Source organism: Flavobacterium sp., from assembly GCF_044338735.1.
Classification (GTDB): Bacteria; Bacteroidota; Bacteroidia; order Flavobacteriales; family Flavobacteriaceae; genus Flavobacterium.
This window is the reverse complement of the sequence record NZ_JBIIWV010000003.1, coordinates 1-40,531: the sequence shown is the minus strand read 5'-3', so window position 1 is coordinate 40,531 and position 40,531 is coordinate 1. Positions and strand designations below refer to the sequence as shown.

Genomic DNA, 40,531 nt, shown 5'->3' with positions numbered 1-40,531 from the left:
TTGTGTTAGTTGCAATAGCTGCTGTATTTGTAGCAATATCAGTTGTATTAGTTGCAATGTCAGTTGTATTGGTTGCTATAGCTGCTGTGTTAGTTGCAATATCAGTCGTATTAGTTGCAATGTTTGTAGTATTTGTTGCAATAGCTGATGTATTTGCAGCAATATTAGTTGTATTGGTTGCTATAGCTGCTGTGTTTGTATCAATATTAGTTGTATTGGTTGCAATATCCGTTGTATTGGTAGTTATGGCTGCTGTATTTGCAGCAATATCAGTCGTATTAGTTGCAATGTTTGTAGTATTTGTTGCTATAGCTGATGTATTTGCAGCAATATTTGTTGTATTAGTTGCAATATCCGTTGTATTGGTTGCAATAGCTGCTGTGTTCGTAGCAATATTAGTTGTATTAGTTGCAATGTCTGAATTTATTCCATTGATTTGGATTTGTACATCAGAACTTAGAGTTCCGATATATTGTAATTCTAAATTAGTTACTGATCCATCAGCTAATTTAGTAGCATCAATTCCTGTAGCTAATTTAATATTTGTTACATTAGCATCTGAGATTTTAGATGAGGTTACGGCATTATCTGTAATATCTAAAGTGACAATTGAGTTGTTTAAATTTAATTTTGAATAATCGATTGCTGCATTGGCATTAACATCAATATTCATAATGGTTCCATCAGTTATTTTAGCCGAAGTAATTGTATTATCTGCAACTCCAGCCGCAGCATTTAATGTATCGACATAATCTTTAATTAATTTAACAGATGGGTATTTAGTGGTAGAATTTGCATCCGTTACTATGTTAGTACTTTTATTAGCAACATCTTCTTTTAAAGCCAAAGCAGTATTTGCAGCAGTTTCATTGGCATCCACATCGGCTTGAACTACCGTAATTGCAGTTGTAGCAGCATTTGCGTTTGCAGTAACTGTTGCTTGAAGTGTAGTGATATCTGAGTTAACTGAAGTAAAATTCGTATCCACATAGGTTTTAACTGCATTTTGAGTTGGAAACAAATCATCGCTAGTTCCTAAAGTAGTAGTGGTAGATTTGTTAGCTGCATTTTCTTTGGTTGCCAAAGCATTGTTTGCAGCTGTTTCATTGGCATCCACATCAGCTTGAACTGCAGCAATTGCAGTTGTAGCCGCATTTGCATTTGCAGTAACTGTTCCTTGAAGTGTAGTAATATTTGAGTTAACTGAAGTAATATTAGTATCTACATAGGTTTTAACTGCATTTTGAGTTGGGAATAACTGATCGCTATTTCCTAAAGTAGTTGTTGTAGATTTGTTAGCTGCATTTTCTTTAGTTGCCAAAGCATTGTTTGTAGCAGTTTCATTTGCATCCACATCGGCTTGAACTGCCGCAATTGCAGTTGTAGCCGCATTTGCATTTGCAGTAACTGTTCCTTGAAGTGTAGTAATATTTGAGTTAACTGAAGTAATATTAGTATCTACATAGGTTTTAACTGCATTTTGAGTTGGAAACAACACATCGCTTGTCCCTAAAGTAGTAACGGCAGATTTGTTTGCCGTATTTTCTTTGGTTGCCAAAGCAGGGACAGTAGGAGCAGCAGCCGTTCCACTTAAATCACCCGCTAACTGAATTTTACCTTTTGTAACAGCATCGGCATCGGCAATAGTAGCTGAAGCCACTTGAGCATCAACGTATGTTTTAACCGCATTTTGAGTTGGGAATAACACATTACTAGTTCCTAAAGTAGTTGCAGTAGATTTGTTTGCGGCATCTTCTTTCAAAGCTAAAGCTGCAGCTGTATTTGTTGCATTTGTAGCTACTGTATTTTGAAGTGTCGTAATATTATTTTGTAAAGCAGTGTCTGCTGCAGTACCAGTAGCTTCATTAGCATCAACATCAGCTTGAACTGCCGCAATAGCAGTTGTAGCAGCATTTGCGTTTGCAGTAACTGTTGCTTGAAGCGCACTATTAGCATTATTTACTGATGTAATGTTAGTATCCACATAGGTTTTCACCGCATTTTGAGTTGGAAACAACACATCACTTGTACCTAAAGTAGTAACAGCAGATTTGTTTGCCGTATTTTCTTTGGTTGCTAAAGCAGGGACAGTAGGAGCAGCAGCTGTTCCACCTAAATCTCCCGCTAACTGAATTTTACCTTTTGTAACTGCATCGGCATCGGCAATAGTAGCTGAAGCCACTTGAGCATCAACGTATGTTTTAACCGCATTTTGAGTAGGGTAGAGCACGTCACTTGTACCTAGAGTAGGAGTAGTAGATTTATTTGTAAGTGCTTCTTTAGTATCTAAAGCTGCTTGGGTATCTGCTGAAATAGGTTTTGTAGCATCTGATGTATTATCAACATTGCCTAAGCCTAAGTTGATTCTTGCATCAGTTGGATTATTGGCTCCAGTTCCACCATTGAAAACCGCAACAGTTCCGGATACATTATTTGCCGTTATTGCAGCATAAGCAAATGGAACAGCTGATAGTGGATCATCACTTAAAACGATGTATTCTTGACAATTACCTAATGCATCTAATTCAACTTTTAATGATTTTCGGGTGTTGTTCCAAAGAACAGCATTAAATGAACTAGCATAACCGCCTGTTTGGGTTCCAGTACCAATTAATAGGTTGACCATACCAAATTCATCTGTTGTGGTTTGAATAGTTTCTTGGTATTCCAATTGTGAAAGATCATCTATCAATGAAAATTGGAGACAAACTAAACGATTGGTCATCGGGCTGTTTTGTATATCTTGACCAGGAATATTTTGACCATTCGGAAGATAAATAACTGCTTGATAAGTGATTCCATTTGTTTGTGCATAATAAAATGACGTACAAAAGAAGGCTAATAAGTAAAATAATTTTCTCATAAATGTTTGTCTTTATTCAATTCGAAATATCCTCCAAAAAGGATTTGGTAAGTATTAAATGAAACTTTATCTGGTGTTGGGTTAAGTGAATAGCTTTTTGCTAGATTGCAACCTAAACTTAAATAACCTGTTTTTGAAATATAATATTTTGCATTAACACCCAGTGTTGGTTGTAATAATAAACCAGAAAAATCTTTATTACCCATCAAACTATTTGCTGAATTATTAATTTGCTGTTTTCCATAAACTATAGTAGAAAGGTTAAGTCCAGCCTGAGCACTAATAAATAAATAGAATGAGTCAAAAAATTGATAATCAATGGTGTTTTGTAAACCAATGTAGGATGTTTTCCACTCTAAATTATTGGTTCTAGATTCTCCCGTAGCATTATAATCGTTTAAAGTAATACTAGAAGACCAAGAAAAATCTTTATATTTTAGTGGTAAATTATAACCTAATTCATAACTGGAACCAGTTCCGTTGATTTTTATTTTCTCTGTCATTGGAGAAGTGTTCTTATATGAAAATGAGGTATAGTTTTTACCCATTTTAAAAAATACTCCTTGGGAAAAAATGAAACAGCTGAATAAGCAAAATAAAAAGAGAAATTGTTTTTTCATTATTATTTAGTTTATGTTGTGAATTATAATTTTAGTTTAAAAAACTCGCAAACTTATACAGATAATTAGTAAGTCGCAAAGAACCAAGCAATACCAACAAATAATAAACTAATAATTTAAAAAAAAATAGGATTAATTTACTAAAAAATAATTAAGTAAAAGATATTGAAATAAAAAAACCCGAAACGTTTGTTTCGGGTTTTTGTTGCGGAGAAAGAGGTTCTCGAACTCTTTTGTAACTATCAATGTTTTCAGTACTTCCCAATTTTGAATTTACACAGGGTAACTCATAGGGTAACTACTTTTTTAATGCTCAAAATTATACAACGTAAAATTAGTGTTTTGGTTCGAGAAAAACAAATTTTTGAATCGAAAACTCAATTTTTTTATTTTCGATTCAATTCAATAGTGTGGATTTTATTCCATAAAAAAAGTAATAAATTATATGTAAAAACATGTAATTTTAATTAAAAATCATATTTTATATGTAAATGCATATAATATTACGAATAGGATTAACTATCCAACTCATCAAACTTCGCTTTCATAGTGGGATTATTGTGCGTTAATTTTTTTATCGTTAAATCTTCTGTTTTTTCATTGGCTAAACGAAGATTGTTTTCAGAAGACAATAATGCTGCCTTCGTTTTTTCTAGTTCTTTTATGGTTTTATCAATACCGTCTATAGCCTCATTGAACTTGCGACTGGCTAAATCATAATTTCTTGCAAAACCTTCTTTAAACTTATTCATTTTATCTTCAAAATGGGTAATGTCAATGTTTTGACTACGCACCAGTGCTAATTCAGATTTGTATTGCATCGAACTCATAGCAGCATTGCGTAACAACGTTATGATTGGAATAAAAAACTGGGGACGTACAACATACATTTTAGGATATTTATAGGAAACATCAACAATACCCGTATTGTATAATTCACTTTCCGATTCAAGCATAGAAACCAAAACAGCATATTCACATTTTTTTTCTGTACGGTCTTTATCTAATTCTTTAATGAAATCATCGTTTCGTTTTTTTGAAGCCGTTGTATCTGCTTCATTTTTCATTTCAAACATGATGGAGATGATTTCATTTCCATGTTCGTCAAATTCTTTATAAATATAATCTCCTTTACTTCCAGACCTAGCATCGTTATCTTTTTCAAAATAGGCTTTTGGAAAAGCTGTTGGTCGCAATTTGTTAAATTCATTTTCACAATGTAATTCTAAAGTTTCACCAATCATTTTGGTAGAAAGTTTGGCCTTCATGTCTTTAACACGTGTAATTTCTTCATCTTTGTATTTGATGATGGCTTCTTTATTTTGTAATTCTGTTGTGAATTGTTGTTTTAATGTACTCTCCAAATTTTGTTTTTCGAGTTCTTTGGTTTTAACTTCATTAGCTAATGCATCGCGTTCTTTTTCAATTTTTTGAATGGCTTCAGTTACAGATAGCTTTTTTTGAATCTCAGCATTATCCAGTAGTGCTTTAATTTGAGCAATTTCATTTTCTTTCTTTTGAATAGATTCTTGAAGTGAATTTTTTATAGTAGCTTCTGCTAATTTAATGGCACTTTCTTTTTCTCTTTCAGCTATCGAAAGGCGTTTCTGTATTTCTTCTTGAAACAAATGGTCCTTAATTTGTTTAGCAATATCAGCGTAACCACTCTCGTCGATTGTAAAGGGCGTTTTACAGTTTGGACAGATTATTTCTTTCATTGTATAAATTTTTTAATTTATAATTAGATATTATTTTTTACTATTAATTTTTGATTTTCAATTTCATTAATAATTTCTTGATTCTCTATTTCAATACTAAAATCAAACACATGAAATCCATCTGTTTCCTCTTTAATTTCTAATATAAAATCTCCATTGATAATTACAATATCGTTTCTTTTAATATACTCTTTAAAATGAATTCCAAAATACAATAAATCAGAACCGTTTATGACAATGTTTTTTAAATCACTTGAAACAAAATCATTGTATTTACCATCAGGAGTTACAAAATGCATTTCAATGACACATTTATCATTTTCATTTGGCAGTTTTAAAAGACAATCAATACTTCTTGTGTGAGCATCGTAAACTTTTTTAAAATCTTGTTCATTATACCCTGTTTCTTTATAGGTGTAATTGAATTTACCATTGAAAGTGTTATTTGTTTTCATTTTTTAGTGGTTTTTTAGAAGTTAAACTTGAAGTACTTACTATATCATAGATTAATCCCACGACAATATACAAAAAAGCCAGGAATAAATAAATTTTGTAAAAAATACGAACCATTTCCGTTTTGCCATCAACCAAATGATAAGTTATAACGATATAGAAGAAAGAGCCTATAAATAAGCAAGTGAACAATATAAATGTCCTAGCTTTAACAACCTCTCTGTCATTGTGATTCCATAATAGTTTTACAATACCTCTCGTGGCAAAGTAGAAAATGAAAATTATGATTAATGAGTTCAGATACGAACGAATTGTCTTTTCCATAGCAATAATTTTTTAAAGTTAAAATCCTATTTTAGTACTTGTTGTGGTTTTAATTTCTTCTTTACACAATCTAATAAATAATGATTCCAAGTCGTCATCATCGATTATACATTGCATAATGTATTTTTTCTTGATGTTATAGATTTGTCCGCCTGTAAAGGAATAGTTTTCTAAAACGGTATTTATAGTCAAACTTGACATATTCTGAAAAGCATTGGATAATAAGTTGTATTGTGTTTCTTTCGTTGGTTTCTCAAATTCTACTTTGTACAAGAATCGTCTTTCAAATGCCTTGTCCAATTTTTCTGCATGGTTACTGGTAACAATTGAAATCCCTGTAAATTGTTCCATTTGTTCTAATAAAATATTCTGCATACTGTTGTGGGTTCGATCGGAGGAATGCCCCACATCAACGCGCTTAGAAAAGATACTATCTTCGTTAAAGAATAGGATAGGAGTTAGTTCACATTGATTTGAAAACTCGTAATATTCATCGAAGATTTTCTTAGTATTCTTTTCTGAATCGCCTATCCATTTGTTCGCTATTTTTTCCACATCCACACAAAAAAGAGGACGATTTGTTATTTTAGCTAAGCGTTTTGCTGTTGCCGTTTTTCCAGTGCCTGAGAACCCGTTAAAAAGTATAGAAATCCCTTTTGCTAATCCGTTTTCTGCTAACTGATTTACGACTAATTGATGTTTTTCTTTACTTAATATCTTTTCTATAGTATTGATTTGTGATAACTCTGATTCATTATAAAACAATTCCTCCAAAAAAATATCTTCAGGTAATATAATAGTAGCTGTTGAGTAAGCATTCTTTTTTGCTTTATTGGATTCTTTTTGAAACAAAGCATGAATCGCTTTTTCGGTTAAACCCACAAACTCATCAAACACAAAACCATCTTCGGCCTTTAACAATAAGTCATTCATGATTAACATAGAGGTTTTGTTTGCTATACTATCTCTAAATGCCTTTTGCTTGGTAAAATTATCTTCAATTTGCTTGATGTGATACTCTAAATCAATCTGCTCCTCGTTTTTCTGATGTGAATAGGCTGCAAATAAAAACAGAATTTGATCTTCTAATGTTAATTCTGTATAGCTATTTAACCAATCTAATTCATCACATTTCTTTGCCAATGAAAGTTCTTGCTCGATGCGTTTTCTCATTGTTTCAGCATCATAGCAACCACCAGTTCTTTTTTCATAGATTTCGTTAATATTTTTCAACAGTTTTGTAAAGTTTTCTGCAGGTTTAAATTCCAGTCGTTCTTTTTTGTTATTTAATAAAGCTTCATACACTTTCTCATCCACTTCAAAGGTTTGTTTAATCAACGTTTTACTAAATTTATTTTTTGTAGTTGCCACAACATACCCTTTTGAAATTAAGTTATGCAAAGCTTGATTAATATCTTTTAAACCCGAAAGTCCACCGCCAAAGTATTCCAAGAAAGCATCAATACCCTGTTCTTCTTGACGAATACCTCCTTCAATAAGTAAAGACAATACAACCAATTCTTCGTAACTAATTTTGAAAAATTGTAATAAACTTTTGATTTCAGGTAGGGCGAGTAATTCCTCCTTTTTTGATGTAGTGCCAAAAGCTACCGCTACGATGTGCTCGATACATTTTAATTTGTCAAAGTCTTGATTTTTCATGATTTTGCTTTTTAAATTAGTGCATTAGGAAGGGTTTGAACCTCCATGGACTTTATCAGTCCACACAACTTTAGGTTGTGCGCGTCTACTCTCTGGTTTCTGTGCACCGAAACCAAATTCCGCCACTAATGCTTTTTGTTAGGACAAAATTAATATACAACATAGACAAAAATGTCTTTGTTGTGATATTGAAATTATTATCTTTGTAAAAAAATAGAAAATGAAGACAACAGGAGTATACCAAAATTATAAGTTGATAATTGAAAAAATATTCAATCCTTACAATGACTTTGTCTTAAAATCAGTAGTTTTCGAAAAGTTTAATAATTTTTTATTTTCTGAGGGTTTTGAAAAAAAGAGTTTAAAAACTTTAGATCGAATAATTGACACCATGATTCAGGAAGATTATGAGTTTTTATTTGGTTTTGATGGTCATGAGCGAACTCTAAAACTTAATTTTATACCAAACAAATTGATTCTTAGTCAAGATGAGATTAATGCTTTTCCTTTGATATTTGGGAATATGCAAACAGAAGATGATTTGCCAACCATAAAAAAAATTAAAGAATTAGTTGCACAAGAATATGGTTTTAAAGAAAAAGACTTAATTGATTCGAAGTATTTTGTAAAAACGGAACCTGAAATTAATAATCATGATAAAATCATTTTACTAGCTGGAAAACTAATTTCACTTGCAAAACAAGGTATAGCTGTTAAATATTGCTATAAAAATAAAGAGGGTATTGAAGATTTTAAATACATAGCACCTTTACAAATTAGATTATATGATAGTCGCTATTACTTATTAGGCCTTGATATTGATAGTGAAACTGGGATAGCGAGCGATATTCTAAAAAATTACAGTTTGGACACATTTTTAAATTATGAAGTAGAACAAGCCTATTATGAAACCGAAGATGGGTTAAATGAAACAAAAGAAATCACATTCGACCATGATGCACTTTACAAGAAAAGTGATTTAAACAACAAGTTAAAACATAGTATTGGTATATGGTATGACCCAAATAATGAATTAAGAGTTTTAAGAATAAAATTTTATGATTGGGCTAAAGGAATTGTACTAAATAAAAAGCTCCATCATTCACAAAAAGTGATTGAAAACAAAGAAAATTATGTGATTATTCAAATTGCAGTTTGGGAGAATCACGAAATTGACTTTATATTGGGAAGGTTTGGAAATGATTATAAAATTATAGATTAAAGATTTGGTAAAAAATATTCTTTTAAAAATTTGGCACTTGTTTGCAAGCTTCCTAATCCACCATTTTTAATCCAAATATTTTTCCAGGCTGAGTTTGGAGTAATATTTTTCAAATATTCATCTGATAAAGAATAAAAAACTGAATCATTATCTATTTCATTTTCCGAAATATATTGATTTATTGTATTTGTTAAACAATTACTCCATATTTTAGGACCATTCTTAATATTAAAATGGTAATCTATAATTCCATCTCTAAATTCTAAAATTCCATATAAACCAGAAACAATTAATATGTGTAAGTTTGACTCTCTATTTTTTTTAAAATAAAGATTTTTTAAATCATAACTATAAAAAATACCATCGTATCTTTCTACTGCAGGCTTTAAATTTGGAGTATTTGTCTTTAAAGAATTAATAAAATAACAACTATCAATTGAAGTCAAATTCCCATTTCCATTGATATCTTTAATCATTAAATATTCATTTGAATTAGAATTAATATAATCTATGTAATTAAATCTTCTCAATTCTCTTAATGCCTTCAAATATTTATATGATTCTGAATTAAAATAATTCCTTTCACAAATTTCGTTACCCGCTATTTTTCTATCCGAACATGCAATAATCAATAACTTGTTTTTGGATGTATCTCTTAAACTTTCAAAAGGAAAACTTTCAAATAGTTTTTTAATTTTATTTTCAGCTAACATTGAATTTATTGTTTAATTTAAATTTTAATTATTTAATCTTAATCTTTCTGATATATCATTCCATATATCATCGTTTAAAATTCCATCTGCTCTCCATTTTTTTAAGTCTGAGATACCATCAAAAGAAGAACGTAAAGCTATCTCTAAAATTAAGCGAACTATTGAAGAACCTTCAAGTCCGTTAAAAAGTCTATTTTTAATATTTTCTGGAATATTTCTGTTATTGCCCCCAATCTCTTTATGTAAAACTTTTTCAATTTCTTTAGCCTCATCTTTATCTCTACAAAAAATGACGAATCTTTCAAACTCTCCCTCTGCATATAGCTGGTATAATCTAACAAAAATAGATTTTAAATGACTTGATGTAATTTGATTTTCATTGTCAAAAATAATTTTAGCTCTATTTTTTTTTCCGTGACCCAATACAATTGGAATATTATTAAAAATTAATATATAAACCATATACTTGTCAATTGATAAGTCATTTTTTGTATCAGGTGAAATTATTCTATTAGGATATAATTGTTGAAGTATTTGTAACATATTTTAAATTTTTTACTGCCTTAATTTTTAGTTTCTTCAATTTCAATATTGTTTTTAATGCCTCACTTTTGAGATATTCGCTTAATAATAATCATAAATAATCTAAATTTTATTATTAAAATAGACTGATTATCAAACTCAAATATTATCTACTTGAAATTAATTTTCAAAAACAACTTTCCCTTCATAAGTTACAATTAGACAATCAACATTGTTGCCTGAGCCATTTGGATTTGCTACAGAATTAAAATGTTCGGAATCCTCAGAATCCTCTAAATCACACATAATATCATTCAAAAAATCATAATCATCTTCTTCTTGTTTGTCTTCTAAAAAAGTAACTAATGCTTCAACAGTTTCGAAAGCATCTTCAACTTCAAAGTAATTATGAATAATATTTAATTCAAAAATTTGCTTTTGAACACAGTAAACGGTTCCATAACCGTCATCCATATTTCTTTGTAATGTTATAATTTCATTCATTTTGTTATTTATTTTATATTTAACTCATTAATGTAATTTAAAAATTCTGAAATATTTTTTGGATAATAAACTCCTAAAATATTAGAATCATGAACAATATCTATAACAGGTATTCCATCGTTATCACCTCTTACTATTATTTCATAACTGCTCACATTTATTTTCATTTGAGTTAACCAAAATGTATCTTCTGAATTTCCTTCATCACAATCAAAATCAACTTCAGATGTATTTTTGAATTTATTTGAAACTATTTCCAAAAATTCATTTTCCATTTCATCTAATTCTAATTCGGTAAATTCAAATTTACTGTTTTCGTAAAAATCGTTTAATGCACTCATAATGTTATTTAGTTTAATTTTTTGCAACTCTTTTTTTTGTGTTTGATTACTCCATTTTTAAATATTTGATTTTAGAATAGATTTTTAAATTTATTACTCATATTCCACTAAAATATTACCATCTTTATCAAAATATAATTTAAAAGATTTAGCATAACTGTTAAAAGCTTTATATAGTAATTCTTCATAACTATAAATCTAGTCTTTAATTGCACTTTCTGCTGCAACAGAATTTAATTATTTACAAAATCAAATTTATTTATTGATGTTTTATAATGTAGTCAACATAATAAAATTCTTTATTAAGCATCTTTTCATTTTTATTTTTTATTTCATCATTGGCACTTTTATTTGATAAGCATATTTCTTTTTGCTTTAAACTTATCAATTCTAATTCAAAAAGTTTGTTTACAATTTCTTCAGGTGTATTTGATATATCCCAAACTATTTTTAGTAACTGTTTTTTTAGTAATTCAATTTTATTTTCATAATCATTAATAGAAATTTCTTCTGCAGCTAATTCAAGTTTTGCTTTTTTTATATCATACTCAAACTCTGAAATATACTTTTGCTTATCGATTGAATTTTCAAAACGATTTCCTAAAATTTTATAACTAAATGAAAGTGCCGCATGAATTTTAGGTGCAGAAAATGTATGAAAACTTTTATTTGGCGGATTACGTAATTCTACTGAATTAACTATTTCTTTCAATTCATTGACATTCAATTGATTTAATTCCTCTTCTGTATATATTTTAATTGGTTCACTTTTACCAAAAAAATTATCAAAAAATCTACTCATCGTATTATTTTTTATGTTTAATTCATTTATGTATTTCACAAAATATGAAACTATAATGACTATACTGTTAATTTCAATGAATCTTTAAATAAAATTACTCTATTTTATTTATATTAAACCTAAATTTTTTCTATATAAATTAGTCACTTCAGCGAATGATACATCCTGAAAATTATGGAATAAATTATTAAGATAATCTTCTTCTTTTAAACTTAAATCTGAATTGGCAACTGCAGTAGCAAAACACGCAAGTAGGCAGTCTATTCTATCTTGTTTTTTTAGTTGGTTTAATAAGTTTATAGCAGAAGTTTCATTTAATTCTCCAGATTCCATTTTCTCAACCCAGTCCTCATAAGCTATGTATTTTGCTAATCCTCCATATGAAATTGCGTGTTGCATCTTTTCTCTTGACCAATTACCATCAATTTCAGCTGTTAATCGAACTAAGCATACTATTGCATTTTGTTTGCTTATACTCATAAATAAAAATTTAAGGTTTTACTAAATAAATAATTATTAAAGTAAAGTAGTCAATAAATTTCCTGTTCCAACTTTTACATTAGATGCAGAATAAGTTATATTACTTGATTTATCATAATGTCCTTTTCTAACGTTGGAAGCACTATAAATTACTAACTTATTTCCTTCGTCTCTAATTTCTCCAATTTTTACATTTGATGCTGTTCTTAATACTGTTGTACTCATTTTTTTTTTTTTAATTATTAATTTTTCCTCTTTATTTACTATACTCTATTTGTTTTGCCGGGTTGCCATCTGTTAATTCTAATACTTTTGAAATGTTCCTTCGAAACCACCTTTAACTTTATAAGGTGGATTATAAATTAACATAAATATATTGGCAAAACCTGATAATTTACCAATGCCTTTAAAATAGGTACTAATTTTTCAGGATGCATATGGTCATAAGGATCAAAATAGTCATCATCATATAATTATATATTTCTTACTGCACGTACCTTAAGTTTTTCTGATTTCAAAAATTCTAAACGAATTAATAAATAAGAAAGGCAAACTCCTAATGTCACATTATGCCTATTTTTTACTTCATTTGAACTCCAATAACCATGTACATCATCTGAAAATCCACTATCAAAATTTAAAACATTTACCATAAGTTCTAACTCTTCAATATATGGCATTCTCCATCCGTCTCCTAAATCATTACATGATTTAAGAGCTAAATCCCAGCTCATTGTTATTTCAAAATCTTTAATTGCAGCTTCAAATTTCCGTCCAGTTATTGGATGTTGAAAAGTCAATAATTCGATTTCTGAATGGGAGTTATTATTTGGTTTTAAGTTAATATCATTAGCACTTATTTTTCCTTCTAAGTACATTTCTACTTCATCAATATCAAGACTAAGTTTTTCAGCTTTACGCAAAATAATTTCTCGCTCTTTATCAGTAACTTGTCCATCAGCCAGTGCCATTTGAACTAATTTTTCTATTTCTGGGTGCATATTTTAACTTTTTAAACAAATATATTAAACTCAATCCTCAAAAACAACCCTCAACTCCTTATCCACAATTTCTTTATTTTCACCAAAAGCTACTTGAATATAAAGGGTTGCCTCACGACCAATGAAATCTTCAAAAAAAGGCATTGACATTTGTGGGGTGTATGTATATCTAGAATAAGTTGAAAAATAAGTTGGGTACGCAGGATGATTAACATTAACGTTTGGATTTCGTTGTATTGTATATCCTGCTAAATTCATGATGTTAGTTTGAGTTACCAATTGAGGAAAAGTATAGGTTTGAAAACCAATAGGAATAGGAGTATTCATTTGATTACTATTCCATAACCCTAAATAGGAGTATACAGGGTAGGTCCAAATAACATTGCCTGGAGTAAAGAAAAAATTTGAATCGAAAGCAGTAACTACCAAAGGAACTCCATTAATCACATAATGGGGGTCTAATTCTGCTAGATTTCCTTTTACTGTAAAGTAATTTAAACCAGCATGTTTGACATGCCAAACACCATTGTTATCTTGATATGTTCCTGGATGGCCTAGTGTATCAATCCAAAAATCTGCATTACACGAACCATTAAGGCAAGCCGGTTGCGCGTCTTCATCACTTGAACAGCCAAATAATACCAATGCAGTGATAATTGTTAATACAAATTGTTTCATTTTATTTAGATTTATTCAAATATAATAAATTATTCAATACTCAATTCTTTTAAATGCTCAAAGACCATCACCATAGCTAAAGTGTCTAATTCGCAGTATTTTAATAGAGATGCTTTTAAACTATCTCTTTCTGTATTGCTCATGTTAGTGTATTGTGTTAATCCATATGCGGTTAAGGCAGCACCGCCATTGTTAATTTCATCCATTTCGGTGATTCGTTCCATTGTAGTATCCCATTCTTCAAATGGTTTTCCTAGAGTTTTATACGGGTCTATTACTTTCTCATTTTCGAAGTTTAACCAAATATGATTTGGACTAAAATTTTTTGAAGTCAAATTAATATCACTAATTGATTTGCTATATTTATCTCTAATAAATAATGACGATTCAAAAATAGCTGGTAAAACAGCTTTTATCGAATTACTTCCTTTTGTATGTGGATTGTAATAATAAGCCTTAATTACTTCACATAAGTCAATCATTTTTCTAGAAGGCGACCATATTTCACCCTTGTAATCTTTATCTGTTGGAGGCGTTGTAAGTGTTTTAATAAAGTTAATTAATGCTGCTTTGTCCGATTCATCAGATGCTTCAAGTTGGACCTTAACTTGATTTAATGTAGAGTTTTCATAGGGTGAGTATTGAAAAACAGTTCCATTATTTGCACCAAGAGCATTTTTTAATTGTCTAACAAACTCAAAATTTGGAAAATCTCCTGCTGTGACATTGATGTATTCATTTTCGTGTGTAATAGTTCCATCTTCATAATAAACATGATGAGAAAATTGGAATACGACTTTTTCATACGGTTTTTGACCCGAATAAAATGGTAATGCTACGGTTGATGCTTCAAAATCGATAAAGTTTAATGGGTATTTCCAATTTTCCATTTCACTTTTTAAAGAATCTTTTAATAGGTATGGAGTTGTTTCATTTTCTAATGATTTATGCTTTTGAATTAATTGTCTATCAACTCGTCCAATTTTACTAGAATTATCTGTTGTATCACCAAAAGCAGCATCCGAAATATCTTCTAATTTTAATATTTGATTATCAATTAAGTGTTTCCATCTTCTAAAATCCCATATTTCAAAAGCATTAGGTGCTTTGAAGTCATCTTCTGTCCAATTTAATTTTCTTTTGAAACAATTTTCGAAGCCCGATTTTAAATATGGTTTTTTCTCATCTTTTTTGAATTCACATTTTTTACAAATATTGAATTTTAAATCATAGTCAAAATAACGGTCTTCTTCATATGCTTTAGAAAACAATTTAATGGCTTCTTCAAATTCATATTCAGGCAAAATACGTTCTTCACTTTTTTGAATTCGAGATATAATTTCACTAACTTCTATTAATGATAGGATAGAGTCACGTTCAATATTTATTTTATTTAGTTGCTCATCCATTTTGATTATGCCAGTTCTATTACCTGAATTTTTTGAAATTCTGAACATTTGGTTTAAACCATCTATAGTGGTTGACTTATCCTTATCAGCCAGCATTAAAAAAGGTGTAACCTTAAATTCAGGATAAGCATTTTCTATTACATATTTTTGAAAAGCAACATCGAAAAGATAAAATTTCCAATCCGCATTGTATTTAACGTCATCTGTTCCGTGCTTAAATGATTTTGCTTTTACTTCAATTAAATTGATTTGATTTCCTTTTTTTTCTAAAATATCTACACGAATGAATAGATTATTAAACATAAAAGCTGCTTCAAAAATAACAACGTTATCTTTGTTTAATAATTCATTTGTTTGAATTACTTTTTCTTCATAGTTGTATTTTGTTCTATCCGTATCATCTTCAATTAAAACTCCATTTGGAAAATGTAATCGAGCTAACTCTTCCACCTGAAAACCTCCAGATGCTAAAGCCTCTAAAAATGGATTACTAGATTTATTATTGGCATATACTTCTTCCTTGTGCGTATAATACAATTTGTTAGGGCATTCAAGGCCTAATTTAAAACGGGATTTTGTTAAAACTCTCATGTTAGTATAATTTTGTGTAAAAATAAAGCAGAACATAGACAATCATTGTCTAACTTAATACAAAACTTTTATTATTTGATACAAACTTAAACTCTTTATAGTCAAATTGTGTCTATGCATATTTATTTTTTAAAAGACATAATTTGTCTATATTCGTAATAAATTTGCAAATAAATATACTACTATGGATTACAAATTTTACGAAGAATTATTAGATAATATGATTTCTCATATTTATGGTAGTAAAATTACTAGAGATGAGAAAGGCATTTTTGAATGGAATAAAAATGCTGACGGAACTACATCTTATCGTTCAATAAAAAAGTTACACAATTTTAAAGTTCCAAAAGAAAAAGAGACAACCCAAGAATCTAAAGGTAAAGTTTCTTATATGACATTTAAAAACAGTTTTTATATTTCGGAAATATCACCTGAAAATATTTTTGATATATATTCATCTGGTGGTGGAATGGTAAAAAGATATACGTTTAGAAAAGTTGGTTCTAAAATTGAAAAAATTGAAGAGAAAGTAATTACAATACGGTAAACAAAAACTTGAATCTATAGATTAAATAAGTGTTTTTATTTTTTTGATTTTAAGCGATTTATAAATATCGGCCAAACCAAAAATATACCTAAATAATCTAATAAACTAAAAGAAGGTTCATCAGAAAATAAATCTAATGTTGAGAGTAAAAGCACAATAATTCCCCCAACGATTGCGTAAATTTTTAATGATATAAATAAGTAATGAAGTACAATTTCGATCATGTGTAATTTTAGTTTTTATTGATAACGTGACAATTTTGTAATTATTTCTTCCAGTCCAAAATCATTTTCTGAGCCTCGAAATTCTGTTGGGATTAATAGTTCTGTTGTAGATGGAATATCCAGCCATACATCAGGACTGTCGTCTATGATGATGATTTTGTCATATTTATTTAACCATTCAGGGTTTACTCTTTTTTTCCAACTACCATTTTTAAATAGGCATTGTTTTCTACTCAATATTTCGATGGATTGTATGTTTAGTTTATTTGAGATTCTTTTGGCGTAGGGTCTCAATGCTGTAGTGTAAATAATAATATCTCCTTTTACTTTACAAATTTCTATTAATTGTTCTGCTAATGGTCTTTTATATACCTTCAAATAAGAGTTATAATGGAATAGGAGTGGAGCTGATTCTTGTTCAGCATAAGAACCGTATATTAGTGTATGGTCTAGGTCCAAAATAAATAGATTTTTCATGGGCTCTTTTGTATGTTTTCAAAATTATATTTAGAAAAGACAAATTATGTCTATATAATAATTAATTTTGAAAAAAAACTATGGCATTTTCTGAAGGTATAAATAGACTACAGCGTATTATTGAGTTTTTAAGTATTGATTACAGAAGCAAGAAAGAAATAATGGCATATTTACGCGAGTTCAACATAATAATATCTTACAAAACGTTAGAGCGTGATTTGAAGCAAATCAAAGAAGATTTGGGAATTGAGATGGAATATAAACGTAATTTGGGTTATAAATGTGAAAATCAAAATTTTATTCAGCCTAGTTCTGTTTTTATTGAATCAGTGGATATGACAGTTGGTTACGAAACTGATCAATTTAAAATTATAAATGTATTTCATTTTGGTGGTGAAGTTTATTTTAATTCTATTGATAAATTTACCAAAAAAGTGTTCTTGATGAAAAGTAAATGAACAAAATAAAAATCCAACTTATCGGTACTTTTAATTCTTGCATTGCTGTTGAGTTGGATGCTATGGAGCAAACTTATTTTGACACCATAGCTAAAAGAATAGGAGTGTCGCTATCAGATGCTTTAATCGACCCCTATTTTTATCATATATTACGCTTAGAAAAATATCAATCTTATTTAGATTTAAAGGGTAACCGATATTTTGGATTGGATATACATTCCTTTCATCAGATTGAATTATTTGTTAATGGCCACAAAAAACAGAAGTTTAGTTATTTTGATTTAAATCCAGAAAACGTACTTTTTCCACTTTATAATACTAACATAATCTCTGCTCAATTTTTTGTAGAAAGTCCTTTACTAATTAGAACAAAAGAGAAGGGGAGGGTCAATTTTGTATTACAGTATCCAACATCCTTACCAATTGATGAAATAGTATCATTTACATTATTACAAACGAATAATGAACTACTACTTTCTGAAGTTCAGGTTGCAAAAATTAATTTGTCAATCAACAAAAGTGATACGGTATTAATTGAGCAGTTTGTTATGTAATATAATAGATAATGAAGATTTATCTTCGAACTTTTGAACAAAAAAATTTATCCAAAAATGAAAAAGGCTTTTGGTTCGTCTCAGGGAGATAGCAAAAGATTCAAAATAATGGAAAGGCTTATGAGTTAGATATTTGTTAAGAGTAAACTTATATTAATAAAAAAGAAGTGTTATTAATGAATCGAATTGTCTTTCAAAAAATGGGATTGATTTAATTTTTAGGTATTATTTTAAAAGATTTTATATTATAATAAATTTTCAATTTTTTCCGTTATTATATAAAATCTAAACATAAGAAAAAAGTAATTGTATTATCGTTATTATTAATTGGAATAGTAAGTTTTAGCCAAACACCTCCAAAGCCTAAAACAAAAGATATTGACAAAGAAGCAAATCGTATTTTAGATTCTTTATCTAATATTTATAAATTAGATGTAAGGTCATTTTCAATAATAACACATGACGGAGTAAAAACTACTTCTATAAATTATAATTAAGGATTAGAATTATTGAGAAAAGTTATTAAAACAGAGTATATTAAATAAGATTAAGTAAAATGGTATTACTTTTCAATGTAATTCTACTTAACTATTCTAACTAAAGTATCAACTTATATTTTCATAAATTAAATCTATTAAGATGAAAAAAATTTGCATAGTAATATTTCTACTTTGCCTTAGTGCATTTAGTCCCAAAAGAGAATCTACTCTTATCATTATTCAGCCCTTAGGCAATGTAAGTTATGAATACATTGCACAAGTTAAGAAAAGCGTGAAGTCTTTTTATGGTTATGAGTGTAAGGTTTTAACTCCAATTCAAATCAATAATTCGATGCTAACCAAGAGAACCAATAGGATTGATGCTAGTAAGGCTTTGAAAAAAAACAGTTCAAAAGGTAATTTATTAATCCTAACTGAAAAAGATATTTGTCATTTTAAGGACAAGAAACGACCTGAATATGGTATTTTTGGATTAGGACTCAGACCTGGTAAAACTTGTATTATTTCTACTTTTAGATTAAAGAGAGGAGTGTCACAACAAAAAACATTAGAGCGTTTAGAGAAAGTTGCCTTGCACGAAATAGGCCATAACTTAGGATTAAAACATTGTGAAAATCACAAAGAATGTATGATGAATGACGCTAATGGTACAATTAAGCAAGTGGATAAGGAAAAAGTATGGTTTTGTGAAAAATGCAAAAGGCTTATAAAAAAAAGATAAAAAAATGTAGATTATCAATTGAATTTTTAAATTACTTAATTTTTTTATTAAACTAAATAATCAATTTTAAAGATATGTTAAAAAAAATAATTTTACTAATCTGTTTTATAATTACTGCTCAGTCGATTAAAGCACAAACACCTTGTACATTAATTTTTAAAAATGGAATTAGTGGAGAATTTGGTTACAAAGAAGGTGGAATTCAAGTTGAACTTCCAGAAGATTTTACATTATATGTTTTTGGAGATCGAATAATTAGTAATATTGAAGAATTTAATTCTTTCGAAGAATTTAAAAATGTTGAACAAGAAATCCTTATTAAAAATGAAAAAATATTGTTTCAAAAATTATGTGGAAATGATACTGGATGTGGAGACACAAATATATCTTATGAAATCCATAATAGCGAGATGTTTAAATATTGTAGAGTAATTTTTTATTATTATGATAGTTTCATGTCTACTAATAGTGTAATTGATGGATGGTTCTCTTTACCAGATGGCAATCATACAATTATTATAAAATCTAATGATACGGTTTTTTTTCAGAAGAATATTCGATTGAATAATGGAATTTTAATTAACTAAAAATTATAAGATTAATTTTTAGTTAATTTATTTTACTTTATTTAAAATATTTAAATTTCAGTTCATTGCGAGTTTTAGAGTATTCAAATAGCTCCAAGTTTAGAGCGTAAAGTATTTTATTGAGAACAACGAAATACTGCTTTACTCAAATATTGGCCCAATGTTGTATATTTTACAAGAATTGGGCCATATATTTAAACATTTTTATTATTATTATTAAGTTTTAAGTTAACGTAAAATATGGTGAAGATTTAAGTAATATCAAGTTTGTGCTAATTCCAAATTAACATTATTGTTTTTTAATTATTTTCTTTGGCTTCTCTATAACTTCTAACTCTCTAACTTCTTCTTTCTCAACGAATTTATTTTTTAAATTAATGATAATTGGAAGGATATAATTAATATCATTAGATACACTTATATTCATTTTATTGTTTTCATCAAAAAAACCTTCATCATTGTTTTTAATTGTTAACTCACTAAAAACAATATTATCTTTGAAAACCGCTTTAACAAATGAATTTAGATTATTATATTTAATATTTTTATTAGTATTAATCAATGTTTCAATATTCAATGGTTTTTTTGAGAATAACAATAAGAAATCTTTATTATACCAATTACCAAAATTATCAATATTAAAATAATTTCTCGCTTCTTTTGGAAGTATAGTCACAGAATTTTGAGCATCAAGAAAATTATTATCTGAAGAACTCAAAGGGTAATCTAAGTTAATATTCGAATTTTCAGATTTTGACAATAGATAATAATATACATTACTATCAGAATTTAATCCTATTTGGAATTTTTTTACACCTTCAGGGTATATAAAATTATAATTTGATTTATCAATTGACCCTATATAAAACTCATCTTCATAAAAAACATTTGATATGGAATCCATGGATTCATTTTCAAAGTAAAAAGGTTTTGAATTTTCATCTAATAATTTAATATTAACATCAAAATTATAGAATTCATTTTTCTCTTTGTTAGCATTCATTGAAGTTAATGCATAAGCATTTCTTATCAATTTTTCTAAATCGGCATATCTAATCCAACAATAACCTGACTTACCCCATTCATTTCCCCAACTATTCATTAATTCAAATGAACCTCCATTTTTATTATCATCATAGGATACTACACTCATTGCATGACCACCTCCCGAGTAGTCAGTTAATTCAGGTATCCAGGTATCATTTCCAAGATTTGTTTCAATATTTTTGAAATCACTAACCCCAATCACTACTGGGAATTTATTATTTAGTGAATATTTTATTTTTTCAGTTATATTAACTTTTCCTAATTCAATATAGTCTTCCAAACGGTTTTTACTTGCCGAAAGTAAAATTTCTTTATACTTTGAATTAGCTGTGTTACTCGATTTTAATCTTTCAATTCCATTTCCATTATTTAAAAAGTTGCAATTATAGGGGTATTCACTTAATTTTACTGAACCAACTCTTTTCAACACATTTAAAGCTGTAATTATAAATGAACCATCACTACATGTTTCATCAATATCAAGTTTAATTAAATCATAGGTTAATTGCGGTGAGAAACATTCAACCTCTTTAAGAGTAATACCTTGTTTATTATTTTTAATATTATTAAGTGCAGTAAAACTAGCGTAAGTAGTTGCCCATGCAGTGCAAGTGCCATATTGACCTTGATCTCCTATTGGGGGATAATATTTTTTTAATGAAAATGAACTGGGAGTATTAGACAGTCCTCTCGTTTTTGGAATAGTAAATTCTTTACTGTTTTTATCATCTTTAAAAATACATCCTGGTATTCTTTTTACATTTTGCGCATTTATACTAAATGATAATAAAAATACTAAAATTGAACCAATTTTTTTCATAATATTTGATTTTTTAATTAACTGTAATATTCATTAAATAACTGTTTTATTTTAAGTTTATCACCTAAAAAACTTAGAGTATATTCTCCTCTTTGTGTTTCTATAATAATATTAAATCCTATAATTCTTATGCCATCTTTTATTCTTACTATATCATCTTTAAATATTATAATTTCAGCACTATTAAATAACCTAGACCATCCCATTGGTCTCATAATAATTTTATCTTCATAAAATGAATATTCACAGGCATTTCTTTTAGAGAACGTACCTGATTTAAAATCACCTTTTTTTAAAAATAATAATTTTGATTTTTCCATAACATATTTTATGTTTTTACTATTATTATAATTAATATTAACAAATTTAATGATTTTTTATTAATTTATAACAAATCAGAATTTTAAATATGATACAGTTTGTTACATTTTTTATCTCACCAACACAAACCCAGCCCATAAATCTGGTTGAGTTGGGTATCTTTTACACATTTCTTTTTGAGCTTTTTCAAAAGAAACAATTGCATTTTGAGTTTTGGCAAGGTCTTCATAAAAAAGTGTCATTAACTGCATGGTTTCTTGATCGGGCACTTCCCATAAACTAACAATTATTTGCTCTACTCCAGCCAATTTAAATGCTCTTTTAAGACCAAATACACCTTCACCACCCTCTATTTTACCAAGTCCCGTTTCACAAGCAGAGAGCACCACTAGTTTTGTTTTTTTAAGATTAAGTAAAGCAACCTGTGCACCGGTTAGAATACCATCTTCTGCGTCGGGGTTGCGCTTGGTAAATTCATCACTTCCTATCCAAGCCCAATTGCCTCCTGCGAAAATTAAACCACAGCGTTTCATAGGGTCTGGATTATAAGATAAATTATATTTAATACTTGCATGGTCAATTGTTGCAGAAGTGCCTGTTGCATTTTTAAATGCAAAACCATGAGTTGCTATATGCAAAACCCCTTTTGCATTTTGATTTTCTAATTTTTCAATGTTTTCTTCTGTCGCATCGTTGTACCCTATCAATGCTGTATCCCAGCCATTTAATTTTAATGTTTTATTAATGGTTTCTACTTCTATCTTTGTGCCTTCTAGATAGGGTAAAGCACTTGTTGAATTAGCATCTCTTGAAGCTATCTGCTCTTTTTTTAAACTATCAATTTTATCGCCTGGCAAATAATCATAATTCACTCCACCCACTAAAGTTATAGACTTTTCAACTTTTCCTATAGCTTTATCCTTTAGTCCCATGGCTAAATACCTTGTAGAAGTTAGTTGATGTAAGGTGTACCTATTCATTAAAAAATTAGCTTTAGGTTCAGAAGTAGTAATCTTTTGTTTGCTTATTTTATCAAAAGTTACCACTTCACCTTCTCCTTTTTTTGAATATAATGCAGAAAAAGGAATCGTATTCAATAACCCTATGGGGCTGTAATAAATAGTTTTTATATTTTTAATATATTCTTCTAGTGGTGCCCAAACCAATGGATAGAAAGAACTAAATCCTTCTTTAGGATTAATTTTCTGTAATTGCTTTTCGGTACACAATTTAACTAGTATTGGATTTACATCAGTTTTTCTGATGATTAGTGCATTATAATGGTATAAAGAATCTTCTTCTGTTTTGTATCTAACAAATTCTATAGCAGCTTCATCACTCGATAAATTTTCTTGAACTTGGTTCCAAGTAATAGATAAGTTCTTCTTTTGTTGTGCGTAATCGGACCACAATCTGGAAAGTTTAGCATCCAAATCATTTGCTTCTGTATCTAATGTTTTGTATTGGTTAGCTCTATCAGAACCATCTATTTTGGCCATTTTTCTTCTAATAACAGCTAATTGATTATACAATAAATCAACCTCACTATTAGAGTTGGAACTAGCAAATGAATTTTCTTTCGTTAATTTGGTTTCTAATAACTTTCCTTTAGTAATAATATTGGAGTTGTAACTTAGTCCTGAAACTTCTGGGAAATCATTTACATACTGAGTTGAAAATTGATCGATGGTATTGTAAAAAGTACTGTATTGTTGCCAAAACAATTCAATTTGCTGTTCGGTTAGCCACTCGAAATTTGTATTGATAAAATTATTTGAAATATTAAAACAATTAATGTAATAGAACTCAGCAGCTTTATAATTACCCATTTTAGCATACAAAACCCCAAGGTTTCTAAGATTACTCGCATAGTCAGGATGATCTTCACCTAAAGATTTCTTTCTTATTTCTAAAGCTTTTTTTAAATAGGGTTCAGCTGCTTTATAATCCCCTATCCTTAAAAAGAAACTTCCTAAGTTATTTAAACTTGATGCATAGTCAGGATGTTTTTCACTTAAAGATTTCTTTCTTATTTCTAAAGTTTGTTTTAAATAGGGCTCAGCTGCTTTATAATCCCCTATTTCTACAAATAAACCTCCTAAGTTATTTAAACTTGATGCATAGTCTGCATTCATTTCTCCTTGTACTTTCTTTCTTATTTCTATAGCTTGTTTTAAATAGGGCTCAGCTGCTTTATAATCCCCTATTTTTAAAAATAAAGCACCTAAGTTATGTAAACTTGATGCATAGTATGCATTCATTTCTCCAAGTACTTCCTTTCTTATTTCTAAAGTTTGTTTTAAATAGGGCTCAGCGGCTTTATAATCTCCAATTCCTACAAATAAACCTCCTAAGTTATTTAAACTTGATGCATAGTCTGCATTCATTTCTCCAAGTACTTTCTTTCTTATTTCTAAAGTTTGTTTATAATAAAATTCACTAGATTTGAAATCTCCCATTTGGTAATATATACTTCCTAAATTGTTAAGAGTATCAATATAATCAGGATGTTTCTCACCTAACACTTTTTTTCTAATTTCTAAAGATTTTAAACTACATAGTTCAGCAGATTTGTAGCTCCCCTTTTCATAGAATACAAAACCTAAATCAAACAGGTTAGATGCATAATCTGGATGTTGTTCACCTAGCACTTTCTTATTAATTACCAAAGCTTTTTGGTAATAAGATTCTGCAGAATTGTAATCGAACATTGAACAGTATAAAGCACCTAGTTTATTTAGACTTGATACATAATCTAGATTAAGCTCACCTAATTTTTTTTTGCGTAATTTTAAAGCTTCTATAAAATAAATTTCGGCAGATTTATATTCTTTCATATAGGTGTATAACATACCCATTTTAAAGAGACTTGTAGCATAGTCTAGATGTTGTTCACCAAGTACTTTTTTTTTGATTGACAAAACTTGTTTGAGGTATAATTCAACAGATTTCCAATCATTCATTTCACTATATAAAGACACTAAGTTATCTAAAGTAGATATGTAATCTGGATGCTCAATTCCAAGTGTTTTTTTTCTTATTTCTAATATTTCTTTATATAAAGGTAATGATTGCTCGCAGTCGCCAATTTCATGAAAAGTTAATGCCATTATATTTAAACAACTAATAAAATTTACACTATCAACCTCTTTTGTTTTTTCGAAAATTTTCAAAGCTTCTTTATATAATGGTAATGCAGATTCATAATTTTCCAAAAGTGTATATATATTTGCTAATCTAAATAAGCTCTCTGCAAAATCTAAATTTTCGCTTTCTTTTTTTACTTTATTAATTTCTACAACTTCTTTATATATAGGCAATGCAAATTGATAGTTTTCCATCTTAAAATATAAATTACCTAAATTATTTAAACTATTTTTATAATCAGGATGTTTATTTCCAAGTGTTTTTTTTCTAATGTCTAATACTTCTTTAAATAAAGGGAGTGCATTTTGATAATTACCCATATCTTGCAACAAGCCTGCTAAATCATTTAATCCATTAACATAATCAGAATTTTCGATGCCAAGTATTTTCTTTCGTATTTCTAGTGATTCTTTGTATAAAGGCAATGCTAATTGATAGTTACCCATCTCTTTATATAAAGTTGCTAAATCATTTAAACTATAGGCATATTCAGGATTTTCTATACCAAGTATTTTTTTTCTTATCTCTAATGTTTCTTGATATAAAGGTAATGCTTCTTCATATTTACCCATATTTTCATATAAAAAAGCTAAAACATATAAACTACTTACATAATCTAGATGTGTTTTTCCTAATACTTCCTTTCTGATTTGCAAAGCTCGTTTATAATAAGATTCGGCAGATTTATAATCACTTTCATAGTAGTATAAAAGTCCAAGATTATGAAGGCTATTTGCAAAATCGGGATGCTTTTTTCTTTTCTGTAATTCTAATTGGGCTAATGACCGGTTATAATAAAAAATTGCCGAATCTTTAAGTTTTGGAGAAGGATAAGAATTTCCAATATATCTAAAACTTACCGCATATCGTAAACTAGTATCTTTTTCAATTTCAAAAGCCCATTTATTCATTCTTTTAGCAATAACTAATGCACTATCTTGTTTTTCAATTTTTAGATAGTTGTCGTATTGCTTTTTCATTTCATCAAACTTAGTTTGTGAAAATAAAGTAGTTGCAAAAAACAAAGTAATTAGTAGGTAAAGCTTCATAATTTAAATTTATCTCACTAATACAAACCCCGCCCATAAATCTGGTTGAGTTGGGTATCTTTTACACATTTCTTTTTGAGCTTTTTCAAAAGAAACAATAGCATTTTGAGTTGTAGTAAGATCTTCGTAAAAAAACGTCATCAATTCCATAGTTTCATTGTCTGGTACTTCCCATAAACTAACAATTATTTGTTCTACTCCAGCCAATTTAAAGGCTCTTTTAAGACCAAATACACCTTCGCCGCCCTCTATTTTGCCAAGTCCTGTTTCACATGCAGACAACACTACTAGTTTTGTTTTTTTAAGATTAAGAAGGGCTACTTGTGCTGCAGTTAGAATTCCGTCTTCTGCTTCAGGGTTACGCTTGGTAAATTCATCACTTCCTATCCATGCCCAATTGCCCCCTGCGAAAATTAAACCACAGCGTTTCATTGGGTTTGTATTGTTTGAAAATTTATATCTAATACTATTTTCGTCAATAGATGCAGAATTGCCTGTTGCATCTTCAAACGCAAAACCATGAGTAGCTATATGCAAAACACCTTTTGCATTTTGATTTTCTAAATTTTCAATGTTTTCTTCTGTTGCTTCATTCTGTACGAGTAATGACGTTTCCCAACCATTCAATTTTAAGGATTTATTAATTATTTCAGCTTCCAGTTTAGTTCCTTTTAGAAATTCAAATGCAACTGTTGGATTAGCTCCTCTTGAGGCAAAATCCGAACTTTTATTTATTTCTATATTATCACCGGGCAAATAATCATAATTCACTCCACCAACCAAAGTTATAGACTTTTCAATTTTTTCTATTGCTTTATCTTTAAGTCCCATGGCTAAATACCTGGTAGATGTTAGTTGATGTAAGGTGTATTTATTTATTAAAAATTCATTGGATTTTTTTGAATATAAAGCGTTAAAAGGAATTGTGTTAAGTGTACCTACAGGGCTATAATAAATGGTATTTATATTTTTAAGATATTCTTCCAATGGCGCCCATACCAATGGATAAAAAGAGCTAAATCCTTCTTTGGGATTAATTCCCTTTAATTGTTTTTCGGTACATAAATTAACTAGTATCGGATTTACATCTGATTTTCTAATTATTAAAGCATTATAATGATATAAAGAATCTTTTTCTTCTTTATATCTTACAAATTCTATTGCTACTTCATCTTTGGTTAAATTATTTTGTACTTGATTCCATGTAATCGATAAATTATTAATTTCCTGAGCAAATTCAGGCCAAGATTGTGTTAATTTTCCATTCAATTCATTTGCTTCCAATTCTATTTTTTTATATTCCTCTCTATTTGAATCTTCATTCATTTTAGCTAGTTTTTTTCTTAAAATAGACAATCGTTCTCGAGTTGCTGCAATTTCATTATAAAAATTTTCTTCACTAATTTTAGTTTCCAATAATTTACTTTTTGTAAATAAAGCAGCATTATAGTTTAGTTGACTAATATTTGTGTTTTCCTCTTTTGATAAATAAGAAAATTCATGAATATTTTCAAAGAAAGGATCGTATTTTTTCCAATAAGCATCCTTTTCATTATCCGTTAACCATTCAAAATTAGATACAATTTCATTTTTTATTATTTCAAAATTATTTTGGTAAATAGTATTAGCTTCTTTATATCGATTGGTCTTAACATATAAACCGGCAAGATCATTTAAGGATATTATATAACTGATATTCTCTTTACCTAATTTATTTTTTTTTATTTCTAATGATTGATTAAAAAGAGGTTCAGCGGCAGAATAGTTGCCCATTTTTGTATAAAGTTCAGCTAAACACAATAAATTGTAGGTAATAACAGGATTGTTTATGCCAACTATCTTTTTTTGAATTTCTAATGATTTTTTAAGTAAGGTTTCTGCATCAGAAAATCTATCCATTTTCATATACAATTCTCCTAATGTATTTAAAAACTTTGAATACGATAAATGTTCTTCTCCAACAGCTATTTTTGATATTGCTATTGATTGTTTACTATTTATTTCTGCGGCTACATAATTATTCATATTAGTATAAACTACGGCTAAATTATTTAAACCTCTAGCATATTCTATACTTTCACCACCTTTTAATTTTTTTATTATTAACAGATTCTCTTTAATTACACTTTCGCAAGCTTTATAGTTCCCCATTGCGTTATAAACTCTTCCCAATGACAATAATATTCCAGCATATTTTGGGTGCTCTAAACCTAACTTAATTTTATAAATTTCTAATGATTTTTTTAATAAAGATTCGGCAATTTCTAAATTACTAGTCTCAATATTAACTTGCGCAAGATTTGATAAACAGGAAGCAAAATCAGGATGTTTATCACCTAATTTTTTTTTCCTAATTTCTAATGATTGCTTTAAATAGGTCTCTGCATTTGTATAATTACCTAATAATCTGTAAAGTATTCCAAGCGAAATTAAACTAGATGCATATTCTAAAGATTCTTCCCCTGATATTTTTCTTTTTATTTCAAGAGATTCTTTATATAAAGGTTCGGCAGCAGTATAATTTCCTATTTCTCTATAAAGTGTTGCCAAATCATTAATACTTGAAGCATAATCAGGATTTTCTGTACCTAATATTTTTTTTCTAATTTCAATAGATTGTTTATAAATGGGTTCTGCAAGTTTAAAATCCCTTCTTTCTTTGTATAGATAAGCCAAATCATTTAAACTCGAAGCAAATTCAAGATTTTTTTCTCCAAAAAGCTTTTTTCTAATTTCAATACATTGCTTTAAAAATGCTTCGGCAACATCATAATCGCCCATAAATGTATATAGATTTGCCAATTCATTTAGACTTGATAGATAATCAATAGTTTCAATTCCTAATAGTTTTCTTCTAATCTCTAGTGATTGTTTTAAAGGTGATTCGGCATCTTTATAGTTACCCATTTGTTTATGAAGTATCCCTAAATTATTTAAGCATGAAGCATACTCTATATGGTATTTTCTGTTTTGAGTTTCTAATTTCTGTAATGAAAGGTTATAATAAAAAATAGCAGAATCTTTAAGTTTTAAAGAAGAATATGAATTTGCAATATATCTGTAGCTAACCGCATATTGTAAACTAGTATCTTTTTCAATTTTAAATACCCACTTATTCATTCTTTTAGCAACAACCAAAGCACTGTCCATTTGTTTTTCTTTTATATGAACATCATATTGGTTTTTCATTTCAAAAAACTTCGTTTGTGAATAATTTGTAGTTGCAAAAAAAAGTGAACTAAATAGTACTAAATAAAGTTTCATATTTTATTTTTTTAAATAATATTTATTCTTTTCTAAAAAATCATTCAATAAAAGTTCTTTAGTTTCATCACTTAAGCAAGTTTCAGATGTTGCACAATCATTAAGATTGGTTTTAAAATTAGCAATTTCTTTTAGTTTGGCTTCTTTTTCATTGCTTGATGGGATAATAAAAGTATATGAGAAAGTGATACTTTTCTCATCCGATTCAATTTTATAATTCCAAGTATATTTACCTGATTTTAAATAATTTAACTTTATCCAATTATTTGTTGGTTTATCATTGTAAACAACTTCATTGTTTGTGGTATTCGTAACAACAATATTGGTGGTCAATTTTGTTTCTTTACTTCCAAATGAAAGCACCAGAGAATCGGATAAAATTATAGTTTCGTCAATAGGGGAGTATACTGAATTTTCATCTGCAACACCGCCTCTGGATACTGCTCCAATTGAAACGCCATAAGAATTATTTTGCGCTTCTAAATCAGTATACATTTTATCCAAATACGCAATAAAATTTTTAGTTAATGTAGTTGACTTATTCTTTTTTAATAGTTTATTGATTTCTACATAGCTAAATTTCTTTTCAGTAGCAGTTCCTAATTCTATTTTCGCAGTTGAATTGTATAAAATTGCAGAAGAATTTTTATTCATAACAACTAATGAATTTTCTGGGAAAGTCATTTTTTGCCCCCTGTTAATTTTTATACTCTCTGATGTGCTCTTTTGTAAAATAGCATAGCCTTTTAATACCACAATTGATATTTTTTCTTGGCTAATAACATTATAACTTATTAAAAGTGTTAATGTAATAATTAGGTTATTAATTTTAATTTTCATTATTTTTTTTATTAAATTTATTCACAAACCCTTCGTAAATCTCAATGAATTCCTCTAAAAATATGATAAGACCAAAAATACCACCAACTTTATAATAGATACCCATATCCATTAAATAAACACAGCATATATAAACTATTGGGAAAGTAGAAGCTAAAATTAGTATAACATTTATTAATTTACTCAAATGAAATTTATGATGTATGTAATAGAATAAACATAAATAAATAAGCAATATAATAGAGGTAATTATTTCATAAGACCATCCCTCAATTGTAATGATTTTATCTTTATTAAGCATCATTTGAACGGCATTTGCATGAATAACACTACCTGGCATCGTGAGATTTCTATTAAATAATGATTTGTCAGTCGGTACTCTAAATTTATCTTCAGTATCGAATGGATTATGCATATTTCCACTTCCCAAATGCCCTATAATTACAATTTTATTTTTTATTATATGATTTAGTTCATTTTGATGACTTTCGTTAAAAAAATCACTAGCTTCAATTGCTGGGAAATTTACAGGGTTAATTTTTTCATTTTTATTTAAAATATTATAAAAACCGGTCTTTTCTGTACTGTATTTTAAATAACTTAAAGTATCTTTTGATGTTGATTTACTCAAAATTGCGCCAAAAGAAGGAATAGTATCGTTATTGATTATTTTGTAATTATAATATTCACGTACTGTTTCATTTTTTTTACCAGGAAAATTTATTAGTCCTTTTTTATCAGAAAGAAAAATACTTTTTTTGTTTTCCTTAGCATCAATTACTGTAACAATATTATTTCTGATAATGGCATCTTTTAATAGGCTGTCATTTACAGGGTTTTTTGGTTTTGGGAAATAAATATCTAAACCAATTGCTTTAGGTTTACTTAATGCTACTTTATCAATTAATTCTGCTAAATTTTTGCGAAATAAATCATCATTTGCTAAACTCCCTGTATTAATTAATACAACCTCTTTACTTTTGAATTCTGAATTTTTATATTGTTTAGTTGCATAATAAATGTCATTAAATTGAATATCCTCTGTCGCAAGATGTTCAAAGTGAAGTAGTTGTAATGGAAGGTTGTGGTATAAAAATCCAATTAATAAAATTAGAATTTTAAAACTAAAAAAAATGATAATAATTTGTTTAATATTTTTCATTGAAATATAATTTGATATTTTTGTTAAAAGTAATTTAAAATTTCATTTTCACTTTACTTATTTTTAAAAAAACATTATTTTCTCAAATTCGAGTTGCCTTAATTAATTTGGTCATCATCCATTTAAAAAAAAAGCAAATAAAATTTTATAAACAAATATTAAACGATTTGTTTCATTTTTTTTGAATAAGTTTCAAGAAAATTGTATGACTTTGAATTATTATTTTTGTTTCGATATAGAACTCAAATATGCTTGTGCATTTTTTTCAGTTGTAAATTTAAGTGCTTTCAGTTTCATTAACTCGGATGCATTACCATTAAAAAGATTAACTTTATTTTCCAATACATAATAAAGTTCATAATTGACATCTCCATTATTCATTTTGTTTGGCTGAATTATTCTTGAGCTATATGCATCAATAAGTGACGATTTTCCATCCCATTCAATTTCATTTCCTGGAATAATTTCTGTAAAAAGTTGTTCGGAACTCATTACTGTTCCTTCTCCTCTGGTTTTAATATTTGGACAAGTAAGTGTTGTTACAACCATATTATTTCTGGAATCGGGAACATTTTCATAGAAATTTGCCATGTTAGGGCAATTGGATTGCGAATTATCATAAATCGTGTGTGCATTAACTCGATCAAAACATAAATTTGTTCCATTGACATTATCAACCCAATCAATATACTGTCCATTATTGTTAGCGGTTGCCATCCAATATATTTTATTTGAGTCGCGATCGCCTATAGGTAAATCAATATAGCTTCCACCAGAAATAGCATACCAACCTCTTGTGACCCAATTTTGCCCAACGTTTTTGGTTAAAGTTATATATGTAGTTAGTGAACAATCATTATAGAATCTGTAAATTTGATCTGGATTTTTTTCTTTTATAATCTCTATTTCATTATTAAAATCGTCATCACTTTGATTCAAATTAGTTTTGAACTGAGAAGCGGCATAAACAACTTTAGAAACATCGTTATAACGAATCCAAAAATATCCATTGTCTCCCCAATTAGATCCCCAACTATTCTGAACTAAAAAAGCACCGCCTGCTTTGTAATCATCGTAACCTATAATTACCATTGCATGCCTATTTTCACTAAAGCCACTACCATTACAGTAACCATTCCATACCCCTGAAACTAAATTTGCCGAATTACCCCAGCAATTATCAAAATAGTTAGCTGATATAACAATAGGACTTTTTTCCTGAGATAATACATATTTAAAATCATATGTGTTAATAGACAAATTTTCGTGACCCGATAATTTGAAATCATATTCATAATTAGCTGGCACATAAGAGCATGATTGCTGATATACCATTTCTGGGCAGCCATTTGACATTAAAAGTGATGCTGCTTGTTCAACATAATTACCATTATCACAAGGATTTTCTGAATTAAGCGCCTTTAAACGACTATGTAAATTGACGGGATCAAAAGGCCCAATCACAGAGCCAGTTTCAATTCTTTGACAAATAGTTAGTGCGCAATAGGCCGCTGACCAAGAGGTGCAACTCCCCAGCTGTCCTTGATAACCTACATTTGGGGCAAAATTCTTTAAGGAATAACTTTGAGGCAATCCGCTTATTCCGCCTCTAGTAACAGGAATTTTTTTATATATTATTTTTGATGTGTCAAAATCGGTTTTACTTAAACCCATAGCAAACTCCTGAGCGTTTGAAAGGTAGTTGGATGAAACTAAAAGGAATAGGGTAATTATTAACTTTTTCATACAAGATATTTTTTATTAATTTTTAGAATATGTTAAAATTAAGCTTCTACAAATCTAATATTTTAAAATTTAAAAAAAAATAATTTACAATTTATAATTTTGATTCATAGATGTTTAGAGTAATAAATCATTAGTAAGAATTGATATTACAAGAGAATATTTTCAAAATAAAACTTAAAAACTACGGAGCTCAACAGTCTTGAACTCTTCTGTAATTATCAATGTTTTCATTACTTCCCGTTTTGTTAATCGCCATAGGGTAATGCATAGGGTAATTACTTTTATTTGGGTTACACTATTTAATCATCTGCAAACAATTAATAATAAATTATCTCTTTTATTCTATATTTTTTCAATTAAAACCCAATATCTTCAAAAATATCTTCCAATCTTAAATCATTTTCAGATTTAATAGAAATAAAGTGATATTCATCATAATTAATCAATTTCAGAATATAATCATTTTTATGCTCTCCTTCCCAAATAGTATGAAACCATTTGTATTCAACATTATTAAACTTGTGCTCGGTCAATGTTTTTGTTAAATCACCTTCAATTTTCCATTTGGAATTATTTAATTTATCACAATAAACTTCTCCCTCCAAAAATTCTGGTTCCTTTTCGTAAAATTCTAAATGTTTATATATGCAAAATTGCTTTGACATTTTAAACAAATCTTCAAATGATTTAACATTTTCAGTTTCAAATTTAACAGAAAATATAGGTTCATCATGAAATTGATTTAATGAAGTATTTACTTTATAAAATAGAACCAAATTAAATTCCATTAATTTATTTAACTCACTTTTATCAAATTCTTTTGAATATTTTTCTTCAAAGGTTATCTTAATTTCCTCACTAGTTGCCAATCTTGCATTTGATGTTAATTTAAATGTAAAAGGTTTCCCTTCAGGATAGTCTAGGGTGAATACTTCTAATTTATTATATAAATCAATACCAAATTTATATAAATCAATACCTTCTTTATTAAATAAATCAATACCTTCTTTATTAAAATCAATACCTTCTTTATTAAATAAATCAATAACTTCTTTCATTAATGAAATATTTTTTATTTCAAAATTATTAATTTTATAATAATCATATATTTTTTGAGATAGTTCTCCGAGCTTAAATTCTTGTGCTTCATCAGTAATAATTCCAGCTTTTTCCATGTGATGACCAGTCATTAAAACTATCAATTCTTGTGTAATATTAAACCCTTCATGCATAATACTTTCATCAATTACTTCACCATTTTCATCAAGTAGTATTTTGACTCCTTCTAATTTGTCTTCAATAAAATTAGCTCTTAACTCTAAGTTTCCATTTGGAAAATATTGTTCCCGTAATCCATGCTCTTTTCCATCTTTAAAATTTGTAATAATATTGAGCATTCCATTTTCATAATACTCACAAAATTTTCCGTCTCTTACACCATTATTAAAATTACTCTCTATAAACAAATTTCCATTTTCAAAATAATTTTTATTAGTCCCATGTGGAGTTCCGTGATTAAAACTCTGATCTATAGAAATTATCCCATTTAAAAACCACTCTTTACAGTTTCCATGAATTTTACCATCAACATCTACAGTTGCTTGGATTTTTAAATTTCCATTTTCATGATAACGTAAAATTTGTTGTAATTCATTATTTGATGTTTCAGGTTCATACTGTCCTACTTTTCTTTTAAAAAATTCATATAGTCCCATTTTTTATTTTTTTTATTTTTTTATTTTCCTAAAAATACTATCAATATTTTTGACTAAATCAGTACACCATTAGCAGACGATTTAAAAACCTAATAAGGATTTTATCAAACTTAAAATACATGTGATTTCTGTAGATATTTGTATATTCCATTTAATAAAATTATTTTTGATAGTATCAAATTATATTATCAATAAAAGCCTCTCATTTTGGTATAACGTATTTTGCTAGTTTAATACCTTTGGATAATTCAGTGATATAAGATTGTGAAATTCCTGAAACTTGTATAATTTCATTTTTTGCATTTTCAAAATTACTTATTTCATCAGCATACATAATACCAAATAAATGAATCATAGCAACGGCGTCACCTTTTGGAGCATTTAAATACATTTCTCGTAATTCTCGTCCTAATTCTTTTATAGTCATTTTACTTTTCTTAAAAGATTAATATTTTTTTATTAGTATATAATTTTTAAACTTACGATAACTTATAGAATTGAAAATAATTATTATTATACCAATCGTCATCATTCATTAAATTTGTTGATGTTATTGCAAGTTCCAATGATATATTTTTATAAAAAAAACTACTTAAATTGTGACCAATTGCTTTCTGATCTCTAATTCCTCCTTCATCAACAAAATATGGAAACTCATCTTTTATTTGATCGAAGTAACTTTCTAACAAGTAATATACGCTCTTTTCGTCACTATCCTTCAACAACTTCTTTTTGTTTTCACCCCATTCTTCAAGAAATATTTCTGTAATCTCTTTAAACAATTCTGTAACGTCTTGATATAATTTTATCTTAATTGTCTCAAGTCTTAAATTTGGAATATCTTCTGTTTTTATTTTTCTACCTAACAATATTAAATCATCACCTTCATAATTCCAACAAGTAATTTCTTCACTCAATGGAGTATCATCATTGGTTACGAAATTCTCAATATCACCAATAGACAAAGTATTACCTTTAGTAATTTTATCAGATATTATATATGCGTTTACAGTACATTCTGTCATACAACATATTCTTAGGTTTTCATCCTTTTTTAATTTATCAAGTGTATCCTTGTTAATATCAGAATAACTAAGTATGGCACCAAGTTGATTTGTAAATTTTTTATCTAACTGGGGAAATTCTCCAAAGTATACAGTTCTATCTTTACTGTTTATTTTATCGCAAAATTTTTGTATTATTTCCATTTTCTTTGATATTTAAAGTTATTTTTACAATTATCAAAATGTTGTCGTTTTTACTCTGCAAAAATATTTATTTTAATTTAATGTAACGAATTTGTCTATTCAGCTTAATAAATTTGCTTTTGATAGTGTCAAATGATATTATCAATAAAACCACCATCAATACTTTCAAAGACTTACCCTCCGCTACAGCATGTAGAGATTTAAAAAAAGGAATTGAAATACAACTGTTTGAATGTATTGGAAAGCAAAATAAACTAAATATGTTGTGAATAAATAGCCAGATATATGAAGTGATTTATTTCTTCATATATTAAACCATGCTAAATAAATTATATTTTAATTATTACCTAATAAAATAGGTTTTAACTCTAAAACTTTTAAGTCGTATTCTTCTTTAGAAATAACACCTAAGTCTAATAGTTCTTTCATTTCTTTCACTTTTTCAAGTGCAGTTTCTTTTGTGAAAACATAATTTGAAATCAAAGGTTTTAATATTTCTTGATAGCTTAAATTTTTAGATATTGATTCATAAATCACATTCTCATTTGAATTTTTAATTGAAAATTGTGTAATTCTATTAACATCTCCTTGAGCCTCTCTTAGCCAACTAACAAATAACACTTTTTTGTTTTTTATTAAATTACTAGGTATAACTTTGTCATTTTCAATTTTATTACCATTTGATTTAAAATCTGGAGATATATCTATAATTTGATATTTTTTTGCGTTATTTAATATATTTAAAATATCTTTTTTATTTTCTTTAGACATCCATCCGCTAACACTTTCAACAACTACATATTCGAAGTTGTTTGTTTTATTTATAAGACTATCTATTGAAATTTTAGAATAATTATCTTTCATGGCTTCATTATAAACTGCACTTTCAGCAGCAGAAGCTTGCCTTGAAGCAGCTCCAGCTTGAATTCCTTGATTAAATTGACTTGAAAAGTCATATGGATTTTTTTTAACTTCCACTTCCACTTTTGTAGAAGTTGGATAAGGATTGCTGTAGGTTTGACCCTTAACTATATTACAAAATGTAACTACAACTAAAATAAAATAATATTTTTTCATATAAATAATTTTTAACTATAAGCTCATCAATTAAATTTGTCTAAACAAATTATACTTTAAAATTAAACATTTATTTCATTATTATTTAAAAACTCCTGAAAATCTTTGATTAAATCATTATCAGCTCCCAATTCAATTGCTTTATTATAATATTTTAATCCATTAATTAAATCATTCTTTTTATAATATATTTTTGCAGCAGTAAAATTATGTTCTGTATTTTCATCATCTTCAATAGCTTCAATTTGTAAACATTTTATTATTTCACTTTCTGCCTCAATTAATCTATTATTTGATAAATATAAATTTGCAATTGTATCATAAACATGCGGAAGGGTTTCATCAACAAAAAAGTACAATATTTTTTTTAATAATTCTGCATGTTTTAATCCTTCAGGAAAATTATTTTTTTCTACATAATTTATAAAAATTTCATCATTATAAGAAGTCTCTAAATTATTAATAATATCAATTTTTTTATTAATACTATTACTATTGTCATAGTCTTTAATACTTTCTAAGTAATCAAGTGAATCAATAAGTATTATTTTTAAATCATCTGATAAAATAGATGCAGAAATAAAACTTTTTGAATTTGATAGAAAATTTAAAAAATCCTCATTTTTGATATCATTTAAATTAATAACACTTGTTATTCTATTTTTGATATTATTATTATCTGCTTTATTAATCAATTCTGTAAATAATAATTTGGCATATTCCTCTTGCGTTTTATTTGTTGAATCAAACGCAGAAGCTTTTGAATTTTCATTAACATTTAAAGTCTTGGCTTCAATAAATTCAATTAAATAATCTTTATCAGATAATGGAAATTCAATTAATCCTTTTTCATCAACAAAATAACCTCCATTTTGCTTTGGATTAATTGGTTTAAAATATATTAATTTTTCATTATGTTTAATTTCATGTAATTTAACAATACAGTTCTTCTGATTATCTAAGTAATATAATACATCAAACTTTGCATTTACATAAGCAACATTATTTATTGTTGAATCGTTTTCCATAATTTTTGTTCTAATTCTACTTGTTATATTTGAAAGAATTGAAATTTTAAATTAATCGTATTGAAGAAAATCTATATAAAATTCTTTAAAATTTATGTGCATTATAGTTTCAATAAATTGAGTGTCGTGAACATTAAATAATAATCTAAAAACCGGCTTGTCTTTTCTAACATACAAATTCTCATAAACTGAGTGATTTGCTGGTATTCTAAAAACATGTAGTTTCTTTATTTCGTTATTATTTAAAATTAAATATAGTTCATTATCTTTTCGATTAAGATTTGGCTCCATAGACCAAATTCCATCAGAATTTATGTTAGACCAATTCGTATTTTCTCTGTCTAATTTTAATTGAAACTTTTTATTTATTAATTTAATTGCATTATCTTTAGTTATTGTATTTTCATTAAAATATTTATCCGATTTAAATTGAACTGGGTTTTTTAATGATAAATTGTATTCAACTGCAACTACTACTTTTGCAATATTTCCCTTTTGCCATTTCCCGTTTCTAAACTCCTGCCTAGATCTTATATTGCCCAAAATATTAGAGTTTTGATTAATCTTTGATGCATTCCAAATTTTACGTTCATTATCACCATTATTATAATAAATTGTAATTACTGCTTGTTTAGATTTTAATAGTTCTGATCTAAATAATTCTGAATCTGAAGGAAATAATTCAATAGGCAAAATATTAATCTCATTTTGCTTATTGTTATTATTGTCTATTTCAAAACCATCATTTTCATCTAATAAATTCGATATCATCTCATATTGTATATTTAAATCCTTCTCTATTGTTAAAATTTGTGAATCATGTTTTCTTAATTTTTTATTTAAATTGTAAATAATCACTAGTATTGCTACTAAAACAATAATTAAAATATTATAAACGTTTATAAATTCCATAAATTATTTTTTTTAATTAGTTTAAATGTATAATTTTTTTTTCAAATATAACACTAGAACAATTTTCAGAATGTTTAATTATTTTTTGTAGTTGTTCATTTTGGTCAAAAAAATAACAATATTTATGTATTTCGCCATTTATTATTGGAATAATTGATTTAATTTTTCCATTCGGATGATATGTAAATACTACATCATTAATTTTTTTCAATTTATTATTCCAATAAAATTTGCCCTCAGGAGCGATATTAAAATCAAATGCACTTCTCATAGAGTAATAGGCAGATTTATTTTTATTTCTATTGAAAAACATTCTAAATCTTTTGGTATTTGCTATAAAATTATTTGTTTCTTCATGAGTTAAATGATTCTTTAAATATTCTTTTAGCGTTATCATATTTTAATATTTAGTTAATGATTCTCTTATAGATAATATATCCTGGTGCATCACTTACGATATCAGCTACCATTGTATTTTCGTCAATTATGGTGTACATTGAAATTGACTTCCAATTATTAATTTCAGCTTCCACGCATAATTTGTTTTTTGATATCTGGTAACCTAAAATAATTAATGTTTCTCCTGAATTATCAAATTCAGTGATTTCAAGTGTTTTTTTGCCAATTTTTTTGAATGTAATTTCAGTAGACTCGCCATTCGAAGTCCAATTTCCATCTAAATAATCAGTTGTCATTTTTTGTGCTAGAATTAGTTGTGAAACTAACAAAAACAGTAATAAAAGATTTTTTTTCATTTTAATTAATTTTTAATTGTTTTTATATATTATCAAATGTCTCTCGTATTTACTTTGTATGATGTGTCTTGTTTTTAGTAATTTTTTTGATAATTTTGATGAATATTGTAAATCTGTTTATTTATTTAAATTTTCCTATATAATCATCCAAATTTGTTATTATAATTTAAAAATAGTTTTTTTATAAAAATCTGAAGTTTCAATTCCGTGACTAATATCCAAGCTATATTTCACTCTTGAAATTTTTTCATGTTTAAACATTTTTACAATTCCTTCACTATCACTAGAGAAGTTTAGAACGTTAAAAATATCTAAATCGTTAGCTGCTTTTGTAATGTCATGATTTGTTCCTATGTAAGTGAAAGTCCAATTATTTTTTTTATACTTTTCGATTAACTTTTTTATACCAATTGCATCATATGCTATTGATGCGTTTTCTTCTCCATCAGTAAGAATTGTTACCAATACA

At 27.7% G+C, this 40,531-nt stretch carries 37 protein-coding genes and 1 pseudogene; 6 read left to right on the top strand and 32 right to left on the bottom strand.

Going from position 1 to position 40,531, the window contains the following annotated elements; translation table 11 throughout:
* From ACIQZC_RS00640 to ACIQZC_RS00620, 5 genes are all read right to left on the bottom strand, one after another.
* On the bottom strand, positions 1 to 2,863 hold a 2,863-nt coding region (locus ACIQZC_RS00640; RefSeq protein WP_396137301.1), incomplete at its 3' end, for a beta strand repeat-containing protein.
* On the bottom strand, positions 2,860 to 3,366 hold the full coding sequence (locus ACIQZC_RS00635) for a hypothetical protein (protein ID WP_396137300.1): 507 nt from the start codon (positions 3,364 to 3,366) through the stop codon (positions 2,860 to 2,862). The genes ACIQZC_RS00635 and ACIQZC_RS00640, both read right to left, overlap by 4 nt.
* A gap of 632 nt (positions 3,367 to 3,998) precedes the next feature.
* Positions 3,999 to 5,201 (bottom strand): DUF2130 domain-containing protein, encoded by a 1,203-nt coding sequence (locus tag ACIQZC_RS00630; RefSeq protein ID WP_396137299.1) that lies wholly within the window; start codon positions 5,199 to 5,201, stop codon positions 3,999 to 4,001.
* A 23-nt stretch (positions 5,202 to 5,224) separates the two neighbouring features.
* Entirely contained in the window at positions 5,225 to 5,656 is a 432-nt protein-coding gene (locus tag ACIQZC_RS00625) for a hypothetical protein (protein WP_396137298.1), read from the bottom strand.
* A 340-nt stretch (positions 5,657 to 5,996) separates the two neighbouring features.
* The gene (locus ACIQZC_RS00620; RefSeq protein ID WP_396137297.1) at positions 5,997 to 7,640 is read right to left on the bottom strand and encodes an ATP-binding protein; all 1,644 of its coding nucleotides are present in this window, start codon (positions 7,638 to 7,640) and stop codon (positions 5,997 to 5,999) included.
* A 253-nt stretch (positions 7,641 to 7,893) separates the two neighbouring features.
* On the opposite strand from ACIQZC_RS00620, the gene ACIQZC_RS00615 reads away from it, so the two are divergent.
* Positions 7,894 to 8,862: a WYL domain-containing protein gene (locus ACIQZC_RS00615; RefSeq protein WP_396137296.1), complete on the top strand. Its 969-nt coding sequence runs from the start codon at positions 7,894 to 7,896 to the stop codon at positions 8,860 to 8,862.
* On the opposite strand, the gene yaaA is transcribed toward ACIQZC_RS00615, so the two are convergent.
* From yaaA to ACIQZC_RS00565, 10 genes are all read right to left on the bottom strand, one after another.
* Positions 8,859 to 9,575, bottom strand: coding sequence for a peroxide stress protein YaaA (gene yaaA, locus ACIQZC_RS00610; RefSeq protein WP_396137295.1), 717 nt, complete (start codon positions 9,573 to 9,575; stop codon positions 8,859 to 8,861). The two genes, ACIQZC_RS00615 and yaaA, sit on opposite strands and share 4 nt — an antisense overlap.
* A gap of 24 nt (positions 9,576 to 9,599) precedes the next feature.
* Positions 9,600 to 10,118, bottom strand: a complete 519-nt coding sequence (locus tag ACIQZC_RS00605; RefSeq protein WP_396137294.1) for a hypothetical protein — start codon at positions 10,116 to 10,118, stop codon at positions 9,600 to 9,602.
* Positions 10,119 to 10,277: 159 nt separating this feature from the next.
* The gene (locus ACIQZC_RS00600; protein WP_396137293.1) at positions 10,278 to 10,601 is read right to left on the bottom strand and encodes a hypothetical protein; all 324 of its coding nucleotides are present in this window, start codon (positions 10,599 to 10,601) and stop codon (positions 10,278 to 10,280) included.
* 8 nt (positions 10,602 to 10,609) lie between these two features.
* A complete protein-coding gene (locus ACIQZC_RS00595; RefSeq protein WP_396137292.1) occupies positions 10,610 to 10,942 on the bottom strand; it encodes a hypothetical protein in 333 nt (110 codons plus the stop codon).
* 259 nt (positions 10,943 to 11,201) lie between these two features.
* Positions 11,202 to 11,744 carry a hypothetical protein gene (locus ACIQZC_RS00590; RefSeq protein ID WP_396137291.1) on the bottom strand — a complete coding sequence of 181 codons (543 nt, stop codon included), beginning with the start codon at positions 11,742 to 11,744 and terminating at the stop codon, positions 11,202 to 11,204.
* 108 nt (positions 11,745 to 11,852) lie between these two features.
* Positions 11,853 to 12,224, bottom strand: coding sequence for a hypothetical protein (locus tag ACIQZC_RS00585; protein WP_396137290.1), 372 nt, complete (start codon positions 12,222 to 12,224; stop codon positions 11,853 to 11,855).
* A gap of 36 nt (positions 12,225 to 12,260) precedes the next feature.
* A complete protein-coding gene (locus tag ACIQZC_RS00580; RefSeq protein WP_396137289.1) occupies positions 12,261 to 12,449 on the bottom strand; it encodes a hypothetical protein in 189 nt (62 codons plus the stop codon).
* Positions 12,450 to 12,697: 248 nt separating this feature from the next.
* Entirely contained in the window at positions 12,698 to 13,225 is a 528-nt protein-coding gene (locus tag ACIQZC_RS00575) for a hypothetical protein (protein WP_396137288.1), read from the bottom strand.
* A gap of 30 nt (positions 13,226 to 13,255) precedes the next feature.
* Positions 13,256 to 13,903, bottom strand: coding sequence for a hypothetical protein (locus ACIQZC_RS00570; protein ID WP_396137287.1), 648 nt, complete (start codon positions 13,901 to 13,903; stop codon positions 13,256 to 13,258).
* 29 nt (positions 13,904 to 13,932) lie between these two features.
* Positions 13,933 to 15,903 (bottom strand): DUF2779 domain-containing protein, encoded by a 1,971-nt coding sequence (locus tag ACIQZC_RS00565; protein ID WP_396137286.1) that lies wholly within the window; start codon positions 15,901 to 15,903, stop codon positions 13,933 to 13,935.
* 184 nt (positions 15,904 to 16,087) lie between these two features.
* On the opposite strand from ACIQZC_RS00565, the gene ACIQZC_RS00560 reads away from it, so the two are divergent.
* Positions 16,088 to 16,450, top strand: coding sequence for a hypothetical protein (locus ACIQZC_RS00560; RefSeq protein WP_396137285.1), 363 nt, complete (start codon positions 16,088 to 16,090; stop codon positions 16,448 to 16,450).
* A 239-nt stretch (positions 16,451 to 16,689) separates the two neighbouring features.
* Here the strand turns inward: ACIQZC_RS00560 and ACIQZC_RS00555 are convergent, their stop codons facing one another.
* Positions 16,690 to 17,133, bottom strand: coding sequence for an HAD family hydrolase (locus ACIQZC_RS00555; RefSeq protein WP_396137284.1), 444 nt, complete (start codon positions 17,131 to 17,133; stop codon positions 16,690 to 16,692).
* A gap of 98 nt (positions 17,134 to 17,231) precedes the next feature.
* Here ACIQZC_RS00555 and ACIQZC_RS00550 point away from each other — a divergent pair, with 98 nt between their 5' ends.
* The 4 genes from ACIQZC_RS00550 (at position 17,232) to ACIQZC_RS00535 (ending at position 19,971) form a co-directional block, all read left to right on the top strand.
* A complete protein-coding gene (locus ACIQZC_RS00550) occupies positions 17,232 to 17,609 on the top strand; it encodes a hypothetical protein (protein ID WP_396137283.1) in 378 nt (125 codons plus the stop codon).
* Complete coding sequence (locus ACIQZC_RS00545; protein WP_396137282.1) at positions 17,606 to 18,163, top strand: hypothetical protein; 558 nt, start codon at positions 17,606 to 17,608, stop codon at positions 18,161 to 18,163. The genes ACIQZC_RS00550 and ACIQZC_RS00545 overlap by 4 nt, the downstream gene beginning before the upstream one ends.
* Before the next feature lie 639 nt (positions 18,164 to 18,802).
* On the top strand, positions 18,803 to 19,384 hold the full coding sequence (locus tag ACIQZC_RS00540) for a matrixin family metalloprotease (RefSeq protein WP_396137281.1): 582 nt from the start codon (positions 18,803 to 18,805) through the stop codon (positions 19,382 to 19,384).
* 74 nt (positions 19,385 to 19,458) lie between these two features.
* Positions 19,459 to 19,971 carry a hypothetical protein gene (locus tag ACIQZC_RS00535; protein WP_396137280.1) on the top strand — a complete coding sequence of 171 codons (513 nt, stop codon included), beginning with the start codon at positions 19,459 to 19,461 and terminating at the stop codon, positions 19,969 to 19,971.
* A gap of 289 nt (positions 19,972 to 20,260) precedes the next feature.
* Here ACIQZC_RS00535 and ACIQZC_RS00530 read toward each other — a convergent pair whose 3' ends face one another.
* The 16 genes and pseudogenes from ACIQZC_RS00530 to ACIQZC_RS00455 form a co-directional block, all read right to left on the bottom strand.
* Positions 20,261 to 21,838 carry a C1 family peptidase gene (locus ACIQZC_RS00530; RefSeq protein WP_396137279.1) on the bottom strand — a complete coding sequence of 526 codons (1,578 nt, stop codon included), beginning with the start codon at positions 21,836 to 21,838 and terminating at the stop codon, positions 20,261 to 20,263.
* Positions 21,839 to 21,855: 17 nt separating this feature from the next.
* Positions 21,856 to 22,158, bottom strand: coding sequence for a hypothetical protein (locus ACIQZC_RS00525; RefSeq protein WP_396137278.1), 303 nt, complete (start codon positions 22,156 to 22,158; stop codon positions 21,856 to 21,858).
* 111 nt (positions 22,159 to 22,269) lie between these two features.
* Positions 22,270 to 26,355, bottom strand: a complete 4,086-nt coding sequence (locus tag ACIQZC_RS00520; protein WP_396137277.1) for a tetratricopeptide repeat protein — start codon at positions 26,353 to 26,355, stop codon at positions 22,270 to 22,272.
* Positions 26,356 to 26,364: 9 nt separating this feature from the next.
* Entirely contained in the window at positions 26,365 to 29,619 is a 3,255-nt protein-coding gene (locus ACIQZC_RS00515; RefSeq protein ID WP_396137276.1) for a tetratricopeptide repeat protein, read from the bottom strand.
* Between the two features lie 3 nt (positions 29,620 to 29,622).
* Positions 29,623 to 30,459 carry a hypothetical protein gene (locus ACIQZC_RS00510; RefSeq protein ID WP_396137275.1) on the bottom strand — a complete coding sequence of 279 codons (837 nt, stop codon included), beginning with the start codon at positions 30,457 to 30,459 and terminating at the stop codon, positions 29,623 to 29,625.
* On the bottom strand, positions 30,449 to 31,621 hold the full coding sequence (locus tag ACIQZC_RS00505; protein ID WP_396137274.1) for a CHASE2 domain-containing protein: 1,173 nt from the start codon (positions 31,619 to 31,621) through the stop codon (positions 30,449 to 30,451). Before ACIQZC_RS00505 ends, ACIQZC_RS00510 begins: the two co-directional genes overlap by 11 nt.
* A 219-nt stretch (positions 31,622 to 31,840) precedes the next feature.
* Positions 31,841 to 33,367, bottom strand: a complete 1,527-nt coding sequence (locus ACIQZC_RS00500) for a C1 family peptidase (RefSeq protein ID WP_396137273.1) — start codon at positions 33,365 to 33,367, stop codon at positions 31,841 to 31,843.
* A gap of 356 nt (positions 33,368 to 33,723) precedes the next feature.
* Positions 33,724 to 35,082, bottom strand: coding sequence for a toxin-antitoxin system YwqK family antitoxin (locus tag ACIQZC_RS00495; RefSeq protein ID WP_396137272.1), 1,359 nt, complete (start codon positions 35,080 to 35,082; stop codon positions 33,724 to 33,726).
* A gap of 202 nt (positions 35,083 to 35,284) precedes the next feature.
* On the bottom strand, positions 35,285 to 35,509 hold the full coding sequence (locus ACIQZC_RS00490) for a hypothetical protein (RefSeq protein ID WP_396137271.1): 225 nt from the start codon (positions 35,507 to 35,509) through the stop codon (positions 35,285 to 35,287).
* Between the two features lie 52 nt (positions 35,510 to 35,561).
* Entirely contained in the window at positions 35,562 to 36,290 is a 729-nt protein-coding gene (locus tag ACIQZC_RS00485) for a hypothetical protein (RefSeq protein WP_396137270.1), read from the bottom strand.
* 336 nt (positions 36,291 to 36,626) lie between these two features.
* Positions 36,627 to 37,367: a hypothetical protein gene (locus ACIQZC_RS00480; protein WP_396137269.1), complete on the bottom strand. Its 741-nt coding sequence runs from the start codon at positions 37,365 to 37,367 to the stop codon at positions 36,627 to 36,629.
* A gap of 62 nt (positions 37,368 to 37,429) precedes the next feature.
* Complete coding sequence (locus tag ACIQZC_RS00475; RefSeq protein ID WP_396137268.1) at positions 37,430 to 38,395, bottom strand: hypothetical protein; 966 nt, start codon at positions 38,393 to 38,395, stop codon at positions 37,430 to 37,432.
* Positions 38,396 to 38,446: 51 nt separating this feature from the next.
* Positions 38,447 to 39,307, bottom strand: a complete 861-nt coding sequence (locus ACIQZC_RS00470; protein WP_396137267.1) for a hypothetical protein — start codon at positions 39,305 to 39,307, stop codon at positions 38,447 to 38,449.
* A 16-nt stretch (positions 39,308 to 39,323) separates the two neighbouring features.
* Entirely contained in the window at positions 39,324 to 39,704 is a 381-nt protein-coding gene (locus tag ACIQZC_RS00465; RefSeq protein WP_396137266.1) for a hypothetical protein, read from the bottom strand.
* 10 nt (positions 39,705 to 39,714) lie between these two features.
* Positions 39,715 to 40,062 carry a hypothetical protein gene (locus ACIQZC_RS00460; protein ID WP_396137265.1) on the bottom strand — a complete coding sequence of 116 codons (348 nt, stop codon included), beginning with the start codon at positions 40,060 to 40,062 and terminating at the stop codon, positions 39,715 to 39,717.
* A 159-nt stretch (positions 40,063 to 40,221) separates the two neighbouring features.
* A pseudogene (locus ACIQZC_RS00455) lies at positions 40,222 to 40,531 on the bottom strand (hypothetical protein); the annotation flags it as partial.

Bases quoted from the DNA above. Each gene is read 5' to 3' on its own strand.
- ACIQZC_RS00515 (WP_396137276.1), bottom strand. From the start codon at position 29,619: ATGAAACTTTATTTAGTACTATTTAGTTCACTTTTTTTTGCAACTACA.
- ACIQZC_RS00575 (WP_396137288.1), bottom strand. From the start codon at position 13,225: ATGCACCCAGAAATAGAAAAATTAGTTCAAATGGCACTGGCTGATGGA.
- ACIQZC_RS00595 (WP_396137292.1), bottom strand. From the start codon at position 10,942: ATGAGTGCATTAAACGATTTTTACGAAAACAGTAAATTTGAATTTACC.
- ACIQZC_RS00565 (WP_396137286.1), bottom strand. From the start codon at position 15,903: ATGAGAGTTTTAACAAAATCCCGTTTTAAATTAGGCCTTGAATGCCCT.
- ACIQZC_RS00580 (WP_396137289.1), bottom strand. From the start codon at position 12,449: ATGAGTACAACAGTATTAAGAACAGCATCAAATGTAAAAATTGGAGAA.
- ACIQZC_RS00530 (WP_396137279.1), bottom strand. From the start codon at position 21,838: ATGAAAAAAATTGGTTCAATTTTAGTATTTTTATTATCATTTAGTATA.
- ACIQZC_RS00535 (WP_396137280.1), top strand. From the start codon at position 19,459: ATGTTAAAAAAAATAATTTTACTAATCTGTTTTATAATTACTGCTCAG.
- ACIQZC_RS00545 (WP_396137282.1), top strand. From the start codon at position 17,606: ATGAACAAAATAAAAATCCAACTTATCGGTACTTTTAATTCTTGCATT.
- ACIQZC_RS00495 (WP_396137272.1), bottom strand. From the start codon at position 35,082: ATGGGACTATATGAATTTTTTAAAAGAAAAGTAGGACAGTATGAACCT.
- ACIQZC_RS00525 (WP_396137278.1), bottom strand. From the start codon at position 22,158: ATGGAAAAATCAAAATTATTATTTTTAAAAAAAGGTGATTTTAAATCA.
- ACIQZC_RS00460 (WP_396137265.1), bottom strand. From the start codon at position 40,062: ATGAAAAAAAATCTTTTATTACTGTTTTTGTTAGTTTCACAACTAATT.
- ACIQZC_RS00520 (WP_396137277.1), bottom strand. From the start codon at position 26,355: ATGAAGCTTTACCTACTAATTACTTTGTTTTTTGCAACTACTTTATTT.
- ACIQZC_RS00465 (WP_396137266.1), bottom strand. From the start codon at position 39,704: ATGATAACGCTAAAAGAATATTTAAAGAATCATTTAACTCATGAAGAA.
- ACIQZC_RS00605 (WP_396137294.1), bottom strand. From the start codon at position 10,118: ATGTTACAAATACTTCAACAATTATATCCTAATAGAATAATTTCACCT.
- ACIQZC_RS00480 (WP_396137269.1), bottom strand. From the start codon at position 37,367: ATGAAAAAATATTATTTTATTTTAGTTGTAGTTACATTTTGTAATATA.
- yaaA (WP_396137295.1), bottom strand. From the start codon at position 9,575: ATGTTAGCTGAAAATAAAATTAAAAAACTATTTGAAAGTTTTCCTTTT.
- ACIQZC_RS00500 (WP_396137273.1), bottom strand. From the start codon at position 33,367: ATGAAAAAGTTAATAATTACCCTATTCCTTTTAGTTTCATCCAACTAC.
- ACIQZC_RS00585 (WP_396137290.1), bottom strand. From the start codon at position 12,224: ATGAGTATAAGCAAACAAAATGCAATAGTATGCTTAGTTCGATTAACA.
- ACIQZC_RS00590 (WP_396137291.1), bottom strand. From the start codon at position 11,744: ATGAGTAGATTTTTTGATAATTTTTTTGGTAAAAGTGAACCAATTAAA.
- ACIQZC_RS00625 (WP_396137298.1), bottom strand. From the start codon at position 5,656: ATGAAAACAAATAACACTTTCAATGGTAAATTCAATTACACCTATAAA.
- ACIQZC_RS00490 (WP_396137271.1), bottom strand. From the start codon at position 35,509: ATGACTATAAAAGAATTAGGACGAGAATTACGAGAAATGTATTTAAAT.
- ACIQZC_RS00620 (WP_396137297.1), bottom strand. From the start codon at position 7,640: ATGAAAAATCAAGACTTTGACAAATTAAAATGTATCGAGCACATCGTA.
- ACIQZC_RS00550 (WP_396137283.1), top strand. From the start codon at position 17,232: ATGGCATTTTCTGAAGGTATAAATAGACTACAGCGTATTATTGAGTTT.
- ACIQZC_RS00470 (WP_396137267.1), bottom strand. From the start codon at position 39,307: ATGGAATTTATAAACGTTTATAATATTTTAATTATTGTTTTAGTAGCA.
- ACIQZC_RS00485 (WP_396137270.1), bottom strand. From the start codon at position 36,290: ATGGAAATAATACAAAAATTTTGCGATAAAATAAACAGTAAAGATAGA.
- ACIQZC_RS00560 (WP_396137285.1), top strand. From the start codon at position 16,088: ATGGATTACAAATTTTACGAAGAATTATTAGATAATATGATTTCTCAT.
- ACIQZC_RS00505 (WP_396137274.1), bottom strand. From the start codon at position 31,621: ATGAAAAATATTAAACAAATTATTATCATTTTTTTTAGTTTTAAAATT.
- ACIQZC_RS00600 (WP_396137293.1), bottom strand. From the start codon at position 10,601: ATGAATGAAATTATAACATTACAAAGAAATATGGATGACGGTTATGGA.
- ACIQZC_RS00510 (WP_396137275.1), bottom strand. From the start codon at position 30,459: ATGAAAATTAAAATTAATAACCTAATTATTACATTAACACTTTTAATA.
- ACIQZC_RS00635 (WP_396137300.1), bottom strand. From the start codon at position 3,366: ATGACAGAGAAAATAAAAATCAACGGAACTGGTTCCAGTTATGAATTA.
- ACIQZC_RS00540 (WP_396137281.1), top strand. From the start codon at position 18,803: ATGAAAAAAATTTGCATAGTAATATTTCTACTTTGCCTTAGTGCATTT.
- ACIQZC_RS00570 (WP_396137287.1), bottom strand. From the start codon at position 13,903: ATGAAACAATTTGTATTAACAATTATCACTGCATTGGTATTATTTGGC.
- ACIQZC_RS00630 (WP_396137299.1), bottom strand. From the start codon at position 5,201: ATGAAAGAAATAATCTGTCCAAACTGTAAAACGCCCTTTACAATCGAC.
- ACIQZC_RS00475 (WP_396137268.1), bottom strand. From the start codon at position 38,395: ATGGAAAACGATTCAACAATAAATAATGTTGCTTATGTAAATGCAAAG.